The sequence below is a fragment of the Pseudomonas auratipiscis genome (assembly GCF_036324085.1).
GTDB classification, from domain to species: domain Bacteria; phylum Pseudomonadota; class Gammaproteobacteria; order Pseudomonadales; family Pseudomonadaceae; genus Aquipseudomonas; species Aquipseudomonas auratipiscis.
This window is the reverse complement of record NZ_JAZDCU010000003.1, coordinates 229,232-285,071: the sequence shown is the minus strand read 5'-3', so window position 1 is coordinate 285,071 and position 55,840 is coordinate 229,232. Positions and strand designations below refer to the sequence as shown.

Here is a 55,840-nt window from a genome sequence, read left to right as displayed (position 1 = left end):
AAAGTTGGGTGAGCGTCGAAGACTGGGCTATGCGCATGCATCCAGAAGATCGCGAATATGTGGTGAATTTCTGCGTGACACAATCCCAGGCTGGCGTTGACCATGAGGCGGACTACCGAGCGCTGACCAAGGACAATGGCTATGTGTGGATTCGCGACGTGGTGCACGTGGTGCGCAATGACAAGGGTGAGGTCGAAGCACTGATCGGTTTCATGTTCGACATCAGCGAACGTAAGAAGACCGAGGACCAATTGCTGAACTTGCAGAAAGAGCTAGAGGTACTTTCGTTCAAGGACGGGTTGACGAACATTGCCAACCGCCGCCGCTTCGATAGCTGTTTCGAATTGGAGTGGGAGCGGGCGCGCCGCGAGCGCCAGCCACTGTCTCTGCTGTTGTTGGACGTCGATTTTTTCAAGCAGTACAACGACTTGTACGGACATATTCAAGGCGACAAATGTTTGATAGCGATTGCCCAGACGCTGAGTTTGGCATTGGACGGCCCTCGCGATTTGGTGGCTCGCTTTGGAGGTGAAGAGTTCATCGTGCTGCTGCCCGGAGCCGATGCAGAAGTGGCGCGAAAAGTTGCTGACCGCTGCCAGCGGTTGATTCAGAAGCAGTCCATCGTGCATGCGTTATCGCCTCATGGACACCGCGTCACTGTCAGCATAGGCGCGGGCTCGGTCGTGCCAGGTGAGGGGGGAAAGCCTACAGACTTCATCAGCGCCGTAGACCAGCAGCTGTATGCCGCTAAAAACAATGGACGGCACCGCATTGAATATGTGGAGTTGGAGGGGTTAGCGGGTCTGCAGTTGTAATATGAGATTAAGTTATAACGTTATTGTGTACTGATTGTAATAAAGTTAAATTAAAAAACATGCGTTGGATTGATTCATGAAAAGTATTTTGATTGCAGCTGTCTTGTTTGGTTCTGCGCTTTCCTTGAAGGTTTCCGCGAACGCATTGGAAGTCGAGCATACGCTAATTGAGCAGCGCTGGTATGCTTTCAATGAAGTGGTAGAAAAGCGAAATAGATATGAGCGGGTAGATCTTTCCCGCGGGTACATCGAATATTACTTCGAGGGTGATAAGTACGACCGAAAATATCCAGAAGAGAACGTGTCATCGCGTGCAAAGTTTTATTCTAATCATGGGGCCGTTGGAACCTATGCGGCTGCTGATTATGAGACTGCATTAGACAAGGCGTGCGTAGATGTTGTCTCTGGCTCTCTAGAATCATTTAGAGGTAGCTACGAAAACTCCAAAAGATCTGACAGGCAACAATATAAGCGTATGGTTGTGGGCATAAGGTCTTTAACGTATAAAGGCCCTGAGTATAATTTCAAGAGCCCTTCGTCCTGGTCGCCCGTAGCGTTGCCGAAGGACAAAAGAAGCCTTCTGTGTGAGATTTATGAAGTCAAGAGTGAAGCGAGCGATGTGAAATACATTGTTTATGCGGCTTCAGTAGCAACCGCTATGTTTGACGAGATTCATACGGCGCCACTGCCCGATAAAAAGCTCAAGTAATAAACGTTTTTTGCGCTGCTGCTGCGGCAATCATTGCTGTGGCATTAGCTGAATCAACCCTGAGGCTGTGAGCTGCATAGTGGAAGCCTTTCTGGCGATAGCCCTTGGCGCTGATCCTTCCTTCGATCATGAACGCGTCTAATGTTCCGTTGAAATCAATTCGTTTTTGTTCATGCAGGTACACCCCATAAAATACGGGCTGCTCTTCACGATAGGTAACCTAAAGGCTGCCACGGGAGAAAACAGAACGTTGGCCACATCTGAAAGGCAACCAGCTCATTCAGACATGGCGCGAAGAATAGGGTGGCGCACACGATGAACAAGGAATTCACCTTCTCTATCAAGAGCATCTGCTTTGATGAGAACTACGCTCCCTCGGACAGTACCCGAATCACGACTAACTTTGCCAATTTGGCCAGAGGGGCGAGCCGTGAAAATAATCTGCGCAATACGCTGAAGATGATAGACAACCGCTTCAATGCTCTGGCGCACTGGGACAACCCCAAAGGTGATCGTTACACGGTCGAGCTGGACATCATTTCCGCTGAAATGAAAATCGATGCGCAAAGCCGAGGCCATGCCATCCCGCTGATTGAAGTGTTGAAGACAACGGTTGTTGATCGAAAAACCGGCGAGCGTATCAATGGCATCGTTGGTAATAATTTCTCTTCCTACGTACGGGATTATGATTTCAGTGTGCGGTTGATGGAGCACAACAAGAATCAGGCTGGGTTCAGTACGCCAGATGACTTTGGTGATTTGCACGGGAAGCTATTCAAGTGCTTTGTCAATTCAAGTGCCTACAAGGCGCACTTTAACAAACCGCCTGTTATCTGCCTGAGCGTTTCGAGCGCCAGAACTTACCATCGAACCGAGAATCAGCATCCTGTGTTGGGCTTTGAGTACCAGCAGGACGCGTACTCGCTGACGGATGAGTATTTCAAGAAGATGGGTTTGAAGGTTCGCTATTTCATGCCGCCGAACAGCGCTGCGCCGCTGGCCTTTTATTTTTCAGGCGATCTGCTGGGTGACTACACCAACCTAGAGCTGATTGGCACCATCAGCACGATGGATACCTTCCAGAAAATCTACCGGCCGGAGATCTATAACGCTAACTCGGCGGCTGGAAAAGTCTATCAGCCGAGCTTAAAGAACCAGGACTACTCGTTGACGCTAATCGTGTATGACCGAGAGGAGCGTAGTCGGCTGGCTACAGAGCAAGGAAAGTTTGCGGAAGAACAATTTATTAAGCCCTATCAAGCCGCACTTGAGCAGTGGTCTGTTAGCTGCGCTCATTGATTAATTGAAAGCTAAGGTCATCCTTCATGAAGAAACTGTTGCCCACTTCTACCGCTGGCAGCTTGCCCAAGCCGTCCTGGCTTGCTCAACCTGAGACCCTTTGGTCACCTTGGAAATTACAAGGTGATGAGCTGGTTGAGGGCAAGCAAGATGCGCTGCGCCTGTCGCTGCATGAACAACAGCTGGCCGGAATCGATATCGTCAGCGATGGCGAGCAGACTCGTCAGCATTTCGTAACGACCTTTATCGAGCACCTGGACGGCGTTGATTTCGAAAAACGTGAGACGGTAAGGATTCGTGATCGTTACGATGCGAGCGTGCCGACTGTCGTGGGTGCCGTCGCTCGGAAAAAGTCGGTCTTTGTTGAAGACGCCAAATTTTTGCGTCAGCAAACCGGACAGCCTATCAAGTGGGCCCTGCCAGGGCCGATGACGATGATCGATACCCTTTACGATGCGCATTACAAGAGCCGTGAAAAACTGGCCTGGGAGTTTGCCAAGATTCTCAACCAGGAAGCCAAAGAGCTGGAGGCTGCCGGGGTCGACATCATTCAGTTCGATGAGCCTGCATTTAACGTGTTTTTCGATGAGGTCAATGACTGGGGTGTTGCCACGCTGGAAAGAGCGATTGAAGGGCTTAAATGCGAAACTGCTGTGCATATCTGTTACGGCTATGGCATCAAAGCCAATACCGACTGGAAGAAGTCGCTGGGGTCGGAGTGGCGGCAGTACGAAGAAGCCTTTCCCAAGCTGCAAAAATCCAACATCGACATCGTCTCGCTGGAGTGTCACAACTCCCATGTACCCATGGATCTGATCGAACTCATTCGAGGCAAGAAGGTGATGGTCGGCGCCATTGATGTGGCCAACCATGCCATCGAAACGCCCGAAGAAGTGGCCAATACCCTGCGAAAAGCACTTCAGTTCGTCGATGCCGACAAGCTCTATCCATGCACCAACTGCGGGATGGCGCCCCTGCCTCGTCGAGTCGCCAGCGGCAAGCTGAACGCCTTGAGCGCCGGCGCAGAGATCATTCGCCAAGAGCTTCTGAACGGGCGCTGAGCCGCTTTCACAATTGGAGAAGGCTGCAGACAGCCAGGTTGAATATTGGGCGGCTTCCAGCCTTTCTTCACGTTATCCGTACTTTTTAGGATCTGTCATGTCACTCCCTAGTAATGCCATCGAGCCTTTGAGCTTTCGCGAAGCGCTCGGGCACTACGCATCCGGTATTACAGTCATCTCGTCACACGTTGATGACGAGGCGATAGGCTTCACCTGCCAATCGTTCTTTAGCGTGTCGATGAATCCGCCATTGGTGTCATTCAGCGTGATGTCCACCTCGGCCAGCTACCCCAAAATTCGCCAGGCAGGTCGATTCGCGGTCAATATCCTGTCGGGCGAGCAGGTCAATATCTCCAATCAGTTCGCTCGGCGAGGCACGGACAAATGGCACGGCGTCGACTGGCAGGAATCACCGCTGGGTAATCCGGTCATTGTTGGCAGTCTGCACTGGCTGGATTGCGAAATTCACGCCGAGCACGCTGCAGGTGATCACTTGATCGTGATTGGGGAAGTCAAGGCGTTAAACCTGCAAACAGCTGCTGCAAGGCAGCCATTGTTGTATTTCAAAGGGCAGTATCGAAATCTCGCCGCACATGATGCGGTGTGAGCGTTAAATTTCGTGAGATCAGGGATAGCAATCCCTTCGACATTGTCGCTTCGAGGGCGCTTTCCAACTTAGAAGCGGTCGCGGACGCGATAAAAGCCCTTCGTATTCCTGCTATTCATTTGCCTTGTTCGTCAGACCTCCAGCCACTTCCTTGGCCAGCGCCATAAACGCCCGCGCAGCTGCGGATTGATAGACATTCTTGCGCTGCATCAGTACCGCTGTGCGTTCTAACCGATGCGGCCCTAACTCAACAGACACCAACTCTGGGTGCTCTCGCGCTATGGCGGCCGGCAGCAAGGTCGACAGCGTGGTTCTGCGAACCACCTCAATCAACGCACCAATCACATTGGCCTCCATCACCACGCGCGGGCGGATGCTGTGTTGGTTACAGTAACGGTCGATCTGCTCGCGGGTGGCGAACGCTTTGCTGAGTAGAATCAGCGATTGCGCATTCAGCGTCTCCAGATCGATAGCCCGCGCACCGGCCAACGGATGTTGGCTACCAACGACCAAGGCAAGCGTTTCAACCAGCAGGGGATAGGCCTCGATGTCTGGCGCATGCCCCTCATCAAACGCAATCCCCACATCCAGTTCGTCCTTCAGCAGTAGGCTCTCCATGAGTTCCTGGGCGAGTTCATGCACGTTCAGCGTAATGTTGGGGTAGCGGCAGTGAAAGGCTTCCACCAACGGCCCAATCAGGTAGGTCGTGAAGGTTGGCGTCACTGCTATACGCAGCGTTCCTCGACTTAAATCGCCCACATCATGGATCGCGCGCTTGCCTTCGCGCAGCTCCTGCGCCGCCCGCAACGCATAACGCAGATAAACCTCCCCAGCATCGGTCAGGCGTGTTTTGCGCCCTGAGCGATCAAACAACTGCGCGCCGAGGCTTTCCTCCAGCTGGCGTACTTGCTGCGACAGCGCCGGCTGCGAAACATGCAGTGCAGCTGCCGCACTGGTAAAGCCCTGATGTTCCGCGACCGCTAGAAAATACTGAATATGGCGCGCAAGCATGGTTATACCCATAAGGTTATCTAATGGGTTTTATCATATATCAGACTTTTACCTTATTGCATGCACTCCGTAACCTTTGCCTCATCGCATCGCGAACCAACGGAGTCAACCATGCAAGACATCATCGACGGTTTCCTTAAATTTCAGCGCAATGCCTTTCCTGAACGTGCCGGTCTGTTCAAAGACCTGGCCAACCAGCAGAGCCCACGGGCGTTATTCATCTCTTGCTCCGACAGCCGGTTGGTGCCGGAGCTGGTCACACAGCGTGAGCCGGGCGACCTGTTCGTCATCCGCAACGCGGGCAACATCGTGCCGTCCTACGGCCCTGAGCCGGGCGGTGTGTCCGCTTCGGTGGAGTACGCCGTCGCAGCCTTGAAAGTCAGCGACATCGTGATCTGCGGGCATTCCGACTGCGGCGCCATGACCGCCATCGCCTCATGTAGTTGCCTGGATCACATGCCCGCCGTGGCTGGCTGGTTGCGCTACGCCGATTCCGGTCGGGTGGTCAACGAGGCCCGTAATCATCTTGACCAGCAGGCCAGAGTCGCCTCGATGGTGCGTGAAAACGTCATCGCGCAGTTAGCCAATATTCAAACACATCCCTCGGTACGCCTCGCACTGGAAGAAAAACGCGTGACGTTACATGGCTGGGTCTACGACATCGAAAGCGGCTGCATCCAGGCCTTCGATAGCAGTACCAAAAAGTTCGTGCCGCTGGCCGAAAACCCTACCGCTTGCGCTACTGCGCACTAACCCTGATTTCTACCCACGGAGATATCACCATGATCCAGTCTCAAAATAGTCAAAACGCTCGCCTTGCCCTGACCGAAGTCATCCTTTTGGCCAAGGCCCGCAAAGACTTGTCGTTCGCTCAGATTGCCGAAGGCACCGGCCTGCACGAAGCCTTTGTCACCGCCGCCTTGCTCGGCCAACACCCACTGCCGGCCAACGCTGCCCAAGTGGTTGCCGAAATCCTGGGTCTCGACGCAGATGCCGCGCTCCTGCTGCAGAGCATCCCGCTACGCGGCAGCATCGGCAACGGCATTCCCACCGACCCTACCGTTTACCGCTTCTACGAAATGATTCAGGTATACGGCACCACGCTCAAGGCTCTGGTTCACGAGAAATTTGGCGACGGCATCATCAGCGCCATCAACTTCAAACTGGATGTCAAGAAGGTCGATGATCCAGATGGCGGCTCCCGCGCGGTGATCACCCTGGATGGCAAGTACTTGCCGACCAAACCGTTCTGATCGCTCGCCCCATGGGCCCGGCGCTGCATAGCTGCCGGGCTTCATCTTAGAAGTCAGGAAGAGGGCATCTGAACTTGAAAGCGTTACTTGTAATGATATTCGGCGTTTTTTGTGCTGCGGCGATGGCCGATGAGCCGCTACCGATTGAGCAATACAGCTATTCCCAGCATCTGGACATCGACCACGTCATTTCCATCAGTGAAGTCCCGAACGTCTGCGCCGTGGTACCCGTGCGTATGACCTATGAAGACTCCAAGGGCCAGAAGCACATTCTTGAATACCGAGTGATGGGTAACGGCTGTTCCAACGGTTGAGCCGCCCATGGTTTTTTTTCGATGCGCCTGAGGGCAACAATATAGAGAGCTAACGTCATGGATTTAATCTTTCGCAATGTACGCATCGACGATACAAAACCACTGATGGACGTAGCGGTGCACAACGGCAAAATTATTGAAGTTGCGCCGACAATTTCAGCGCAAGCCGAGCAGGAAATCCAGGGGCATGGCAACGTGCTGATCCCGGGTTTTGTCGAAGGGCACCTGCACCTGGAAAAAGCCAATATCATGCACCGCAAGGCCAATCGCTCCGGCACATTGAAAGAGGCGATAGCGGTTACCGCCGAGCTGAAACCCACGTTGACTCGCGACGATATTTTCGAGCGTTCGACTCAAGCTCTACGTGCATTGGTGCAGGCCGGCACCACCCACGTCCGAGCCCACGCCGAATTCGATCCGGTGCAAGGCTTCACCGGCTTTGATGTGGTGCTGGAGTTGCGCGATAAGCTACGCGGGGTCATCGACATCCAAGTGGTGGCGTTCCCGCAGGAAGGCATTCTGAAACTACCGGGCATGCAAGCAATGATGGTTGAGGCCATGGAGAAAGGCGCAGATGTTGTGGGCGGTATTCCTTACAACGATGACTCGGCCCATGAACACATCGACTACGTATTCAACCTGGCCAAGCGCTACGGCAAGGACATCGACTTCCATCAGGACTTCGCCGACAACGCCGAGCACATGACCATTGAATACCTCGCGCGCAAGACTATCGAGGAAGGCTATCAAGGGCGTGTGTGTGTTGGTCACCTGACTAGCCTCAGCGCAGTGCCACCGCCCAAACAGCGGGAGATTATTGCCTTGATTCGTGAGGCCGGCATCAGCGTCATGTGCCTGCCCGCCACCGACTTGCACCTCGGTGCGCGCGGCGACGGCCACAACGTACGCCGCACCCTGACGCCGGTGCGGGCACTGCGTGACGGCGGCGTGAATGTGTGCCTTGCCACCAACAATATCCGCAATGCGTTTACCCCGTTTGGCACCGGTGATTTGCTCAATATTGCGCAATTGGCAATACCGGCCTGCCACCTTGGCGGGGCCGATGACCAGGCCACGGTGTTGTCGATGCTCACCACCCATCCGGCGAAAGCGCTGAGGCTAAAGGATTATGGATTGGAGCCGGGTGCCTTTGCTGACTTGGTGTTGCTGGATACACATTCGGTTAGTGATGTAATTCTCGACCTGCCCACACGGTTGATGGTGCTTAAGCACGGGAAGATCGTGGCGACGTCGGTCTGTCAGCGCTCGGTGGTTTTCTGATCACGCGCGCTTGCCTGAAACAGTGGATACAACGTCAACGTGCGCACCTTCGTTCGCCAGCTTCCTCAAATTGTGGTGGGCCGCTATGTGGCAATCACGGCCTTCCAGTTCAGGTCGTAAATTGAACACCTGCCAGCTGATCACGCGTTCCTGGGCGCATGCTCAAGCCTGCTACACCGGGTTCAACGGAATTCGAAGCGTTCGAAGTGCAGATTTTCTTTCGGGATCCGGTTGATATCCATTAGCTCATGCACCTTTTCCAGTAAACCTTTGGGGCCGCAAAAACTTACGTGAAGCTTGTGTGGTTTGGTTTGAGCTACCGCTTGGCGCAGCGTTTCGGCCAACTGTTCGACACCCCCGGCATTACCAACGAATTGAGCCCCACGCATCTCTGCCAAGGCTTGCAACTCTTCGGGCGGAGGGAAGGCGCGTGAAGGCGTGAAGCAATAAACCAGCGTCGCTTTTTCGAAGTCTGTTGCGTCTGGGTCTTGCAACCAGGAAATGAAGGGCGAAATGCCCACACCTGCGCCGACCCATATTTCCCGCTCGGCTTGAGAGGCGCGCTTAAAACGACCGTAAGGGGCGTAAATAGTGGCGCACATGCCGACTTTGGCGCACTCGCAGAGCTTTTTGGTGTAATCCCCCAGCCCTCTGATCACGAACGAAATTTGCCCATTCGGACCGTTGGCGCTAGCGATCGTGAAGGGGTGTGGCTCGCGCAGGCCCTTTTGCTGTATGGCCAGAAATGCGAACTGCCCAGCGTTGAAGTCAAATCCTTTATGGATCGGCTCCAGCGTCAAATGCAGTGCATTGTTTACTCTATTTACAGCTGTTACCCGGTACTCGCCCGCGCGCGCAACAAATGGGTATAGCACCAGCTTGTAGAGGGCGGCGAGCACACCCAGCCCGCAGAACAGCGTCAACCAGATACCCGAAGGGCTGCGCAGGGTGATCGGTGATTTGAAACTGAGCCAATGCAAAATCACAATCAGGAACAATGGGCCGGAAAGCTTGTGCCACCACCGCCATACGCGGTAAGGAATGTTGCGGTTTAGCGCCAGCAGCACGATCAGACCCAGTGCAACATAGCTCAACTGGCGTACCAGTCGCGTCCAATATTTGGGTAGTTCCAGGATAGGCACACTGTTCCAAACATCCAGATTCGCTTTGAACACGAAATGATACGAGGCAAACACGAGCGCCCATATACCGAGCCACTTGTGGGACTCATAGACGCGATCCAGGCCACCAAAGAGACTCTCAACTACTCCCCAGCGACTGGCAAGTACGCAGGAAACTGCCATGTAAACCAGGGCGGTAGCCCCGAGTACCAGGCTAAGGGTTGCTGACGTTAGCCAAGTATCGACAGGTACTTCTATCAGCACCGTGAGTGCCGTAATCAGTAAAATTCCGAGTATGCAATGCGAGGTTTTCAACGCGAATACTCCACCCATGGAATCGTTGTTACAAGACTGAAGTCACACCCTACTAGGGCGTTTCGGGAGCTTCAAACCCTAGCAGCGCGCTGAAATTGTGATATGACCTCAGTCATAGCCTGGGCAAAAATTCGAGAAATACGCTTCTACACACCACACTCCTGCACGGCGTACCGGCTTTTTTCCTGCGTACCTAAACCAGCATGTCCTCTTTGCTTTTGGCTCGTATGCGCCCTCCAGTCATGACAGAGGGCTCAAATGAGTTGTTGCTCTTTTGAGGGTCAGCTTGCAGACGTCTGCTTTAACCAATCCAGAATTATCTTGGTTGTATCTTTTGGCTTCTCTTCCTGAATCCAGTGGCCTGTGTCCAGACTGACAACCTCAACGTTTGGCACAAAGTCACCCAGATTGGGGGATTTTGGTATCGTATCGCGGTCCCCGTAGATCATCAGGGCGGGGTGAGGAACAATCGGGTCTACGTCCGCCAAGAGACGCCAGTTGCGGTCCAGATTTCGATACCAGTTGATACTGCTCGTGAAGCCAGAGACCTCGAACGCCGCGTCGAGGACAGACAGCTCGGCATCTGTCATGATCGGCTCTCCGGTACCAGCCTCAGCCTCAGCCAAGTTGATCATTGCCATTCCTGGGGCGGGTGCTTGTGTTTGTTCGTTCTTGCGATACAGATTTCGAAGGAACTGTCGCCTGTTTCGATCCAGGATCGCGTCTGCCACTCCGGGGTGCCGGTTGAAATGCACCATATAGTTATCAGGCCCCATGAAGCTTTCGATCAACTCCACCCATGGGATGTCACCCCGTTCCTGATAGGGAAGTGCGAGCGCGATGAGCTTGCTCACCCGGTTTGGATGCAGTAGCGCCGTACCCCAGACAACATTAGCGCCCCAATCATGGCCGACAAAGACGGCATCGTCGTATCCAAAGTGATCAAGCAGCGCGACAAGGTCGCCAGTCAAATGCGCGAGGTCATATGCGGTCACGTTAGTCGGCCGTGCAGAATTGCCATACCCACGCTGGTTCGGCACGATGACGTGATAGCCAGCGGTCACAAGCGCTGGCAATTGATACCGCCAGCAAAAGGCATGCGCCGGCCAGCCGTGACAAAGCACGATCGGTTTTCCAAAGTTTTCTTTTCCGGCTTCAAAAACTTCCAATTCAACACCGTTTACCGATATCAAAGTGGGCTGGGGAAAGCCGTTGGAGTTAAACATTTATCTTCCTTTGGGTTTGGATGGGCGATCAGGCAGCGGTTCAGCACTGAATGCCGGTAGGTCAGAGGGTTCGAGCCAGGCATCCAGCTGGCGTCGACACTCGTAAACTACGAGGTAAAGGTGTCAAAATCTGAAACCTTTGATTATTGATCCAAAGAAAATGAATGTTCGCCTTCGACAAGAAGCCATCATACGCAGTCTCCGTCGCAACGGATCATCAACCATTGCCGAGCTCGCAGGGCAGGTAGGGGCTTCCCGCAGCACGCTGCTACGTGACATTAATGCGTTGCGAGAACAGGGTTTTGTCATTCGCTCTGAACCAGGTCGCGGCGGCGGGCTGCAGCTTGACCCTCGTTCAGTTCAGACCGCGCCACGTCTTTCAGTGATCGAGGTTTTTGCGCTTTTGATCAGCGTGGCATCTATGCGCGCGGCGGGAAATCTACCATTTTCAAGCATTGCAGATACCGGGCTTGCAAAGATTGAAAAGGCACTGCCGTCAGACAAAATACGGGATTTGCGGCATTTTCTGGACTGCCTATATATTGGGGAACTTGCCCCGCAGGTGGACAGATCCAATATCGGAACAATGGACCCTTCCTTGCTTCCAGAATTCGAGGCAGCGTTTCTTCAGCGCCTGCATCTGCGGTTCAATTACCGCGATGCGAAAGGTGAATGCAGCACACGTGTGGTTGAGCCGCAGGCGATGTTGATTCTGCCGCCACTCTGGTATCTGGTGGCCTGGGATCCTGCGCGTGAGGATTTCCGGCATTTCCGCATGGACCGGATCAGAAAACCGCACTGTATCGAAGGAACGACGTTTCGAAAACGAAACGTCGTTTTCGATAATGGCGTCCGGCCTCTGGATAATTCACAGCGCTAGTGTTTCTGAATATGAGGAAACATCTATCCGCTGTATCCGCACCCACTCAACAAGCGGTCAATAGGCAAAGGGCACGGGGCATTGTTCGCGTTCTACGGCAGCGTTCCTCGCAGCGCGCTTCGCATACTAGCGGGTTCGAGCTGCATCAAAGCCTATGCCTCATCGGAGACGGTTGTGCGCGAGTTCTGCGTGGAGTGTGGTTCGACCTTGTTCTGGTCACGATCACAAGGGGTGTTTGTCGACTGGGTTTCGATTGCCTTGGGCACGCTCGACACTCCGTTCAAAGCGGATAAGCAAAAACATGTTCATGCTGATGCCGCAGTCCAATGGTACACGCCAGCAGGCGACTGACAGTGTTTGCTCGAACAGACCGCTGACCCATAATTGCCTTGGAGATGAGAGACTCATTCATTTCAATCACGGAAGATGGCCATGCAGATACGCAAAATGACTCACGACGACTTGCCTAGCGTCAATGCCCTTTGCCTGGAGTCTTTCACGTTGGCGGTTGCGCCGTCACTGTCGGCGCAGGGCGTGGAGACGTTCGCCAAGGTGGCTGCACAGCAGGCGTTTGCCGAGCGAATGATGGGCGACAACCTGATGCTGGTGTGTGTGGCAGACGGAGCCCTGACGGGGCTGATTGAACTCAAGGAAGGGCGCCATGTGGCGATGCTGTTCGTTGCGCCTGGCTGGCAACGTCGCGGCGTCGGGAAGCGTCTGGTGAATGCGGCGCTGGAGCAGGCCAGCGCCCATGTGGTGACGGTCAGGGCGTCGTTGCCCTCAGTGCCCGCTTATGAACGTTACGGGTTTGCGATGGCGGGGGAGGTGGGCGAGTTTGCCGGGCTGGTCTATCAACCGATGGAGAGGCAGTTGACTGATTGAGGGGCTAACGTCGCGACAGTTCGATATCCGCTTCTGGCCGGTTTCTGCTTGCCGTCGAGGGCTGCAATCGGCCGAAAACAGCCAGTTGTGAGTAACCCTATAGCCTTCCATCCGGCGTTACCGCACCGAGAACAAAAGAACGTTCAGCTTCGGTACCTCAGCGCCTCTACCAATGCAGAAAATGCGGGAGAGGACTGGCGCCTGTTGGGGTAATACAAATGGTAGCCCTGAAATTTGGGACACCAATCGGCCAGGACTTCTTTGAGTTGGCCGTCGGCCAGGTACGGTGCGACCAGTTCCTCTGGTACGTAGGCCAGGCCAATGCCATCAACGGCAGCATTGAGAACATGCATGATGCTGTTGAAAACGAGTTGGCCATCTGCCTTGACCGTAAACGCCTGGCCATCGCGTTCAAACTCCCAGGCGTAAATCGCCCCTGACGGTCTGTGTCGAATATTGACGCAGTCGTGGGCCGTCAGCTCATGGGGTGTCGAGGGTGCAGGTTTGCGCTCGAAATACGCCGCAGAGCCCACTACCGCCAACCGCCAATCCGGTCCTATGCGAACTGCAATCATGTCCTTGCTGATTGATTCGCCCATGCGAATTCCAGCATCGAAGCGTTCCTCGACTACGTTGGTGAATCCATAGTCGACGTAGAACTCCAATGTGATATCTGGGTAGTTCTTCAGGAAGTCTGCAAGCATCGGCCGAATGCACAACTCGATCTGATCGTCAGTGCAGGAAATACGGATCGTGCCGCTGGGCTTGTCCCGCAATTCGCTCAAGGCATCCAGCTCAACGGCGATCTGATCAAAAAGCGGAGCGATCGAGCGCATCAACCTTTCTCCAGCCTCTGTTGGTGACACATTTCGTGTCGTGCGGGCCAGCAGGCGTATGCCCAGTCTTTGCTCAAGTGCCCGGATTGTATGACTTAGCGCAGAAGGCGTAACGCCCAGTTTGGCGGCCGCTTTTGTGAAACTTTGATCGCGCGCCACAGCGAGAAAAGCCTGTAGGTCATTGACTTTGGTGGTGGCCATTAATGAATTTTTCTCAAAACCGCATGAAGATTATGCCTACTAATCAGGGTATCTCTAATCCGTCAAGCTCTGCCACCTATCTGCAACGGAGTACCGATGATGAGCGAGACACCTGTAACTCTGCCTGTACCTACGGAAGCCTCGGTCTGTGCGGGGCTTGACCGACGCGAGTTCTTAAAGGTTACCGGCGTCGGTATTGCGGCTCTGGGCGTCATTTCGGCCGCGGGCGGGTCAGCCTTCGCAGCTGAAGTGAAAAACGCTGTAGGCGCGCCGGAAGATGCCGACAATTTCTATAAAAGCGACAAGGTCACTGTGAGCAAGGTGACCTTCAAGAACTCATACAATCTTCAGATCGTGGGTAATCTTGTTACCCCCTTAAGTCTGGCCCGAAACGCTAACGTGGCTGCAATTATCGTCGGTCATCCCATGGGCGCTGTTAAAGAGCAAAGCTCCATGCTCTATGCGCAAAAGCTGGCAGAGCAAGGCTTCATCACGCTAGCGATTGACTTGCCTTTCTGGGGTGAGAGTGAGGGCCAGCCTCGTAACCAGGTGGCCCCCGAAATATATGCCGATGCATTCAGTGCCGCTGTTGACTACTTGGGCTCGCAGGACTTTATCGACCGCAACCGTATAGGCGTGCTGGGTATCTGTGGCAGCGGTGGCTTTGCCATCAGTGCGGCCAAGATGGATCCGCGTCTAAAAGCCGTGGCCACCGTCAGCCTTTATGACATGGGCGCCGTCACCCGTAATGGCCTGGGGCACTCGGTGACTATCGCGCAGCGCCAGGCCATGCTCGCAAAAGCCGCCGAGCAACGCCACGACGAGTTCCCTGGCGGGCAACTGCAATTTCTGAACTATCTGCCGTTGCAGCTTGCTAAAGACGCCGACCCGGTAACGCGTGAGTTCTGGGACTTCTACCGCACGCCTCGTGGCATTCATATCCCTCCTGGCAGAACACTGAAACTGACGCAAAACCGCGCGTTGAGCAGTGAAGTCAGGTTCGTGAATTTCTATCCATTTAACGATATTGAGACGATTTCCCCGCGTCCCCTGCTGTTCATCGCGGGCACTCAGGCGCACTCCAGAGAATTCAGCGAGGACGCCTATCAGCGCGCCGCCGAACCCAAGGAGCTGGCCTGGGTTTCAGGCGCGGGTCATGTGGATCTGTACGACCGCGTGAACTTGATTCCCTGGGCCAAACTCACCGCCTTTTTTAACCGGCACCTGGCGGTGTTTAGTTAAAAGGCCAGTGCTCCAGTCAACAACGATAGGAATAGAGGTTTATTTATGACGGCTCAAGTGCACGATGTCTCGGATGTCCTCGGTACGCTGGAGGCTGGGGAGATGCCGGCTTACTGGAGTAGCATCTTTGCGATGTCACTGTGTGTATTCGCGCTGATCGCCTCGGAATTCATGCCGGTCAGCTTGCTCACGCCGATTGCGTCGGATCTGCACGTCAGTGAAGGGCTGGCCGGGTACGGGATCGCCATCTCCGGCAGCTTCGCGGTGCTGACAAGCCTGGCGATTTCCAGACTTGCGGGCTCAATGGATCGCAAGTTGCTGCTGCTGATGCTTACCGGGATTATGTGCGTATCCGGCCTGGTGGTCGGTGTGGCGCCAAACTATACGGTGTACATGATTGGGCGGGCGTTGATCGGCGTGGTGATCGGCGGATTCTGGTCGATGTCGGCGGCAATGGCCGTTCGCCTGGTACCGCCGCACAGCGTGCCCAAGGCGTTGGCGATCTTCAACGGCGGCAACGCTTTGGCAACCGTAGTGGCCGCACCACTGGGGAGCTATCTGGGGAGTGTCATCGGGTGGCGGGGCGCGTTTTTTTGCCTGATCCCGGTAGCGATCATTGCCTTGATCTGGCAGTGGGTCAGCTTGCCAGCCATGCCCGCTGCGCCGCGTAAAGCGGGCGCTGGCAATTTCTTTCGATTGCTCAAGAGCCCATTGATCGGTTTCGGCATGTTGAGTGTGGGCATTTTCTTCATGGGGCAGTTTGTCTTGTTCACTTATCTGCGCCCGTTCCTGGAAACCGTCACGGGTGTAGATGTGTCCATGTTGTCGATGATTCTGCTGGTCATCGGTGTGGCGGGTTTTGTCGGGACCATCCTGATCGGCACTGTGCTGAAAACCGGCATGTACCGCGTCCTGATTGGTATTCCTTTGCTGATGGCCGCCCTTGCACTTTCCTTGATCGTCCTTGGCGGCGAAGTTGTGGCGGCTTTTGTGCTGCTGGGGTTGTGGGGCCTGATCGCGACGGCGGCACCGGTGGGCTGGTGGTCATGGTTGGCCAAGTCGGTGCCAAGGGATGCTGAAGCCGGTGGTGGCCTGATGGTGGCAGTCATTCAACTGTCCATAGCGTTGGGATCTACTCTCGGTGGATTGCTGTTCGACGGGAGCGGCTATCGCATCACATTTCTTGCAAGCGCCATTTTGCTGATACTCGCCGCAGTAATGGCCTTTTTTACGTCGCGAAACCAGATGGGCAGGCTGTAGGCAGCGACCTAACCGCCACGCGGTCTCACTACATCGACAACACCTGCGCTGCCGACGTCGCGAGGTTTGCGGATTTGGGCGTGAATTTGCACCAGCGCTACGCCGGCCAAGATAAGCCCCGCCGCAATCCAGGAGCCCGTCGTTATGGGCTCACCAATCGCTGCGCCAATCAGCAGCGCTACAACGGGTGGGATATAGGTCACGGCTGAGGCGGTCAATGCGCCAAATGCCTCGACAATGTAGTAATAGGCAAGGTAGGCAGCGCCGGTGCCCAGCAGTCCTAAACCGACCACCAGGCCAACCCCGGCACGCGGGTTCAAGAAGACCACTTCGATGCCATCAAGGGGCGTAACGAGCAACAGCAGGAAAAGCGCAGAGCCAATCTGGTAGGTGGTGAGGGCTGCAGCGGGTAGGCCCAGCGGGCTCAAGAACCGTTTCGCGTAGACGAAAGAGCCACCCACGCTCAACGCACCGAAAATCATGTAGCAAATGCCAGCCGGACTAATCACCCCTTGTGATGACCACGGCCTGGCCACGATTAGAATGCCAGCAAAGCCTAGCGCGATGCCCAGTGTCTTCACTGTATTGATCTGCTCGCTGCGCAGGAACAACCAGGCGCACAGGAAAGTGAACAGGGGTATCGCACCTCCCAACATCCCGGCAATGCCCGTATCGAGTAATGCGGTGCCTTTGGCGAATGCAAAGTAGTACACAGCGGTTGCCAGCAGTGACATCGCTAGAAAATGGTGAGCATGTCGCCAGTGGCTGCGCTTCAGGGCTTTAGTGCTGACGGCATAAGCCAGCACGGGCAAGAAGCCGAACAACACCCGCAACAAGGTGATTTGCAATGGCGAAATAAGCTGCGCAGCCCATTTGACGAAGATGAAATTACTGCCCCACACCACGCCGAGGAAGATGAAGGCAGCGACAGCGGTCTTTTTCATGAGAGAACCCGTTAGTGGATATCGGTTTTCTACTGGCACGGGTTTCTTTAATTATTCTCAGAGGGTAGCCTCGGCACAGTGACTCTTTTGAGCCCGGTCAGGTTAACAACCTTGCCCAGGCGTGAGAGAGGCATGAAAATTTTCATAACCCGATAGAAATTCCATTGCCATGTCAGACGGTTTTCCTCAATTGCCATCGCTTAACGCGCTGCGTGTTTTTGAAGTAGTGGCTCGCCATTTGAACTTCCGCCTAGCGGCCGAGGAGCTGGGCGTTACCCAGGCAGCGGTTGCTCAGCAGATACGCGGGCTGGAGGCGAGTCTGGATCTGCGTTTGTTTGAACGTATGCCCCGGGGCCTTGCGTTGACCGACGCGGGCCTGGGCTACAGCGGCAACATTCGCAGTGCGTTGGCCATGATCAATGAGGCAACACGCCTGCTCAGACCCCAGGCGGCTCACCTGACGGTCAGCGTGACACCTACCTTTGCTTCTAAATGGCTCATTCCCAGGCTTGGCAGTTTTGCTCTGAGTTATCCGGATATCGACTTGCGCGTGCTGGCTACCGATCGTCTTTCCCACTTCAGCACCGATGGCGTAGATATTGCCGTGCGCTATGGCAATTCAGCATTCGGGGCGGGCCTTAATAGCGAGTTGCTGATGGAGCAGCGCATCGTTGCGGTAGCCAGCCCAACGTTGTTTGAAGGCGTCGCAGCCACCGTCAGCTTTGAGCAGCTTCAAGATTTCATCATGCTTCATGATGCCCATAACTTCTGGCCGCAGTTCCTTGCAGAACTATTGCCGCAACATGCACAGCCAACGGCCAAAAACCTGCGATTCAACCAGACCTCGTTAGCCATTGAAGCGGCCATTAGTGGGCAGGGCATCGCGTTGGCCAGTGCGGCCTTCGTCCACGATGACATCGTCGCCGGCAGACTTGTGCAGGTGTTTGCCCAGCAACTCACCGTCGAGAAGTCGTTTTATCTGGTCTGGCCACGGAAGATTCAGCAGCCCGAATCATTAAGTATTGTGAAGGATTGGCTCAAGATCCAAGCTGGCGATAGTTAATCTACTGAAAGCGTAAAGTTTCGCTGTCTCCCTCCTGGTGAAGGCTGCTGCTAAGGTTAAGGCACTTAAGCAATCAGCATTTCAATATCTGGAGGCAGTATGTCAGTAGGAAAAGTTGCGATCATCACGGCCGGCGGCAGCGGTATGGGCGCGGCAGCAGCACGACGTTTGGCCGCCGATGGTTTCAAGGTCGGCATTCTCTCTTCTTCGGGCAAGGGTGAGGCGTTGGCTGCCGAACTCGGTGGTATTGGTGTAACCGGCAGCAACCAGTCGGTTGCAGACCTGCAACGCCTTGTCGATACAGTGGTGCAGAAGTGGGGCCGTATCGATGTGCTGGTCAACAGCGCCGGCCATGGCCCGCGCGCACCGATTCTGGAAATCAGCGACGAAGACTGGCACAAGGGCATGGACACGTATCTGCTCAATGTCATTCGTCCAACGCGCCTGGTGACCCCCTACATGCAACGTCAGAAGGGCGGAGTGATCATCAACATTTCCACCGCCTGGGCGTTCGAACCCAGTGAGCTGTTCCCGACGTCCGCTGTATTGCGCGCAGGCTTGGCCGCGTTCAGCAAAATTTTCGCCGATACCTTCGCTGGGGATAATGTACGTATCAACAATGTGCTCCCTGGATGGATCGATAGCCTGCCGGGCACTGAGCAACGTCGCGACAGCGTGCCGCTCAAGCGCTATGGCACCAGCGAGGAAATCGCGGCCACCATCGAGTTTCTCGCCAGTGACGGCGCTGCCTACATCACTGGGCAGAACATCAAGGTCGATGGCGGCGTGACCCGCAGCGTTTGATCCGCCGTGGCCGCAGCACGTCCCGCAGCCAAGTTACAAGGCCGGTTACAAGGGGTATAACTACCAGAACATAAGGTGGGCCAGCCGGCATGGGCCATCCCAAGACAGCCCCCGGGCGTGGTGCCCAGGGCTGAGCACCACCTGCGGCGTGGAGCGATGTGATGAGTTGCAGGGCATGGCGATGGGTTCGCAAGAGCGTTGTGGGCTGCATCCAGCTGACATTGCTGGTTGCTCCACTCTGCGCCAGCGCCATGTTCAAGTGCCAAACCATGGACGGCGCCATTCACTACACCCGCCAAGCCATTGCCAGCGCTGACTGTACCCACGTCAATGATGGCGCGGGCGCCAGCGCTAAGGTCTCGGTCTTGCCACGCCAGGTGCGGGCCGACGACACCGGCGCGGTGCGGGTCAGGGTGTTCACCTTCATCCACAGGGGCGTTCGACAATATGTGAGCCGGCGCCCTGTCGGGATCTCCGCACGGGTCGATGTTCTTGAGCTTTATTACATCAAGGACTGCTATCTGTGCATGGCGCCGAAGGACTTCAAGGTGGCTTCACTGCGTCTGGACACCCAATCCTATCGGCGAGAAATCGAGGCCGCCGCGGGTAAGTATGGGGTCGACAGGGCGCTGGTCCGCGCCGTGATACACGCCGAGTCAGCGTTTCGCCCCAACGCCATTTCAGTCGCTGGCGCTCAGGGACTGATGCAATTGATGCCCGCCACCGCTACGCGTTTCGCCGTGGATGATCCGTTCGATGCACGACAGAATATTCACGGCGGCGTGCGCTACCTGGCCTGGTTGCTCAAGCGCTTCAACGGCAACCAGATGCTGGCTTTGGCGGGTTACAACGCAGGCGAGGCCTCCGTGGTCGAACACAACGGGGTACCGCCTTATGCCGAGACGCAATCCTACGTCACCCTCGTGCAGTCCTTGGCCGAACGCTATCGCCAGCGGCGCTAGCAGCGTAAGGCGGGTTCAGGCCATGGAGCACAAGTCTATCTCCTCATTTCCGCCTCGCTGCGGCACTGTGAAAAGGTCGCGTCCGCGCAGTGGCCATATGACTGGTAGGGTCCTGCGAGGCGGTCGCACCGCTATATGCGCAACTGGCTGACATTGTCTTGCCTGGTTGATGTGCGTGCGATCCAGCGCGCTTTGGTGACAATGACTCCTATGGACATGTAACAACGTTGTCTACAACGCGTACTGTGAGTCGCCGGTCTCGGCGTTGTCGGTCGAGCAGGGCACCCTGGACATTGCCAACAGCCCTGTGATTGGGTTGATTGTCAATTCGGGTGTGCACCTACTTTTCGTCCATGGACTTCCCCGGCTAGATCACGGTCGTCATGAAAATATCCCACCTGGGCACCAGCGGCGCACGATATGCGCTGGCGCTAGGTGCGTTCGGTTCCGATAGTCGCCGCAGCTACGAGTGGATTACAGTGGACGCACCGGGGGGGCTGGCGCAGACCGTTCAAACCCTCGCTCATTTGCGCAACTCATGCTTTGGGCTCGTCCCAGTCGCTACGCGTCGCAGCAGTCAGCGCATCCCAGTCATCAGGAGGGTTGCCGCGGCCCAGCATCTTCTCGAATACGGCGTAGGGATCGGATTTGCTGCCTGTGGACCCTAGGGTGTTTTCGTCGTTGACCCATGCATAGACGATGACCTTGGATCTTGAGTCGTAGCGAAAAAACAGCCGAAAGCGCCTGCCGATTTTTGCGCGGCGCCAATGTCTGTAAGCGGTGCCCAGCGTGTTGCCTTGGCGGAATTCATCACGGCCTGGGTCGGCAGGCACAGCCTCCATGATCAGATGGCTCAATGCCCGAAACAGCTTGACGTTGGCGTTGCTCTCAAAACCTTGCGGATCGTTCTGCTCGGCTCGGGCGGCGGCTTCTTGCAATTTGCGTAGTTGTAAAGTCACACCTTCATGGAACAACAGTGTCCAGCCATGTCGCAGCATCAGATTGCGACCTCACCTTCGATATCTTCGTCCAGGTTTACGCAGTGGTTTGCGTTGGCGAGCATGGTTTGCGCCAAGTCTACCGGCAGAGTGGTGAGGTTGCGGCCGCCTCGGATATCAGCCTCCAGCAAACCCAGGAACGCACCGATGGCAGGGTCTTCGTGGGTGGTTTCTACGCGGCTGACCACGATTTCACCGCCGCGTACGTCGAATGCAATCTTGCCACCTGTGTCAATGCCCAGTAGCTGGCGAACGGATTTGGGCAGTGTGACCTGCCCCTTCGAGGTCAACGTGGCGATTTCGTGGATGGCAGGCATGAGTGTTCTCCCGGATATGCTGAATGAATGGTAAGGAATAATCCTTACACGGTCAATCTGGGTTCTTCTATCAAGCATAAGCAGCAATCCACTGGAAGTGAATGGAGCTCCATGGTTTGTGGAAAGGCAGAAATGATCAGATGAACAGCCAGCCCGGCGAAAACTAGAGACTATCCGGATCCCCAAAGAACATTTTGACTGGGCTCTAGGACGGTATTTTGAATCGCCCCGGATTCTTTAGACACCCAGCAAGCTCATTGCGTAACGCTTTTCAAACTCTACCGGTGACAGCTGATTGTTGAAACCATGACGGCGTTTTGCGTTGTAGAACATCTCGATGTAATCGAACACATCACTGCGAGCATCTTGCCGCGAGGTGTAGATTTTCCGCTTGATTCGTTCCCGTTTCAGAAGCTGGAAAAAGCTCTTGGCCACGGCATTGTCATGACAGTTGCCTCGACGACTCATGCTGGCAACCAAATTGTTCTCCTTCAAAAAGCTGCGCCAATCGGAGCTGCTGTATTGGCTGCCCTGGTCGGAGTGAACCATCACTTCCTGTTTCGGTTTTCGCCTCCAAACCGCCATCAATAACGCATCAATTGCCAAATCACTGGTCATCTGCGACTTCATTGACCAGCCAACGACCTGACGAGAAAACAGATCCAGCACCACTGCCAAATACAGCCAGCCTTCATACGTACGAATGTAGGTGATGTCGGTGACCCAAACCTTGTTGGGCTCTACGACATTGAACTGGCGCTTCAGCAAATTGGGTGAGGCTACCGCTGGCTTACCGCCGTACTTTCCAGGGCGACGTCGATACCCTGTCTGAGAGCGCAGCCCTTCAAGACGCATCAGCCTCGCCACACGATGGCGACCACAGTCTTCTCCGACCTCGCGCAGATCATCATGGATTTTTCGATACCCATAAACGCCGCCGCTCTCCAGCCATGAGTGCTTGATCAAACCCAGCAGTCGCTGATCGTCTTTAGCTCGTGCAGATTGCGGCTCAGACAGCCAGGCGTAATAACCGCTGGGATGGACTTTCAGCGTCAGGCAAAGCCGTCGAATCGAATAGTCGCCCGCGCGCTGTTTGATAAAGGCGTACTTCAGCCGCACTCCTTGGCAAAGTACGCGGCGGCCTTTTTTAATATGTCTCGCTCTTCAGTCACCCGCTTGAGTTCCGCTCGAAGACGACGCAGCTCAGCGTGCTGATCATCATCCTGCTGCCGTACTTCTTGAGGTTTGCTGTAGCGCTTTATCCAGGCATAGAGGCTATGCGTCGACACGCCGAGACGAGCCGCTACATCAGCTACAGGCAGCTTCTTTTCGGTCACTTGATTGACCGCTTGGATTTTGAATTCTTCGGGGTAACGCGGGTTGCTCATGGCACCTCCTAATTAGCCTCAGTTTAAGGCAAAGAGGTGTCTACGAAACCCGGGGCGATTCAAAAGGTCCCGTAGTAGTTTTGACCGAAGGCCGGTCGCTGAGGTCTCGGTCAAAGGAGCGGCGGCCTAGGAAGTTCAGGATTTACATGGTTTGCACCACGGCGACACCTCAGGATGAGGTTGATGGCTTTCCATGTATGGCCAAAGCTTATATCCGCCGCATACGAGAATAAGGGATTTGGCCCCGTAGCCGCTTAGGTCGTCCAGTGTCATTGCGCCGGGTTGGTGTGAGCATTCACGTTATTCATGATCTCAGCGACATTTTCGCCCACGTATAGCGTCTTGGCGTCTTGGCGTCTTCGCTCGCGATCGTCTCACTTATTTTTAAAAGTTTGGGATATTGGAGCAGTGTGCCATCGGCCTGCGTCTGTCCGCCTTCGGTCAGCAGGTAATTTTCTAGGTCGGGAGATTTGGCGATAAAGGGAGCAATCGCAACTTGCGCATGCACCTGCGCAGAAAGCCTCCTCGTACCGAAGCTCCGGCGGGGAAGGGGGCGGCTCGGACTGGGCAGATGCTGTACTCGATTAGTGGTGTCCGTAAAGCCATGCATATAAGTGTTGCTTATACACCTATAAGTTCAGATTGTAGACTTGTATTCTAATCATTATTAGACTCGAATAAATTCACGAGAGCCGTCAAGATGAACGAGAAGAGGCACAGTTATAAAAGTTTGGCCACGCCTATTTATAGGGGGTCTACCATAGTCTTTGAGAGCTTTGGAGAATTTGTAAATCGTCGAGATCGCCAGCCAGATGGTTACAGTTATGGGCTGACCGGATCACCAACTAACAGAGCCTTGGAACACGAAATATCTAAATTGCATGAAGGGGAGCATACAGTCGTCCTACCGTCTGGGCAGGCCGCATTAGTAATTACTCTTATTAGCTGTCTAAAACAAGGTGATCATCTGATTGCTCCGGATAATTGCTACGGCCCCATACGAGAATTTATCGATTCAAATCTCAGTGAATTTGGTGTCGCGGTTACCTTTATTTCTTGCGGCTCGCCGGAACATATTCAGCAAGCTATCCGTGGTACGACCGCACTAATACTGCTGGAGTCCCCCGGTTCGATCACTATGGAGTTGCAAGATATTCCAGGAATCGTTGCCATTGCCAAGAAATACTCTATTCCGACAGTGATCGATAACTCTTGGGCCAGTCCTCAAAATTTCAAACCACTGCATCATGGTGTGGATTATGTAGTAGAAGCACTGTCGAAAGTTGTGAGTGGTCATTCAGATCTGCTAATGGGTAGCGTTACTACCAATAATTATGAGATGTATAAGCGATTCAGAAGAAATCAGGATCTACTTGGGATGTATGCTAGTCCAGATGATTGCTTCTTGGCGCTCCGAGGATTAGAGACGTACGCGCTTCGACTTGAAAGGCAATCTCAAAATGCTATTAAAATCGCCAAGTGGCTAGAGCAGCACTCTGCAGTTAAAAAAGTTTATTTTCCTTCATTGGAGAGTTCAGAGGACTATACGCTATTCAAAGAAATTTTCTTAGGTTCAGGGTGTATGTTTTCGTTCTCTCTACATTGTGATCGGGGCGTCGAAACTTTTTTTGACTCACTAGGTGTTTTCACGATAGGTGCTAGTTGGGGAGGGACTCGAAGTCTCATTGCTTATTATCCAGTATCAACTTTGAAATCACGTCTGCATGTTACAGCTGATCCAATTGTTCGCATCTCGGTGGGCCTTGAAGATGTAGATCTGCTTATAAATGACTTAAATTCTTCGATGACTCATCTCATTGCTCAAATGCAGTCAAGTATTTGAGAGGTTGAAGATTTACCAGTAATCAACTGGCCGATGACTGTAATAGTTCCAGGCACGTAATGAGGAACGTGATGGGTGTAACGACCATATCGGCACTCAATAAGCTGCGCTTATAGTGTTATAACCTTGGCCTATTGACTCATTGTTTGCGTCTGAATACTCTAGTTTTTCGCCTTTGAGGTGAGTGGGAGCTTTTACAAGTTCTTGTCTAGTAGCGATCCCGAGTGATAACAAAAGCACTTAATAATTTTGGTGCCCTACAATAAATCCGCTTATGGAGTACATGAATGAACCAATTATCATCACCGATTCGCCAATTGTTTATTGGTGCCATTGCGGCCCTGTGCTTTTCTGCGGCGCACGCGTCTGAGATTACTTATAGAGTAGGCGCGACGCCCACAGGTGCTCCCTTCACGTTCCTTGATATAAAAAGTAATAGTATCCAGGGGGTGATGGTAGATGTGGCAAATGCACTTGGAAAAGTTGAGGGCTTTGATTGTGTATTTGAGCAAACCGGTTTCTCAGCATTGATTCCCTCTTTGACCTCTCGGAAGATTGACTTTATATCGGCATCAATGCTTAAAACCGAGGAGCGCTCAAAAATAGTGGATTTTACTGATCCTGTTTATGCGTTTGGCGAAGGATTAATTGTCCGTAATGATGATAGCTCTGCCTATCCAGATTTGGCGTCTCTTAAAGGCGAAGTTGTTGGTGTTCAGGCTGGCACAACATTTTATGATATTGTAAAGGGCGCAGGGGAATTCAAGGAAGTCCGTATATATGATTCAGTCGGCGAAATGATTTTGGATTTGTCGCTTGGTCGTATCAAAGCAGGTGTTGTGGATGAACCGGAGCTGGCATATCAGATTCGCAAAGGGCTAGTTCGTGACGTAAAGCTCGCAAAAGATTATAGGCCTGCAAAGATTTTTGATCTAAGCCTGGTCGTGCGTAAAGGGGATGCTGAAACTGTAAAAAGTCTGAACAAGGCAATCGCTTCTATCAAGGCCGATGGCACACTAGAGGCGATTCTGAAGAAATGGGGCCTCGACTCTCAGGTGACACCATGAATTTCGGTAGTTTCCTCCAAAATGCGCTGGATTTTCTGCCGATTTTGGCACAAGGTGTCTGGATGACAATTCAGATTACTGTGGTGTCTTTTCTATTGAGCAGTGCTCTTGGGCTCGTACTTGCTCTCTTGAAGCTGTCCCCACTGCGGATCTTATCTGTCCCAGCGAGCACATTGATTAATGTGATTCGCGGTATTCCAATTATCGTTCAGCTTTTCTATATCTATTTCGTCTTGCCTGAGTTGGGGATTCACCTCAGTGCATTCCAAGCTGGCGTGATTGGGATGGGAATAGCATACTCGGCATATCAAGCTGAAAATTTCCGCAGCGGCATTTTGGCGGTTGAGAAAGGGCAGCGAGAAGCGTCTGAAGCTTTAGGAATGAGGTCGGGCATGATGATGCGTAGGGTCATTCTGCCTCAAGCGTTCCGGATTTCTTTACCGCCGTATGGTAATACACTGGTGATGATGCTCAAAGATTCCTCGCTAGTTTCAACCATCACGGTTGCTGAGATAACCAGACAAGGACAATTAATAGCATCCTCTACCTACGAAAATATGACGGTATACACCCTGGTAGCATTGCTGTACTTGATGATGAGTTTACCTTTGGTATATGGCTTGCGGCATATCGAACAAAAAATGGCTTTAGGTAAAAAGATATGATTGGTATTCGCAGACTTGAGAAAAGCTTCGGTGAACATCGTGTTCTTCATGGTGTAGATCTGGATGTGGAGAAGGGTGAGGTCGTTTGCCTTATCGGGCCATCTGGTTCCGGGAAATCAACTCTTCTGCGGTGCATTAACGCACTGGAAACTTACGATGGTGGTGAGATTAGAGCATTCGGTGAGATCGTAAAAAGAGACAGTAATACCGTGCACGCACTTCGTAGTCGTATGGGTATGGTTTTCCAACGATTTAATCTTTTTCCGCATCGAACTGTACTTCAGAATATCATGGAAGGCCCTGTTTACGTCAAAGGCGAGCCTGTTGATAGAGTGCGTCCGGAGGCTCTTGCGCTGCTGGATAAGGTCGGACTCTTGGCTAAAGCAGATTCTTATCCTGATTCTCTTTCAGGTGGTCAACAGCAACGTGTAGCTATCGCGCGCGCCCTGGCCATGAAGCCAGAGGCGATGCTGTTTGATGAGCCTACCTCCGCTCTTGATCCTGAGTTGGTCGGGGATGTGTTGGATGTTATGCGTAACCTCGCGGTCGAAGGAATGACCATGATTGTAGTGACCCACGAAATGGGATTCGCTCGTGAAGTCGCTGATCGGGTATGCTTTCTTCATGGAGGTAAAATCGTTGAGAGCGGGTCGTCGAGCGAAGTATTGGGTAATCCTCAAAATCAAAGAACGCGCGACTTCTTGCGCCGAGTACTACACCCGAGCGGTAGCGACCTAGGCTCCGACAGTAGAAGCTTAGCTCAGTCGGTTTAAAATAATATTGCTAACCAAAGCTGCCTGGATTAGACAGTCTGCTCGCCGTTCCTCGGGCCGTAGACTGTCGAAGTCTATTGGCTTGAGTTGGAATCATGTTACCGTGTGCTGATCCGGTTAGTAGAGTTTACCAACATGAAAATTGGCGTGCGCGAGATCGAAATTTTTCGTGTCGTGATGAGAGCTGGGGGAACCAGCAAAGCTGCCACCATGTTGGGCATTTCGCAACCAGCTGTTAGTCAGTCAATTCGGAAGCTAGAGGAAGGTGCCGGAATCCAACTCTTTTTGAGACTTCGCGGCCGTCTGGTTCCCACTCAAGAAGCACAAGCATTGATACAGGATGTCGATCAACTCTTTATTGGCTTCGAATTCATCGAGCACCGCTTGAAGAGCTTAAGACAACGTGGGACAGATCGATTACGGGTGGCGGCCCACCCTGCTATGGGCATCTCATTCCTCCCTAGAGCAATCGCAGCCTATCAGCCAGACCGTCATGGCATGTTTATATCTCTCAGGGTTCTGAGTTCTAAGGAGGTATATCAGCAAGTGTCTTCAGGAGAATGCGACTTTGGCCTAATGGCAGATGAAATGCCCGTATATGGTTTGGAACATTCCGAGTTTTTATACACTCCGGGCTTGATAGTCATGTCCCCTAATCACCCGTTAGCCGTGAAATCTATCATCGAGCCGAAGGACATTGAGAATATAGACTTCCTGTCGTTGAATCCTGAGGATAGCGCAAGGCGACGACTTGAAGCCGCATTACAAGCTCACGGTGTTCAGGTGACTACTCGTATCGAAACTCCATATGCACATAGTTTATGTGAGATGGCTTTGCAAGGGCTCGGTGTCGCATTTGTGCAGCCTGTGGCTGCGTATGATTTCATTGATAGAGGGCTAGTAATACGACCGTTTTCGTTGGATGTTAATTTCAAGAGCTTGCTCGTTTTTCGTCCAGGAAATCCTCTAGGTCGAAACGCTCAGCTAATGTTAAAGACGATGCGAATTCAACTGGAAAAAGATCTGAGAAAGCTTCGAGGCGTGGTAGGGGCAATGTGATAGGAGTCCAGTCACGGCGCCATCCCTAGAAATGCGGGCTGCAGGTAGATTCACTAATTTTGGCATGTGAATTGTAAGCGGCAAGTAGAGCTTGATGCAGCGCGATAGCTTGTGCTGCCCAACGCCCTTACAAATCCAAAAAAAGTGTCCAATGCCTCAACTTGCCGAAAAACGCTATACCCCATTCAATAAGCAGTTCATTGCAGGAGTCTGGCGCGATGATAACGACAGTGGTGTGCTAAATATAACTGACCCATTCGATGGTGCTGCCCTTGCCCAATTTGTCATGGCCAACGAAAGTGACCTCGATGAAGCCTGCTCCGCAGCAGTGTCTCATCATGCTGTGTGATCCCCCACCGGCCAATGCAGGGATTTTGCCGCAGGTCAGACAGGGGAGCTATTTTTTCAACAGAATCGGCCGATTTCTGCCTGTCACGGAGGGTTGCGATCTATCGGTTGAATCCGCTCCCCAAATAGATTGGTTAATTGCTTCACAACCACCAAAAGTGGTCGTTTGCGACGTCACTCCGGCGCATCACTCGGATATGCTTTCGTTGCTTTCAGCGGCGTGCGGAAAGTTGTTGCGGCGCCAAAAAAGCATCGTGGAAGTAATTTCGGAACGCGTGCATCGCCGGGCTGAATTCCCGCTCGCGGTGCCAGGCCAGGCCGACGCTCATGGGGGTGACCTTGTCGGTGATGGTCACGGTTTCGATGCGTTTGCCTTCTAGCGACCAGGGGCGGTGCACCAGGTCGGAGAGGATTGCCACACCGCTGCCGTTGGCCACCATGCTGCGCACCGCCTCCACCGAGCTGGTGCGGACCCGCACGTTGGGTTGCTGGTGGGCGTGTTCCCAGTAGCGCATGGCGCTTTGCTCGGCTTCGTCGACGGTCAGCAGAATGAAGGGTTCCCGGGCCACATCGGCAAGGCTCACGGCCGAACGCTCGCACAGCGGGTGGTGGCTGGGCAGCCACAGGCGGCGTTCGGAGTTGAACAGGGTTTCGGAGACGATGTCCGGGTGCGTGAGGTTCGAGGTGAGCACCACCGCCATGTCGAATTCGCCTTCCAGCAGGCCTTGCTCGATGGCCTGGCGTTCGCGCTCGTGCACTTCAATGGCCACGTCTGGATGCCAGTGTTCCAGGCGCTGCAGATGGTGCGGCAGGAAGTAGCCGATCACCGTGTAGCTGGCCGCCACGCGCAACATGCCGCTGGCGCGCACGTCCGGCAACGGGCTGTTCAGGGCGTCGTCGACGCTGCGCAAAATCACGTAGGCCCGATTCAAAAAGTGCCGCCCGGCGTCGGTCAGGCTCATGCCCTGGGCCGAACGCTGGAACAGCAGGGTGCCGAGCATGCCTTCCACTTCCTTGATCGCAGTGGTCACCGCCGACTGGGAAATATTCAAATGAATCGCCGCCTGGGAGATCTGCCCGATCTCTGCGGTGGCGACGAAATAGCGAACCTGGCGCAGCGTCAGTGACATGAAAACTCCGGTCGACTGGGTATCTGTTTTTCAGAAGATATCCCATCTGATAATAGATCTTCCCAAGGGGTTAGGGGGAATCTAACGTGGCCTGCATGAAGTCACAAGCGTCAGGAGCAAGTGTCATGCAAGCAGTAGATTTTAATTCGGACATGGGCGAAGGCTTCGGCCCATGGACCATCGGTGACGGCGTCGACCCCGAACTGATGGGCTTCATCAGCTCCGCCAACATAGCCACCGGTTTCCACGCGGGCGATCCCGGCACCATGCGTCGCACGGTCGAGCAGGCCAAGCGCCTGGGCGTCGCCATCGGCGCACATCCGGGCTTCCGCGACCTGGTCGGTTTCGGCCGCCGGCACATCAATGCACCGGCCCAGGAGCTGGTGGACGACATGCTTTATCAACTGGGCGCCCTGCGCGAACTCGCCAAGGTCCAGGGCGTGGCCCTGCAACACATCAAACCCCACGGTGCGCTCTACATGCACCTGGCCCGGGACGAAGAAGCGGCGCGCTTGCTGGTGGAAAACCTGCAGCGCCTGGAGCCTGAGCTGCTGCTGTATTGCATGCCTGATTCGGTCATTTGGCGGATCGCCACGGAACTCGGCCAACCGGTGATCCGCGAGTTCTACGCCGACCGCGAATACGACCTCAGCGGCTCCATCGTCTTTACCCGCAATGTGCGTGCCTACGATCCAGCGCAAGTCGCGGCGCGGGTCCTGCGTGCCTGTCAGGAAGGCGTGGTGCGCACCGTCGAGGGCGAAGACCTGGCGATCGAATTCGATTCCATCTGTTTGCACAGCGACACACCCGGCGCCCTGGCGCTGGTCGAAGCCACTCGCAGCGCGCTGGATGGCGCGGGGATCAAGGTTCGTTCGCCGAGATAAATCAGCCGCAGAGACCCGACACGCAGACGCCAGGGTTTGCTTAACACACAGATTTTTTTTGCCTGCCTTTCTACAACTATTCCAAGAGGAACAGACATGGCGCAGCACACAGTCATCACCCCGTTGCCAGGGACCTTCTACCGCAAAGCCACCCCGGATTCGCCAAACTACGTCGAGGCGGGCGCCGAGGTCAGCGCCGACACCGTCATCGGCCTGATCGAAGTCATGAAGCAGTTTTCCGAACTGACCGCCGGCACGGCCGGGCGCCTCGACGCGTTTCTGGTCGAAGACGGTGACCCGGTGGAGCCAGGTCAGATCATCGCCACACTCGACGAAGCGTGAGGGCGCGATCATGACGCAAAACATTCGTAAACTGCTGATCGCCAACCGCGGCGAAATTGCCGTACGGATCATTCGTGCCGCCAAGGCGCTGGGGATTCCCACCGTGGCGGCCTGCAGTGAGGCAGACGTCGATTCCCAGGCCGCGCGCATGGCCGACGAGGTGCACATCCTCGGCCCGGCCCGCGCCGACAAGAGTTACCTCAATGTCGAAGCCTTGCTCGGTGCCCTGAAAGCCACCGGCGCCAACGCGGTTCACCCTGGGTATGGGTTTCTTTCGGAGAACGCCGACTTCGCTGAAGCGGTACTCGCCGCCGGGGCGATTTTTGTCGGGCCAAGCCCGGAAACCATCCGGCGCATGGGCGACAAGGCCGAAGCCCGGCGTACCGCGCAAGCGGCCGGCGTGCCGGTAGTGCCCGGTTCCCCCGGTGAGTTGTTTGACCTCGAGTCGGCACTCAAGGCCGCCGAATCCGTCGGTTTCCCGCTGCTGATCAAGGCCTCGGCCGGCGGTGGCGGACGCGGCATTCGCCTGGCGGAAAACCCGCAACAGCTGAGCGAAGAGTTTCCTCGCTCCCAGCGCGAAGCCCAGGCTGCCTTCGGCAATGGCGCGGTGTATCTGGAGCGCTTCATCGGCAAGGCTCGGCACATCGAAGTGCAGGTGCTGGGGGATGGCAAGCATGCGGTGCATCTGTTCGAGCGCGAGTGTTCGCTGCAGCGCCGCCGGCAGAAAATTTTCGAAGAAGCGCCATCGCCCGTGCTCAATGCGCAACAGCGCGAGACCCTTTGCACAAGTGCCGTACGCCTCACCGAAGCACTGGGTTATCAGGGGGCCGGCACCCTTGAGTATCTGTACGACGATGCCACCGGCGAGTTTTTCTTCATCGAGATGAACACGCGGATCCAGGTGGAGCATCCGGTCAGCGAGCTGATCACCGGCATCGATCTGGTCCAGGCCATGCTGTGCATCGCCGGTGGCGAGCCGCTGGGATTGCAGCAAAGCGACATCCGGCTCAACGGCGCAGCCCTGCAAATGCGCTTGAACGCCGAAGACCCGGCGCGGGATTTCTTCCCCAGCCCGGGGCTGGTGCAAGCGCTGAATTGGCCGCAGGGGGAGGGTATTCGTGTCGACACGCACCTGTATGAAGGCTACCGAGTGCCGCCATACTATGACTCGCTGCTGGCCAAGCTGATTGTCCACGGCAGTGATCGCGCCGAAGCCCTGGCTCGCGCGCGCCTGGCCGTGGAGCAGACCACGCTGACCGGCATGGCCAGTACCCTGTCGCTGCACGGCGAGCTGCTGGAGCAACCCTGGTTGCACACCGCCGACTTCCACACCGGTACTTTGGAAACCTGGCTGGCCGCGCGCCGCAGCGGAGGTGAAGCATGAGCAGTCCGATTCGCTACAGCTTTGGCGCCGACGAGCATCTGTTCGCCGAAGTCAGCGACAGCATGTCACTCGAAGCCTTCTTCAAGGGCATGGCGGTCACCCGTGCGGTGGAGCGATTGGCCCTCGATGGCGTGCTCGATGTGTGCCTGGCCAATGCGTCGTTCCAGATCCGCTTCGACCCCGACCGAATCGCTCCGGCCGACTTGCTCGAGGCGGTGAAAGGCGCCGAGGCCGAGGCCGTGGCCGAGCGCACCTTGCACACGCGGATCATCGAGATCCCGGTGCTCTACAACGATCCCTGGACCCACGAAACCCTGATGCGCTTTCGCGATCGCCATCAGGACCCGAGCGCCACGGACCTGGAATACGCCGCGCGAATCAACGGCCTGGCCGACGTCGAAGCGTTTATCGCCGCCCACAGTGGTGCGCCGTGGTTCGTCTCGATGGTGGGCTTCGTCGCCGGCCTTCCGTTCATGTTCCAGATGGTCGAGCGCGAGCGCCAGTTGCAGGTGCCCAAATACCTGCGACCGCGCACGGACACGCCAAAACTGACCCTCGGCCATGGCGGTTGCTTCGGTTGCATCTACTCGGTGCGTGGCGCCGGTGGCTACCAGATGTTCGGCGTCACCCCGGCACCGATCTACGATCCGCAGCAGAACCTGGCGTACCTCAAGGAACACATGGTGTTCTTCCGTCCCGGCGACATCGTGCAGTTCCAGCCGATGGACCGCGAGGCTTATGACCAGGCCGTTGCCGAGGTCGAAGCCGGGTGTTTCGATCTGCGCATCCGCCCCGTGGAGTTTTCGCTGGATGCGTTCCTCGCCGACCCAATCGGCTATCCCAAGTCGCTGCAGGAGGTGCTGGCATGATCAAGGTACTCAAAGCCGGTCTGGCCACCTCGGTGCAGGACCTTGGCCGCGAAGGCTACTACCACTTGGGCATCCCGCCGTCCGGAGCGCTGGATCAATACGCCCTGAGCGCGGCCAACCAGTTGGTGGGCAACCCGGCCAATTCGGCGGCGCTGGAATGCACGCTGCTGGGGCCGGAGCTGGAATTTCAGCAGGACGCGCTGGTGGCGGTGTGCGGTGCGCACATGACGCCGAAGGTCGATGGCGTGGACATGCATCTCGACACGGCCTTCGAAGTGAAGGCCGGACAGGTGCTGCGTTTTGATTTCCCCAAGGCCGGCGCGCGGGCCTATCTGGCGGTGGCCGGCGGCATCGATGTGCCGCTGGTGCTCGGCAGTCGCTCCACCTATGCGCTGGGGGCGCTGGGTGGTTTCAACGGGCGCAGGCTGGCGGTTGGTGATGAACTGCCGGTGGGCATTGCCAGCGGCAAGGGCCGCGTCGGGGCCAGTCTGCCCATGGCGCTGCGTCAGTCGCTGGGCGGGGAGATCAGCCTGCGGGTGATGCCGGGACTGTACTACGACCGCCTGACCCCAGCGGCAGCGGACAGCTTTTTCGCCGAAGCCTGGACGGTGGGCTCGGAAGCGGATCGCATCGGCTATCGCTTCAAGGGCGGCAGTCCACTGAGCTTTCAGCCACGGGAACAACCGTTCGGTGCCGGTTCCGACCCGTCGAACATCGTCGACAGCTGCTACCCGATCGGCTCGATCCAGGTGCCAGCGGGGCTCGAGCCCATCGTGCTGCACCGCGATGCGGTGTCCGGTGGCGGCTACGCAATGATCGGCACCGTGATCAGCGCTGACCTCGACCTGATCGGCCAGATGCAACCCAACCAGAAGGCCCGTTTCGTTTCGGTGTCGCTGGAAGAAGCACTGGAAGCACGACGCTCCTACAAGAAAAAACTCAGTTGCCTGAGCAAGCTGTTCCCTTCCTGATGCTGCCCGCCGCACTGCGCGGGTAAAGCCAAAAGGCAAGCCAACGCCGCGCTTCGGTGCGGTGGCGGCTGCCCGCGCTTCAACCTTTGATGGCTTTGGAGTTCACGCATATGGCTGCTTTATCGCAATCGTGTCAAACCGGGCAGGACCCGGCCAATCACCCTGTTCCAAGCGAAGCACGCATGGGTCGACTGTCGCTGACCATGGCCTGGTGGGCGGTGTGCAGCGCGATGTTCTACATCGTCGTTGGCGCCTCCCTGGCGCTGTCCTACGGCGCGCGCAACGCGCTGATCGGCATGGTCCTGTCGGTGATCAGCTACGGGCTGGTCAACGGTGTGCTCAGCCGCTTCGCGGTGCGCAGCGGCTTGTCGGTGGCGCTGTTCTCCCGACTGTTGTTTGGTAGCACCGGTGCCTGCCTGGCGACGCTGATCTTCTTTTCCACGGCGATCTACTACGCGGTGTTCGAGGGCTCGGTGATCGCCGTGGCGCTCAATCACCTCTATCCGGAACTGGCGTATCCGCTGGCCGCGTTGCTGGTGGTGCTGTACAGCGTGCCGCTGATCCTGGGCAGCGTGCAGCACTGGCTGGACAAGCTCAACGGCGTGCTGCTGCCGGTGTACCTCGGTGGTTTGCTGGTGGCGGTGGGGTTGTCGATCAGCCGTTATGGCTACCAGCCGCAGTGGCTGGATTTCGGTCCGGCGACTCCCAGTGCATTCGGCTGGTGGGACTGCTTCGTCGCCTACATGGGCGTCTGGATATTGATGCTGTTCACCTTTGACTACGCCCGCTTCGGCAAACCCGAAGACGCCGAATACCACGGCCGCTGGAACTTCGGCATGCCGTTTTACATGGTGACCTTCCTGCTCAATGGCGCGGCGGGCATCTACCTGGTCAGCAGCATTCCCCACGAAGGTGCGCTGAACGAAGTGTCGGTGGTGATGGCGATCCTGCAGTTGATGGGCCTATGGGGCATGTTGTTTGTCTGGGCCACGCAAACCCGGATCAACACCGCCAACTATTACCTGGCGACCCTGAACATGCAGGCGTTCTTTGCCCGTTTTGGACTGCGTGGCTCGTACCTGATGTGGGCGCTGGTGGTTGGCCTGATCGTATATGGTTTGATGCTCGCCGATGTATTCGCTTACTTGCTCAAGGCGTTGGCTTACCAGGGCATCTTTGTGGTGGCCTGGGTTGGGGTGGCGTTGGCGCAGATCGTCTATGGACGGTATGAGGTCGGGGCGCTGGAGCGGGTGTCGGCGTTCAATCCGGTAGGGCTGAGTGCGTGGTTTGGTGCGACGGCGCTGGGGTTGGCGTTGATGTTTTCCGCCGGAGGCTTGAGCAGCTTTTCTGCACCATCGACTGTGATATTTGCGTTTGCCTTGCAAGCAGGTTTGTCCCGCCGAAGCCGGTTACTATTGCAGTCGGAGAGTAGGATTTAGCAGTTACACCTCCCAGTCCAGCCTGCTCGCGCAGAGACAAGGGACGGGATTGGGAGTCTGATTACGAACTCGAAAATTGGGTATCCGGTGACTGCTTTTGGCCGATGCTGTTGAACAAGCCGCTTCGACTCAGGCGTCCACCCATTGAGTCGTGAAAGGGCAATTTTCACATGCCGCTACGTAAAATCCGAGGCTGCAGGAAACCCTCTGCGCAAAGTACAGATTTCAATCTGAGACAGGTGCGTCTCTGCCATAGAGATGGGAGCCGAGTTTTTCAACAGAGTCGGCCAATAACGGACGTTATACAAAGGGCTGTTTCTGCCGGAAGCCAATGTTCGCTGAAATAGGTCAGGTGCAAAACTGTCATCGGGTTTCGGGGAAACCGAGTAACCTCGCCAGGTTTTCGGTTACGAACACCGAGCTTCTAAAATGCAGTTCATCCTGTCTGAGGAATGGCGTGAACCAGGTCACGCAGGGTGATGCTTGGCTGCAGTTCGCCTTGAAGCTAACCAGGAGCGATTCAGGCATGTCCAGTAAAATGACGCCGGTGGCAGCTGCGAACGGCATTAGACCTGAACCGGTCTGGAAGGAGATGCCGATCGGGAGATGGGTGTAGGGGTCACTACCGGTATCGACGGCTGGCAGCAACATGCGGTTCAGTGTGATGTCGACGTCTGAATCAATTACGCATGAGTACGCGCTCCCTTCGCGTAAGCCGGAGGGGGTGCGTTGAGGTGCAGGGTATTCATCAATCTTTTTTATTTAATCGCATTCACTGAGGCGAGTATGACTGTTCTATTCCGGTGTCTCGCTATGGGCTGACATTTCGGACCACTCCAATTCTCTGCTTGCCATAAATATACTGATATATTAGTGTATTGAGATGATCGGTCGATGAGCGTTCGCTTTATTCAGCGGGTTCAGATCGAACCGGCCTTGACCCTTGGCTATTCCAACAATGAACAGGTGATTGCATGAGCAGCAGTTCTTCCCAGTACGATGCCCAGTCTGCCCTTATTGGGCATTTCATCGATGGCAAGGTTGTTTCGTTCCCAGCAGAGCGTACGGCTGATGTATTCAACCCTGCTCTGGGTAAGGTGCACTCCCAGGTAGCTCTGGCTTCGGCAGTGACCGTAAACGAGGCGGTCGCCGCGGCTAAAAAGGCCTTCCCGGCCTGGTCGGAGCAGTCACCGTTACGACGCTCGCGCATTCTGTTCCGCTTCAAGGAACTGCTGGACCGGCACCATGAGGAGCTCGCGAGTCTTATCACCGTTGAACACGGTAAGGTACTGTCCGATGCGAAGGGCGAGGTGACTCGTGGCATCGAGATCGTCGAGTTCGCCTGTGGCGCACCGCATCTGCTGAAAACTGCATTCAGCGATAACATCGGTGGTGGCATCGACAACTGGAATCTACGCCAGGCTCTGGGCGTCTGCGCGGGGATTACGCCGTTCAACTTTCCGGTGATGGTGCCGTTGTGGATGATCCCGATGGCGCTGGCGGCCGGTAATACTTTTATCCTCAAACCTTCCGAGCGCGACCCATCGGCCAGTTTGCTCATGGCCCGTTTGCTCAAGGAAGCCGGGCTGCCGGATGGTGTGTTCAACGTGGTCCAGGGCGACAAGGAAGCTGTAGACACGCTGCTTCAGCACGACGATGTAGAGGCAATTTCCTTTGTCGGTTCGACCCCAATCGCCGAGTACATCCACCGCGAGGCGACCTCCCGAGGCAAGCGTGTCCAGGCCCTGGGTGGCGCAAAAAATCACATGATCGTGATGCCCGATGCCGATCTCGACCAAGCCGCCGATGCACTGATTGGCGCTGCCTACGGCTCCGCAGGCGAACGCTGCATGGCCATTTCCATTGCCGTAGCGGTGGGTGATGTGGCCGATGAACTGATTGAGAAACTGCTGCCGCGTATCGATGCGCTTCGGGTGCGCAACGGTGCTGATCCGCAAGCTGACATGGGCCCGCTGGTCACGGCGGTGCACAAGGCCAAGGTCGAAGGCTATATCGACAGTGGAGTGAACGAGGGCGCGAAGCTGATCGTGGACGGTCGTGGTCTGACGGTGCCGGGCGCTGAAGAGGGCTTTTTCGTGGGGGCGACGTTGTTCGATGAAATCACCCCGGAAATGACCATCTACAAAGAAGAAATCTTTGGGCCAGTTTTGGGAATCCTTCGAGTGCCGGACTTCGCCACCGCAGTGAAGCTGATCAATGCTCACGAGTTCGGTAACGGTGTGTCCTGTTTCACTCGTGATGGTGGCGTGGCGCGGGCTTTCGCCCGCAGCATTCAAGTAGGCATGGTCGGCATCAACGTGCCGATTCCGGTGCCCATGGCCTGGCATTCCTTCGGCGGTTGGAAGCGCTCGCTGTTCGGCGAGCACCATGCGTACGGCGAAGAAGCGCTGCGTTTTTACACACGTTACAAGAGTGTCATGCAGCGCTGGCCAGACAGCATTGCCAAGGGCCCCGAGTTCAGCATGCCAACTGCCAATTGAGCGCTGCGCGTACCGGCTCATGGTCGGTGCGCGTCTACCAACAACAAGACAGCCCACGAGTCTGCGAGAATTCACATGAGCAAACCCAAGCTGCTGATTACCGGCGCCGCGGGCCGGGTCGGGACATTGTTGCGTCCGATCCTGCTCGACGATTACGAGTTGCGTCTGTGTGATCTGGCTCCCATCGACAACCTGCGTGAAGGCGAGGAAGCCCTGATCGGCGACCTGGCTGACCCTGCCATCGCCAATGCCGCGATTCAAGGCACGGTAGGCGTGGTGCATCTGGCTGCCGCCGTAGCAGCGGATATTGCCTTCGCGGCCACTATCAATCCCAACTATTTTGCTGTGCTGAATCTGTTGGAAGCCTGTCGCGAATTTGGTGTGCGGCGCTTTATCTTCGCCAGCAGCCACCATGCTGTGGGCTTGCATCCGATCAGTGAAGAGCCTTACACCGCCAACGCCGATATCGCGCCGGATGGCTTCTACGGTCTGAGCAAGGCCTTCGGCGAGGCGGCCTGTTCACTCTATGCCCACCGGTTTGGCATCGATTGTCTGGTGATACGCATCGGTAACGCTGACCCGCAGGTAGTAGATGGCCGTCGGGAGCGGTTGTGGATCAGCGCATCCGATCTGGTGCAGATGATACGGCTCGGTCTGGAGGAACAGGGCGAACCGTTCAAGGTGGTTTACGGGATTTCCAACTGCCCGCAGCCGTTGCTGAAAAATGACGAGGCTTTCGAGCGGCGCTATCGGCCGATTGATAGCTCCTCCCGTAATCACAGCGAAACCTATCGTCCATTCATACAACTGACTGATGAGGAGGGTGCCGGTTTCGTCGGCGGCTTCTTCGCCAAGAGTTTGCTTCCTGATCCGAGGAAACACTGATGAAGATCGTCAAGGCAGAAGTCTCCATTGTTGAGATTCCCTTTCACCTGCGCGGCACCGGTGTCGGCATCATGCCCACTGCCTGGAAAAGCCTGGAGTTCGCTCTGATCCGTCTTGAAGACGAGCTGGGTAATGTCGGCTGGGGTGAGGGATTCGGCTATTTCACTGTGGACGCCACTAAAGCAATCATCGACAGGTTGATACTCCCGAGTCTGGTTGGCGCAACCATCGAGGACATCCCAGCCTGGAATCGGCAGATTCAACGTTCGATTCATATGTTCGGCCGCTACGGCATCACCATCTTCGCCATTGGCGGAGTTGATATCGCCCTCTGGGACCTCGCCGCCAAGCGCGCTGGCAAACCGCTCTATCAGTTGCTCGGCGAGGGCCGCCGCGAGCAGATCCCGTTCTATGCCAGCATGGTCCGCTACGGCACTAAAGAGTTGGCCACCATGACGTGTCGTGAGGTGATCGACGCCGGATTTAATAGCATCAAACTGCATGAGATCGATCTCGACATCATCGAGGCCTGCCGGCAGGTCGCCGGGCCCGACAAGAACATCTGCGTCGATGTGAACTGCGCCTGGTCGGTGGAGTTCGTCGAACGCAATCGCGAGCGTCTTGAGGCACTCAACCTCACCTGGCTGGAAGAACCGGTGTATCCGCCGGAAGACTTCAAGACCCTGTCCAGCTTGCGAGGTTCGTTGCCTATTGCCGCCGGCGAAAACTGGACCACTGCGTTTCAATTCGCCAATGCGTTCCAGGCCGGTGCGGTCGACATCGTTCAGCCCAGTGTGACCAAGGTCGGCGGCATTTCGGAGTTTTTGGCCATCATCGAACTGGCAGGCAAGTCCGGCAGCGCATTGATGCCGCATTCGCCGTATTTTGGTCCGGGCTTCTTTGCCAGTCTTCATCTGGCGGCGGCGAACCCTTCAGTTCAGGCACTGGAATACAACTTTGTGCAGCCGGACGCCTGGCTGGCGGACGTCGAGGGGCTTCGCCAAGGTGACCTGATCAAGGTGCCACAGGTAGCTGGTTTGGGCTTTCAACCGGATTACGAAGTAATGAGCAAATACCGTCGCGCGTGAATACGCGGCACAACCTGAACGACCTTGGTCGAGGTGCGGCTATGCAACCCAACAAAATCAAAGCGCTGTGGAACGAAGGCAAAGCCGTGGTCAACGGTTTCCTGTCGATCCCCTGTGCGTTCGTCAGCGAGCTGATGGCCGAACAAGGCTATGACGCTCTAACCATCGACCTGCAGCACGGCATCGTGGACTATCAGACCGCGGTGAGCATGCTTCAGTCCATGCGTGCCAGCGGCGTGGCGCCGATGGTGCGAGTGCCCTGGCTGGAGGCAGGCAGCATCATGAAGGCACTGGATGCCGGAGCCTACGGGGTGGTCTGCCCGATGATCAACACCGCCGAGCAGGCGGCACGATTGGTATCCTATATGCGTTATCCCCCTGTGGGCGTGCGCAGTTTTGGCCCGACCCGTGCGAGTATTTCCGCGGGTGCCGACTATGGCCGGCAGGCCAATGAAAATATGCTCTGCTTCGCCATGATCGAGACCCGCGAAGCCATGGACAATCTTGCTGAAATAGCCGCTACCCCTGGACTGGACGGTCTTTACATCGGCCCAGCGGACTTGACCATCGGCTTGACGGGTATGCGTTATCCCACCGGTTTCGACCGGGAGGAGCCCGAAATGCTCGAGGCCATTCAGCACATCCTCGCGACTGCTCATGCCCATGGAATCAAGGCAGCACTGCATTGCGGTTCGCCAGCTTATGCGCTACGAGCGATACAGTGGGGTTTCGACATGGTCACCCTGGCTAATGACGTGCGCATGCTCACCAATGCCACCAGTGCGGCACTTAAGGAGGTCCGTAGCAGTATCACCGAGGTTGAACATGCAACCGACCGCGCTGGATGCCAGTACTGATGAGCGTCATGGGTGGGGTGCGGCTCGTGGGGAGCGGTCCGCGCAGGGTAGTCGTGGTGCATGGATGGATGGCTGCAGCCGCCTTGTTCGATCCGATGCACGGCTGGCTCGATGGGGAGCGCTTCACCTATGCGTTCATGGATTGCCGAGGTTATGGCGCGCGGCTGGAAGAGCCCGGGCCATTTACCGTGGTGCAAATTGCCCTGGACATCCTGACGCTGGCTGATGAAATGCGATGGGAGCGTTTTAGCGTAGTCGGGCACTCAATGGCCGGCATGTCCGCGCAGTGGTTGCTGGCCAACGCCGCGCGACGGCTGGACTCCGTAGTGTTGCTGGCCGCAGTACCGGCTAGCGGGGCAGGGGTGTCCAGCGAGCGTAGAACATTGTTGAACAATGCGTTACGCGATCCAGAGGTGCGTCTATCGCTGATCTCGACAAATGTCGGCCATAGTCGTCCTGAGGAGTGGTTGCGCAGAATCCTCGCCCTGAGCCTGCATACGACCTGGCCGGAAGCTATGAATGCTTACATGACCTCGTGGATTGACGACAACTTTGCCAGCACCTTGCATGGGGTCAGGGTACCAGCGCTGGTACTGGTAGGGGAGCTGGATCCAGGCTGCACTGCCGGGTTTATGGAGGAGACGGTGATGCGCTGGCTTGCAGATGCTCACCTACAGATACTGCCGGGTGTCGGTCACTATCCAATGCAGGAATCGCCCCGGGCCCTGACGCAGACGATCGAAGCATGGCTGTTATCCGATATCGACGCTGCCGGGAAATAAAAGAGCGTTTTTCATTCCAAAAAGAAACCTGATTCACCCTTGATAAGCTGCCAAATCCTGTTATTGTCGTTTGCATACCAATATACTGGTATTCAGGAACACCGGAATTCGAGGAAACCAACAATGAATAGCTCGAAATACCTTGCCTGTGCGACTGTCGCCCTGACCGTTCTTTTCGGTTCGGGTGTACAGGCGGATCAGAAAAACATCCGTATCGCTACCGAAGGCACTTATCCCCCCTTCAGTTACTTAGAAAACGGTCAGTTGGCCGGCTTCGACGTCGATATCGCCAATGCTCTCTGCGAGCGGATTCAGGCCAAATGCGAGATTGTCTCGCAAGGCTGGGACGGCATGATCCCCGGGCTGATATCAGGCAAGTACGATGCCATCGTGGCGTCGATGGCAATCACCGAAGAACGTAAACAGAAGATCGACTTCACTAACAAGTACTACGCCACCCCGGCACGTTTCATCGCCGAGAAAAACAGCGGCATTACCGATACTTCGGTCGAAGGCATGTCTGGCAAGGTCATCGGTGTACAGGGTTCCACCACCCAGGGCAGCTACTTGGAGGACTTCTACAAAAACTCCGAGGTTAAGATCTATAAGACCGTCGACGACGCGGCAATGGATCTGGCCAACGGCCGTCTCGATGCGGTGTTCTCCGATTCAGCGATTCTCTATCCATGGTTGCAGACCCGCATCGGCTCTTGCTGCGACTTCATCGGTCAGGAAGTACGTGACGAAAAGTACTTCGGTGTCGGCAAGGGCATCGGTGTGCGCAAGGAAGATCAGGCCCTGCGCGATCAGCTGAATACGGCAGTGAGCGCCCTAGTGGCCGACGGCACCTACCAGCGGATCAATCAGAAGTATTTCCCCTTCGCTATCTATTAAGAACGCGGCCGAGCCGCGCCTCTCAACCTACCGATAGCCCCATGCGGCACGTATGGGGATGGGCCTGATCATGAGCGAATACCTGCAACTGCTTTCTTTCTCGCCCGAGGGCTGGGGCGCCGCGCTGCTTTCCGGCGCCTTGTTGACCTTGCAACTGGCACTGTCGACTTTGCCCTTTGGCGTGGTACTAGGGTTGACCCTGGCACTGTGCATGGACAGCAAGCGTCCGCTGTTGAGTCGCTCGGCCACCGTGTTCGTCACCGTGTTCCGCGGACTGCCGGAGCTGTTGACCATTTTCATCATCTACTACGGCGTACAACTGTTGGTCAAGGAAGCCTCCGAAGCCATGGGGTACAGGACTTTTCAGGTCAACGGATTCTTCGCCGGCATGCTGGCGCTGGGGCTGGTGTTTGGTGCCTTTTCCAGCGAGGTTTTTCTCACTGCGATTCGCGCCATCGCCAAGGGGCAGCGTGAGGCGGCTTTCGCCCTGGGTCTGTCACGGGTCGATATGTTCCGCTTCGTCACCGCTCCGCAACTCTGGCGCATTGCGTTACCCGGTTTGGGCAATCTCTGGCTGGTGCTGCTCAAGGAAACATCGCTGCTCTCGGTGATCGCGCTGACTGACCTGATGCGCCAGACCTACCTGGCAGTGAGCAACACTAAAGAACCGTTCTTCTTCTATGCCGTGGCCTGCAGCATCTACCTGTTGTTCTCCATCATTTCGGGGCAAGTTCTGCACCTGATGGAGAAGCGCGCCAACCGATTCTACGTGCGGAGCTGAACCATGGAGCTGGAACTTCTTTCGACCTATGGCCCGCGGATGCTGGTGGGTCTGGGCATGACCTTAAAAATCGTCCTGCTGTCGGTGGCCCTTGGCGCCATTCTGTCGTTGCCTCTGGCCGCGGCACGGATGAGCCGGATCGGCTGGCTGCGACGCCTAGCATTCGGCTATACCTATCTGTTCCGTGGTACGCCTCTGCTGGCCCAGACCTTCCTGGTTTACTACGGCGCTGGCCAGTTGCGTCCCGAGTTGCAGGAGCTGGGGGTGTGGTGGTTTTTCCGTGATGCCTACTGGTGCACGGTCCTGACATTTACCCTCAACACCGCAGCCTATCAAGCCGAGATCTGGCGCGGCGCCGTGCAGGCAGTGCCCAGGGGGCAGTGGGAAGTCGCGCATGCACTGGGGTTGTCGAAACTGTCCGGGGTCAAAGATGTGATTGTGCCTCAGGCCTTTGTCGTTGCCCTGCGACCGTTGAGCAACGAGCTGATCTTAATGTTGAAGTCGTCGGCCATTGCCAGTGTTATCGCGGTACCCGAACTGATGGGCATGACCAGCATGGCCTTCTCTCGCTCGTTCGACTTCCAGGTTTACCTGTGGGCGGCTGTGCTCTACCTGAGTATGGTTGAAACCATTCGGCGGCTCTGTGGCTGGATCAGTAACCGCATCACCCGACACATCACACATTGAGGGCAGCGCGATGATGCGAACACTCCCTATCGACAACAATCAGAACATCCAAGTGGAGGCGCGAAGCATGGGCGCAGAACAACAGGTCGAGGTGGGCATCGCTCCCGCTGGCAAGGCCGTGACCGGGCAAGCCGTGGTGATCATGCGCGATCTGAAGAAGTGGTACGCCGACTTCGCCGTGCTTGACGGCATTGACCTGGAAGTGCGCAAGGGCGAACGAATCGTCGTTTGCGGACCGTCCGGGAGCGGCAAATCCACTCTGATTCGTTGCATAAACGGCCTGGAGGTATATCAGGCAGGCAAGCTGATCGTCAACGGCACAGAAATCGGTACCGATGGCAGCGGTGTAGACATCGTGCGCAAGGAAACCGGCATGGTGTTCCAGGGTTTTCACCTGTTCCCGCACCTCACCGCCCTGGAGAACTGCATGCTGGCGCCCATGCGGGTGTTGAAAAAGAACAAGGCTCAGGCTCGGGAGCAGGCCCAGGCATTCCTGGAGCGCGTCGGAATGGCGGCAAAAGCCAATCACTATCCGAGCCAGCTGTCTGGCGGTCAGCAACAGCGTGTGGCGATTGCCCGCGCGCTGTGCATGAACCCGCAGATCATGCTGCTGGACGAACCCACCTCGGCACTCGACCCCGAGATGGTCAAGGAGGTCCTGGACGTGGTGTTGGGTCTGGCAGAAAGCGGTATCACCCTGTTGTGTGTGACACACGAAATGGGCTTCGCCCGCCAGGCTGCGGATCGGGTGATCTTCATGGATCGCGGTCAGATCGTCGAACAGGCGTCGCCGGATGAGTTCTTCAAGGCGCCGAAGAGCGAGCGGGCAAAACAATTCCTCAGCCAGATCTTGCACTGATTGGGCGCAATGGCGTGCAGAGCGGGGCAGGGTATGCGAGGCATTTTCAACATGGACATGATCGATCAGGGCAGGCCGAAGGCGGCTCAGGTCTATCATTTGTTGCGGGCGGCCATTGTCGGTCTGGAATACACACCAGGCGATGTGCTCAGCGAAAAGGATATTTGCGATTCACTCGATGTATCGCGAACTCCGGTTCGAGAGGCGATTCTGCGGCTGGTCAGTGAGCAGATGCTGGTGGTGCGACCCAACGCCGGCACTTATGTGAGTCCGATCCGCTTGCGTGATGTGCTTGAGGGCCAACTGGTCAGGGAAACGTTGGAAACCCGGTGCGTGCGCCTGGCTGCGCGGTTTTTTAAACCACGTTATGAGGACGAGTTCGAAACCCTGTTCCTGCGCATGCAAAAAGCCTACGAGCGTATGGAGTGCAACGAATTTTACGCTCTGGACGAGGCGTTTCACCGGTTGATCTGTGATTGCGCCGGTTACTCGCACCTGTGGCACGTCATGCAGAGCGCCATGGGGCCGCTGGATCGGGTCAGACGACTGGCGTTTCCAGTACAGCTGCATTTTGACGAAGTGATCGATGAACACCGGCAGATATACCTGGCGATCCAGGCACACGATGAGGTACGCGCCGAAGCACTGATGACGGGGCACGTAAACAGCATTTTCGAGTCCCTGGAGCATTTGGTGCGGGACCCGCGCGGACTGCTTATCGAAGGGCTCCGCAGGGACGATCCCCAGGCTTTGAAACAACTCGGTTTTCGCGTTCGTTAACGGGGTTGTTTTTTTTCAATAAACCAATATATTAGTATTTCAAAAATGAGGTTTTCCTCTTATGGGTAATGAACACGAGCCGGGCGACACCCACGCAAGTCTGACCACCGAAGCTGGCGACATTAGCGTGGAGCAGGCGCAGCAGATCGCCGCCGATCACTTCGGGATCAATGCGACGACAGTAAAGCGCCTGATCAGCGAGCGAGATCACAACTTCCATCTGCACTGCACCGATGGTGCGTATGTGCTGAAAATCGCGCACCCGGCGGAAGATCGTCTGCTGGCCAACTTCCAGAGTGAAGCGCTGCTGCATATCGAACAGCGTGATCCTGGTCTGCACGTGCAGCGGGTTATCCTTGGACTCAATGGCAAAAGTGAGCTGGAGTTAGTGTTCGACGGTCAGCCCCGCATCGTGCGCATGGTCAGCTACATGGAAGGCACTCTGTTGCGTCACGCGCCGGTGTCCCTGGAACAACAGCACAACCTGGGCATCGAATTGGCCCGCCTCGGCGTGGCCCTGCGGGATTTCGAGCATCCTTCGGCTGACCACATGCTGCTGTGGGACATCCAGCACGTAGAGCGCCTGCAACCGATGTTCGAGGTGTTCGACGCGGTGCGCCGGCCCTGGGTAGAGGAGGCGCTGCAGCGCTACGTGAGCAACGTTAAACCGGTGCTGTCGGGCCTGCGGCGACAGGTCGTGCACAACGATCTCAACTCCGACAACGCGCTGGTTGATCCGCAGGATCCTACGCGCATCGCCGCGATCCTCGACTTCGGTGACATGGTCCGCACCTCGCTGGTCAACGATGTGGTTGTTGCGGTGGGCTACGCCTTTGGCGAAGGCGAGAACCTGCTGGAGGCGCCGCGTGCCTTTCTCGAGGGTTACCAGTCGGTGACCCCGCTGACCGACAACGAGCTCGAAGTTTTCCATGACCTGTTGATGGTGCGCATGGCTCTTCGCCTGACATTGACTGAATGGCGTGCCAGCCGCTTTCCCGACAACCGCGATTACATCCTGCGCAACACCCCGCGCACGTGGCAGCAGTTCGAGCAGTTACGTGCCATGCGGCGCGACCAGATCGAGCAGGCGCTGTTTGGTGAACCCACCTCGACGGCGGTCGACATCGAATGGCGCGCCTGAACCGCCGCCGCACTTTTATTCCATGACACCCGGATTCCAGGCCAGCCAGGCCATACAACAATCGATTTTCTGGAGGTTTAAATGTCTGAGAAATATTCCGCCACCGCCGGCATGCAAAACGGCTTCGACCTGGCACTGTTGCCGACTCTGAACGCTCACGAGCAGGCGGTGGTTGAGCGCCGTCAGCGCCTTTTGGGGCCGTGCTACAAGTTGATGTACCAGCATCCGGTGGAGTTCGTCCGTGCTGAGGGTGCGTATATGTACGGCCCGAGCGGCGAGCAGTACCTGGATTGCTACAACAACGTGCCCTCGGTCGGGCACTGCCATCCGCGCGTGGTAGAGGCGGTGTCGCGTCAACTGGCGACCTTGAACACTCACACTCGCTACATGGATGAGAAGATCCTCAACTACACCGAGCAACTGGTGGAGACCTTTGGTGGCGGCATCGGCAGTGTGATGTACACCTGCACGGGCTCCGAGGCGGTGGATTTGTCGTTGCGGATCGCCAAATTCCATACAGGTGGCACCGGAATCATCGTGACTGACTTTGCCTACCACGGCATCACGACTGCGGTGGCGGCCATTTCCACCACCATGGGCAAGTACGTGCCAGTGGACCAGCACGTGCGTACCGTTCGCGCACCGGACACCTACCATGCCGAGCCTGGCGTGGACGTCGGCGAGCGGCTGGCAGCGGACATTGAGGCGGCGATCGCCGATATGCAACGGCACGGCATCAAGTTCGCCGGCTTCATTGCCGACAGCATTTTCTCCACCGACGGTCTGCTGCCTGGCACCCCTGGTCTGCTGAAGAAAGCCATTGAGGTCGTGCACAAGCACGGTGGTCTCTACATCGCTGACGAGGTTCAGCCTGGCTTCGCCCGTACGGGCCTGAATTTCTGGGGTTATCAGCGTCACGGCATTCAGCCGGACATCGTGGTCATGGGCAAACCCATGGGCAATGGCCTGCCGATCGCCGGCGTAGCAGTCAAACCCGAATTGCTCGCCGACTTCGGACCGAAGGTGCGCTACTTCAATACCTTCGGTGGCAACGCCGTGTGCATCTCGGCCGCGCAGGCGGTATTGGATGTGATTCGTGATGAAGGCTTGCAGCAGAACTGCCACGACCTGGGCAACTACCTGCTCGACGGTTTCCGCTCCATTGCTCGCAACTATCCGGTCATTGGGGACGTGCGGGGAGCCGGCCTGTATTTCGCGGTCGAGTTCGTTACCGATCCCGAGAGCAAGGCACCGGATGTCGAACTCACGACCAAAGTGGTCAGCGGGCTGCGTGATCGCAAAGTGCTGATCAGCACCACGGGTGTGGGTGAAAACTCGCTAAAGATCCGTCCGTTGCTGTGCTTCAAACAGGCCCAGGCAGATCAGTTGCTGGAGACCTTTGCCGAGACGATGGCCGCCATTCAGCGTTGAGATGTTGGGACCGCAAGGCGGTCCCAACCAACCCCAAACCAGCCATGAGAGCCTCGAGGGGACATCAAATTGAATATCTGCATGATCGGCCACGGTATGATGGGTACTTGGCATTCGCAGAGCCTGCAGAATACCGATTGTGTACTGCATACCCTGGTTGGACGCGAGGCCGAGGCGACCGAAGCCTTCGCCCGAGAATACGGTTATCGCCACTGGTTCGTGGACTATCAACAAGCGCTGCGCTCGCCCGAGATTGATATCGTGATAATTGCCGGCCCCAGCCAGAGCCACGCGCAAATGGCACTGGCGGCGCTGGAGCACGGCAAGCATGTGCTGGTGGAAATCCCTCTGGCACTGTCACTGCATGACTGCGAGCGTATCGTCGACACCGCCGCGCGCCTGAACCTGATGGTTGGTGTGGTTCATCCGATGCGCTTTCGTCGCGAACACCGTCAACTGGTAGAGCGCCTGAAGGCCGGGACGGAAAAGGTACTTCAGGTTCAGTCGCGGCTGTTCCTGCACCGTCGGGAAAACATCGGTTCCACGGGGCTCAAGCGTTGCTGGACCGATAATCTGCTCTGGCATCACGGAGCGCACCTGGTGGACGTGGCCTTGTGGTTGACCGGCAAGGGTGACCCGGCTGCAGCTGCGGCGAGCATCAGCAACGTGCAGGCGACGATGCCTGAGGCAGACGAGGCCACCGGCATCTCCATGGAGCTGGCCGTACTGATGGAGACCGAACAACGCCAGTCGATGGTTTGTACCGGCTCCTACAACTCCCCCGACCGCATCTTCGACATTTTTGTCGTCACTGACCGCGATTCGTACCGCCTGAACATTCTCGACGCGACACTCAAACAGGGCACGCACCTGCTCGAAGTCGATCCGGAACAGGACAACAACGCGCAGGTTGCGAGGGACTTCGTCGTAGCCGTGCGGGACAGGCGTGAGCCGTTGGTGCCGGCTCACTCCGTATTGCCAGCCATGCGACTGCTGCATCGTATCGAACAGGCGCAAATCTCTTAGCCATCACTTCAGGATTACCGCAATGGCCGAGCAAACTTCCAGCGATAACAGCGTCAGCATTCTCCGGGTCGTTCATAACCGTCCGGCGATCAGCATTCCGAGCGGAGCCTGTGACTGCCATGTTCACGTGTTCGGCCCCACCGAGCGCTTTCCCTATTGCGCATCAAGGGCCTACACCCCGGCACCGGCATTGGTCGAAGACCTGATGGAGCATCAACGCATTCTTGGCCTGGATCGAGTCGTGGTGGTCCAGGCGAGCGTCTACGGTAGCGACAACCGCTGCACCCTTGATGCCATTGCCCGAATCGGCAGCGGTGCGCGTGGCGTAGCGGTAATCGACGAACAAACTTCGCTGGCAGAGTTGGAAACCCTGGCCCGCTCTGGCATCAGCGGTATTCGACTGAACCTCGCTGCTGCGTCCGCGGATGCAACGGCGGCCTTGCGTGCTCTCAAACATGCCAATGAAGTGGCCACACAATTCGGTTGGCATATCCAGGTGTTTGCGCCCATCGAAGTGGTCCAGGCGCTGCGTCATGAGCTCAAGAAGCTCGATGTACCGCTGGTGCTCGACCACTTTGCCGGTGTGCATGCCAGCGCCGGGGTCAAAAGCGAGGGCTTCAAGGCTCTATTGGGGTTACTGGCCGGCGGCAACTGTCACGTCAAAGTCTCCGCACCGTACCTGGTGTCGGAGCAACCATCGCAGGAAGAGGTCGCGCCGCTGCTATTCGGCCTGGTGTCGGCAGCGCCGGAGCGCTTGCTATGGGGATCGAACTGGCCGCACCCACTGGGCGGGATTGGTGACATAACACGCGGCCCGGTGTCGATGTTCCGCGAAATCGACGATGGTGCGGCCCTGCAACGACTTGCCCACTGGCTGGAAGACGACGCGTTGTTCAACCGGATTCTGGTGGACAACCCGGCGGCCCTCTACGGATTCAACAACCCGGCGTGAAGCTCGACGCCTGACGGACGATCAACAATGAACAATAAGAAACTTGAAGACCTGAGAAGTGCGCGCTGGTTTGCACCGGACAACCTACGTGGCTTCGGCCACCGCTCGCGAATCATGCAGATGGGTTATGCACCGGCAGACTGGGCGGGGAAGCCCGTGATCGCGATCCTTAATACCTGGTCTGATATCAACCCGTGTCACGCTCACTTCAAGACCCGTGTCGATGACGTCAAGCGCGGCATCCTGCAAGCGGGTGGATTCCCCGTAGAGTTGCCGACACTTTCACTGTCGGAGAACTTCGTCAAGCCGACCACCATGCTCTACCGCAACATGCTGGCCATGGAAGCCGAAGAACTGATCCGCTCCCATCCAGTGGACGGGGTGGTATTGATGGGTGGTTGCGACAAGACCACCCCGGGACTGTTGATGGGCGCGACCAGTGCCGGGCTGCCGTCGATCTACGTACCCGCCGGGCCCATGTTGCGCGGTAACTGGAAGGGCAAGATTCTGGGGTCCGGCTCCGACGCCTGGAAATATTGGGACGAACGCCGCGCCGGCAATATCAGTGACAAGGACTGGCAGGACATTGAAGGCGGCATTGCCCGCAGTCATGGCCACTGCATGACCATGGGCACGGCCTCCACCATGACTGCTATTGCCGAGGCTATCGGCATGACACTGCCGGGGGCGTCCTCAATTCCAGCGGCGGACGTGAACCATATCCGCATGTGCGCCGAAGCGGGACGTCGGGCGGTGGAGATGGTCTGGGAAGACCTAACCCCTGCCAAGGTACAGAGTCGTGGCGCTTTTGATAACGCCATTGCTGTCGCCATGGCCATGGGCTGTTCGACCAATGCGGTGATTCACCTGATCGCGATGGCCCGCAGGGCAGGGCACGCACTGACGCTGGACGACCTGGACGCGGTTAGCCGCTATGTCCCGGTCATCGCCAATGTACGCCCCAGCGGCAGCCAGTACCTGATGGAGGATTTTTTCTACGCAGGCGGACTACCCGCGTTGATGCGGATCATCAGTAAATTCCTCTCGCTGGAGGAAATCACGGTGAATGGTTGCACCATCGGACAGAACATTGCCGAAGCCGAGGTGTACAACGATGACGTGATCCGTCCTCTGAACAACCCGATTTATGCCGAGGGTGCGCTGGCCGTACTCAAAGGAAATCTGGCCACCGATGGCTGCGTGATCAAGCCTTGCGCCATGGAGGCGCGGCTGTTGAAGCACACAGGTCCGGCGATTGTCTTCGATGATTACCCTGCTCTCAAAGAGGTGATCGACAGTGATGATTTTGACGTCACTGCCGACCACGTGCTGATTCTGCGCAATGCAGGTCCGCAAGGCGGGCCGGGAATGCCAGAGTGGGGCATGCTGCCAATTCCCGCCAAGCTGGTGAAGCAGGGTGTGCGCGATATGGTTCGGATTTCCGATTCACGTATGAGCGGGACCAGTTACGGTGCATGCATCCTCCATGCTGCACCGGAAAGCTACGTCGGCGGCACTTTGGCGTTAGTCCGTAACGGCGACCTGATCAGGGTGGACGTAGATAAACGCAGCATCGAGCTACTGGTGAGCGCGGCAGAACTGGCGACTCGACGTGAAGCGATGCCACAGCCGGAGCCGCGATTCGGCCGTGGTTATGGCTGGATGTTTGCGCAACACATTCTTCAGGCAGACAAAGGTTGCGATTTCGATTTCCTCGAAAGCGGTTTCGGCGAAACCGCTGGTGAGCCGGCGATTTTCTGATTTTTAACGACTTTTCTCAGGAGCAAAACCACACCGAAACGACTCTAAAAATGGCCTGTATGTTGCAATAAAACCAATATATTAATGTACGGCAAAGAAGGTGGTGTTTATGAAACTTGCTAAATGCGTTCTTTTTGCAGCCTTTGGCCTTGGCTCGACCTTGGTGGTCAGTCTGGCTTCAGCGGATGAAACGAAGGAAATTCGTATCGCCACGGAGGGGACCTACCCACCGTTCAGCTACTTGGACAAAGGCAAGCTGACTGGCTTCGACGTAGATATCGCCAACGCCATGTGCGAGCGGATGAAGGTCAAGTGCGACATCGTTTCGCAGGAATGGGACGGCATGATCCCCGGTTTGATCGCCGGCAAGTATGACGCCATTGTCGCGTCGATGAACATCACCGAGGAGCGCAAGAAGAAGATCGATTTTAGCAACAAGTATTATGCCACACCCGCTCGATTCATTACGGTCAAAGATGCTGGAATCGCCGACATCACTGCGGCCGATCTCGCGGGCAAGAGCATCGGCGTGCAGGTTTCCACCACCCAGTCGAACTATCTCGAAGAGAACTACAAACAATCGGAGATCAAGCAGTACAAGACCGTGGATGACGCCGCAATGGATCTGGCCAATGGTCGCATCGACGCAGTGTTCTCTGACGCTGCGCTGCTCTATGTCTGGATGAAAACCAAAGACGGCGCCTGTTGTGCGTTCGTTGGCGGTGATGTGATCAACGAGAAATACTTCGGCGTCGGCAAAGGGGTAGGGGTTCGTCAAGGGGACACGGCGTTGCGCGAGCAGTTCAGCAAGGCGATCGCCGAACTGCGTGCGGACGGGACCTACGAGAAGATCAACCTGAAATACTTCCCGTTCTCCATCTACTGAGTGCGGAAAGGCCAGCCGGAGCGATTCGGCTGGTCTTGTCACATCAGGCATAAAGGCGTTTGAAGTCTTCCAGGGAATCGCAGTTGGTAATGGTTGCGGAGTCTTCCGCAAAGAAGTCGGGGTGTTTTACCGAGAGGACTTTTAGGGTCTCGTAGATGCTATCAATGTGCACGCGCATGGCCGCCACTGCGGCGTCCTCGTCCGAGGCCCGGACGGCATCGGCGATGCGCTCGTGTTCGTCAATCACTTCGGCGAACTGATTCTGCGCCGGAAAGGCCATTCTCCGTACACGGTCCAGTTGCCCTTTGGCGCCATTGAGCAAACGCCATAGATTGGGGTAGCCGGAGCACTCGCAGATGACCCGATGAAACTCTTCGTCCAATGCATAGAACTCGTCAACGTTACGGTGCTCGGAGGCGAACCTCTGGCGCATCAGGAGCGTGGTGAACGGATCGATCCGGTCCTTCTCGTAAAACCGTGCTGCCAGGCACACAGTGCGATACTCGATGCTTTCGCGGACAATCTGGCCTTCGATAACATCCTTGAGTTTGATCAGGCTCACGGCGGTGCTCGAGTTGGGCTTGATCGTGATCAGCTTCTGATTCGCCAACTGCAATACGGCTTCGCGTAGCGGGGTTCTGGAAATATCCAGTTGTGCGCACAGCTCCTTTTCGCTGATCACGTCTCCCGGCTGCAATCGAAGTGAGATGATCGCCGAGCGCAGCAGTTCATAGACTTGGGCGGTCTTGGGCAGACGATGGTCGAGCATCTCGGGATGGAAGACAGAGGCATTCAATAGGAGAACTCCGCGAGGGGTTGAAAAGATGTACTCGTATATTAGCGAAAGATCACGGGCTAAGGCGAACCCCATGTAAAGGCACTCGGATTGCCCGGAAAGGACCTGGCAGCAGTGCCCGGGTCAGCAGCAAGCCTACAAAGCCTGGAACCAAGATGAGTCAACGCTGAACCAACTGTCGTGAAATTCGCACAGCCAGCCCACCGCTGGCCCCCGGAACAATTGTGAACATATCCTCCAGTACTCGCGCGGTCTCGATGCACAGCATTGCGCGCCAGGCGTCGGGGTGAAACTGATCCAGCGTTGCGGCCCTTTCCGGCCCCGGATTCCACAGCACCGCGGAATGGCTTGATCGGGTGTTGATGAAAATTTTCCGCTGCCAGGCAGGATCCTCAATGACTATTATCTTCCCCAAGCCCTGATAAACCCGTTCGGTCGGCCCGCTGATACGAGGTTCGCTGACCTGTTGACATAGAGTTCGGTCATGCAAGTTGTCGTAATAGCATGCACCAGCAAATCCCCGCAGCGTCACAGCACTTACATCACTCACAGCGTAGTAACTGTGCAATGCGGCCGTCATGGCGACGGCCCGTGGGCCGTGGTTAACGATGTCGAGGTCAAGTTCCAGCGAGTTTTCATCCAGCTTGAGGTGTATACGTGCGGTCAACCCATGCCGCGTGACAGGCGACGCGAATGTGAGACGGGCTCCGTGTTCATCGGCCTCCATATGCTCCACTTGCCACAGCGCCTGCCTGACTAACCCGTGAAAGGGTGCATCGGCCATGTGCCAATCCGCTTTTACCGCTTCGGGATTGCTTTGCAAGTCGACAAACCATGGCCAGCAAACTGGTACTCCGCCACGAATTGGAGTGCCCGCAATGAAGCTGGCGTAGGCGTTGCTCCAGATCACGGGCGGCTCATTACGAAAACCGTACTCCAGCAACTGCGAGCCCTGAGCGCAGATCAGGGCGTAAGCCTCGCCGTACTCAATACGCCATGCGCCGAGATCATGCAGGGGGTAGGGGTAGATCGTTGCAGCAATCGACATTGATTGAACGCTCGCTATGGCCATTCGCCTTGACGTGGGCCCAGGCAGTTGTCATTTTGGCTGGGCACTGATACCAATATATTAGTATAGTGCAATTAAAACAAAAATTCTTGACAGAAAGAGGAGCGCTCGGATGAAGCTTATGCAGTGGGGAGTTTCAGCGATGGAGCGACTGGCGTTCGTGCGCAAGTTCCAAGTCTTGCTGATCGTATTCCTGATCCCTCTGAGTTACGGGCTCTGGGCGCTGTGCTCACGCTACAACAGCGAATTGAACGGCATTGAAAAGGAACGCGCCGGCGTGGCGATATTGCTTGAGCTGGTTGATGATCAGGCCCGTGCCGCCTCCGAACGTAACTTGGCAGCACGGTGGAGAGCCACCGATGTGGCGTCCCGTGGAGTAGGTAATTCCACAGTGGATATGAATGCCTGGCTGCGCAGTCAGGGGTCGCGCTTACAAAACTTGCAGGTCATGATCACCGAACAACAGACCAGTATTTCAAAGAAGATGCAAGACGCACTGGCGGACGAAGTCCAACAGCTTTTCAGCGACCAGAAGCGCCTTGATGCCGCACGCCACGACGCCCAGGCGATGGTGAGTTGGTGGGGCGACGCCTATAACGCGAGTACCCGTGCTTTACAGGCAGTGCGCATGCTTAGTGAAGCCGCCGCTGATGAAAGCGGCCTGCGCCGGGATCCCAGAGCGGATACCTCCGAGCAAGTCAACGTCGTCACCTTCGACGGACCTGCCCTCAATTACCAACTGACCAGCCTGGCCAGCGTCGGGCAAGGCACCATCGGTTCCGGAGGCTTCAACCTGCTGACCCGCTCGCAACTCCGGGAAAGTATCGCAACAATCAACGCAACGCTGATCGCTCTCGGCCAGAGCGCATCCAGCGATGCCATTACACTGCGTGATGGCGCGAACTGGCAGCAATCTCATCAGACTGCACTCGGGCGAATCGGCGGGTTGGTCAAGCAACTGGAACAAGACTTTTTCCGTCGCGATCTCAATTCGTTGGAGCCCTCCAACGTCAGCCAGCGGGTAAGCGAGGCACTGGAACTGTCCATTGGCCTGCAGAAAGAAGCGCTGCTTGACCTCGACCAACGCTTGGCAAGCTATCA

55 protein-coding genes and 4 pseudogenes (2 of these 59 cut by a window edge) are annotated in these 55,840 nt (G+C 56.2%); 46 read left to right on the top strand and 13 right to left on the bottom strand.

All coding sequences use genetic code 11. From position 1 onward, the window contains the following. A protein-coding gene (locus V0R60_RS06105) for a sensor domain-containing diguanylate cyclase (protein WP_330079115.1) crosses the window boundary here: on the top strand, positions 1-815 show its 3' portion. The gene continues 142 nt to the left of window position 1, outside the view; 815 of the gene's 957 nt are visible here — the last part of the coding sequence; the start codon falls outside the window, past its left edge; it ends in the stop codon at positions 813-815. A gap of 76 nt (positions 816-891) precedes the next feature. Then, a complete protein-coding gene (locus V0R60_RS06100; protein WP_330078972.1) occupies positions 892-1,524 on the top strand; it encodes a hypothetical protein in 633 nt (210 codons plus the stop codon). Here V0R60_RS06100 and V0R60_RS06095 read toward each other — a convergent pair. Then, the gene (locus V0R60_RS06095; RefSeq protein WP_136475773.1) at positions 1,517-1,708 is read right to left on the bottom strand and encodes a hypothetical protein; all 192 of its coding nucleotides are present in this window, start codon (positions 1,706-1,708) and stop codon (positions 1,517-1,519) included. The two genes, V0R60_RS06100 and V0R60_RS06095, sit on opposite strands and share 8 nt — an antisense overlap. Before the next feature lie 131 nt (positions 1,709-1,839). Between V0R60_RS06095 and V0R60_RS06090 the strand changes: the two genes are divergently transcribed. The 3 genes from V0R60_RS06090 (at position 1,840) to V0R60_RS06080 (ending at position 4,491) form a co-directional block, all read left to right on the top strand. Then, entirely contained in the window at positions 1,840-2,823 is a 984-nt protein-coding gene (locus tag V0R60_RS06090; RefSeq protein ID WP_330078973.1) for a DUF1852 domain-containing protein, read from the top strand. Between the two features lie 26 nt (positions 2,824-2,849). Next, the gene (locus V0R60_RS06085; protein WP_330078974.1) at positions 2,850-3,884 is read left to right on the top strand and encodes a methionine synthase; all 1,035 of its coding nucleotides are present in this window, start codon (positions 2,850-2,852) and stop codon (positions 3,882-3,884) included. Between the two features lie 97 nt (positions 3,885-3,981). Continuing rightward, a complete protein-coding gene (locus V0R60_RS06080) occupies positions 3,982-4,491 on the top strand; it encodes a flavin reductase family protein (RefSeq protein WP_330079116.1) in 510 nt (169 codons plus the stop codon). 111 nt (positions 4,492-4,602) lie between these two features. On the opposite strand, the gene cynR is transcribed toward V0R60_RS06080, so the two are convergent. Further along, on the bottom strand, positions 4,603-5,502 hold the full coding sequence (gene cynR / locus V0R60_RS06075; protein WP_330078975.1) for a transcriptional regulator CynR: 900 nt from the start codon (positions 5,500-5,502) through the stop codon (positions 4,603-4,605). A 111-nt stretch (positions 5,503-5,613) separates the two neighbouring features. Between cynR and V0R60_RS06070 the strand changes: the two genes are divergently transcribed. From V0R60_RS06070 to V0R60_RS06055, 4 genes are all read left to right on the top strand, one after another. Beyond that, complete coding sequence (locus V0R60_RS06070) at positions 5,614-6,255, top strand: carbonic anhydrase (protein ID WP_330078976.1); 642 nt, start codon at positions 5,614-5,616, stop codon at positions 6,253-6,255. Between the two features lie 29 nt (positions 6,256-6,284). Further along, on the top strand, positions 6,285-6,755 hold the full coding sequence (gene cynS / locus V0R60_RS06065; protein ID WP_203541049.1) for a cyanase: 471 nt from the start codon (positions 6,285-6,287) through the stop codon (positions 6,753-6,755). Between the two features lie 74 nt (positions 6,756-6,829). Next, on the top strand, positions 6,830-7,069 hold the full coding sequence (locus V0R60_RS06060; RefSeq protein WP_203478326.1) for a DUF2790 domain-containing protein: 240 nt from the start codon (positions 6,830-6,832) through the stop codon (positions 7,067-7,069). A 57-nt stretch (positions 7,070-7,126) separates the two neighbouring features. Next, positions 7,127-8,350 carry an amidohydrolase family protein gene (locus V0R60_RS06055; RefSeq protein ID WP_330078977.1) on the top strand — a complete coding sequence of 408 codons (1,224 nt, stop codon included), beginning with the start codon at positions 7,127-7,129 and terminating at the stop codon, positions 8,348-8,350. A 182-nt stretch (positions 8,351-8,532) separates the two neighbouring features. Here the strand turns inward: V0R60_RS06055 and V0R60_RS06050 are convergent, their stop codons facing one another. Then, on the bottom strand, positions 8,533-9,786 hold the full coding sequence (locus V0R60_RS06050) for a ferredoxin reductase family protein (RefSeq protein WP_330078978.1): 1,254 nt from the start codon (positions 9,784-9,786) through the stop codon (positions 8,533-8,535). Between the two features lie 281 nt (positions 9,787-10,067). Then, the gene (locus tag V0R60_RS06045; protein ID WP_330078979.1) at positions 10,068-11,012 is read right to left on the bottom strand and encodes an alpha/beta fold hydrolase; all 945 of its coding nucleotides are present in this window, start codon (positions 11,010-11,012) and stop codon (positions 10,068-10,070) included. A 160-nt stretch (positions 11,013-11,172) separates the two neighbouring features. Between V0R60_RS06045 and V0R60_RS06040 the strand changes: the two genes are divergently transcribed. The 3 genes and pseudogenes from V0R60_RS06040 (at position 11,173) to V0R60_RS06030 (ending at position 12,774) form a co-directional block, all read left to right on the top strand. Further along, entirely contained in the window at positions 11,173-11,892 is a 720-nt protein-coding gene (locus V0R60_RS06040; protein WP_330078980.1) for a helix-turn-helix transcriptional regulator, read from the top strand. A 66-nt stretch (positions 11,893-11,958) separates the two neighbouring features. After that, positions 11,959-12,243 (top strand): annotated as a pseudogene (locus V0R60_RS06035) (GFA family protein); the annotation flags it as partial. Between the two features lie 81 nt (positions 12,244-12,324). Then, positions 12,325-12,774 (top strand): GNAT family N-acetyltransferase, encoded by a 450-nt coding sequence (locus V0R60_RS06030; RefSeq protein ID WP_203482275.1) that lies wholly within the window; start codon positions 12,325-12,327, stop codon positions 12,772-12,774. Between the two features lie 143 nt (positions 12,775-12,917). Here the strand turns inward: V0R60_RS06030 and V0R60_RS06025 are convergent, their stop codons facing one another. After that, a complete protein-coding gene (locus V0R60_RS06025) occupies positions 12,918-13,811 on the bottom strand; it encodes a LysR family transcriptional regulator (protein ID WP_330078981.1) in 894 nt (297 codons plus the stop codon). A gap of 96 nt (positions 13,812-13,907) precedes the next feature. On the opposite strand from V0R60_RS06025, the gene V0R60_RS06020 reads away from it, so the two are divergent. Both V0R60_RS06020 and V0R60_RS06015 read left to right on the top strand, forming a co-directional pair. Further along, positions 13,908-15,053 carry an alpha/beta hydrolase gene (locus tag V0R60_RS06020; RefSeq protein WP_330078982.1) on the top strand — a complete coding sequence of 382 codons (1,146 nt, stop codon included), beginning with the start codon at positions 13,908-13,910 and terminating at the stop codon, positions 15,051-15,053. Between the two features lie 45 nt (positions 15,054-15,098). Continuing rightward, positions 15,099-16,313: an MFS transporter gene (locus tag V0R60_RS06015; protein ID WP_330078983.1), complete on the top strand. Its 1,215-nt coding sequence runs from the start codon at positions 15,099-15,101 to the stop codon at positions 16,311-16,313. Positions 16,314-16,321: 8 nt separating this feature from the next. On the opposite strand, the gene V0R60_RS06010 is transcribed toward V0R60_RS06015, so the two are convergent. Beyond that, a complete protein-coding gene (locus V0R60_RS06010) occupies positions 16,322-17,257 on the bottom strand; it encodes a DMT family transporter (protein ID WP_330078984.1) in 936 nt (311 codons plus the stop codon). 169 nt (positions 17,258-17,426) lie between these two features. Here V0R60_RS06010 and V0R60_RS06005 point away from each other — a divergent pair, with 169 nt between their 5' ends. The 3 genes from V0R60_RS06005 (at position 17,427) to V0R60_RS05995 (ending at position 20,086) form a co-directional block, all read left to right on the top strand. Next, a complete protein-coding gene (locus tag V0R60_RS06005; protein WP_330078985.1) occupies positions 17,427-18,320 on the top strand; it encodes a LysR substrate-binding domain-containing protein in 894 nt (297 codons plus the stop codon). 99 nt (positions 18,321-18,419) lie between these two features. Continuing rightward, positions 18,420-19,124, top strand: a complete 705-nt coding sequence (locus tag V0R60_RS06000) for an SDR family oxidoreductase (protein ID WP_330078986.1) — start codon at positions 18,420-18,422, stop codon at positions 19,122-19,124. 161 nt (positions 19,125-19,285) lie between these two features. Then, a complete protein-coding gene (locus V0R60_RS05995; RefSeq protein WP_330078987.1) occupies positions 19,286-20,086 on the top strand; it encodes a lytic transglycosylase domain-containing protein in 801 nt (266 codons plus the stop codon). Between the two features lie 536 nt (positions 20,087-20,622). On the opposite strand, the gene V0R60_RS05990 is transcribed toward V0R60_RS05995, so the two are convergent. The 3 genes from V0R60_RS05990 to V0R60_RS05980 form a co-directional block, all read right to left on the bottom strand. Continuing rightward, positions 20,623-21,084, bottom strand: coding sequence for a type II toxin-antitoxin system YhaV family toxin (locus tag V0R60_RS05990; protein ID WP_330078988.1), 462 nt, complete (start codon positions 21,082-21,084; stop codon positions 20,623-20,625). Next, positions 21,084-21,401 (bottom strand): type II toxin-antitoxin system PrlF family antitoxin, encoded by a 318-nt coding sequence (locus V0R60_RS05985; RefSeq protein WP_136475791.1) that lies wholly within the window; start codon positions 21,399-21,401, stop codon positions 21,084-21,086. Before V0R60_RS05985 ends, V0R60_RS05990 begins: the two co-directional genes overlap by 1 nt. Positions 21,402-21,638: 237 nt before the next feature. Continuing rightward, a protein-coding gene (locus V0R60_RS05980; protein ID WP_330078989.1) for an IS3 family transposase occupies positions 21,639-22,789 on the bottom strand; the annotation gives its coding sequence in 2 pieces (ribosomal slippage) (positions 21,639-22,552 and positions 22,552-22,789; 1,152 coding nt in all). A gap of 697 nt (positions 22,790-23,486) precedes the next feature. On the opposite strand from V0R60_RS05980, the pseudogene V0R60_RS05975 reads away from it, so the two are divergent. The 6 genes and pseudogenes from V0R60_RS05975 to V0R60_RS05950 form a co-directional block, all read left to right on the top strand. Next, positions 23,487-24,632, top strand: a pseudogene (locus tag V0R60_RS05975) (trans-sulfuration enzyme family protein); the annotation flags it as partial. A gap of 287 nt (positions 24,633-24,919) precedes the next feature. Then, positions 24,920-25,699, top strand: a complete 780-nt coding sequence (locus V0R60_RS05970; RefSeq protein ID WP_330078990.1) for an ABC transporter substrate-binding protein — start codon at positions 24,920-24,922, stop codon at positions 25,697-25,699. After that, positions 25,696-26,364, top strand: coding sequence for an amino acid ABC transporter permease (locus V0R60_RS05965; protein WP_330078991.1), 669 nt, complete (start codon positions 25,696-25,698; stop codon positions 26,362-26,364). The genes V0R60_RS05970 and V0R60_RS05965 overlap by 4 nt, the downstream gene beginning before the upstream one ends. Further along, positions 26,361-27,137 (top strand): amino acid ABC transporter ATP-binding protein, encoded by a 777-nt coding sequence (locus V0R60_RS05960; RefSeq protein ID WP_330078992.1) that lies wholly within the window; start codon positions 26,361-26,363, stop codon positions 27,135-27,137. Before V0R60_RS05965 ends, V0R60_RS05960 begins: the two co-directional genes overlap by 4 nt. A gap of 135 nt (positions 27,138-27,272) precedes the next feature. Continuing rightward, complete coding sequence (locus V0R60_RS05955; protein WP_330078993.1) at positions 27,273-28,196, top strand: LysR substrate-binding domain-containing protein; 924 nt, start codon at positions 27,273-27,275, stop codon at positions 28,194-28,196. 151 nt (positions 28,197-28,347) lie between these two features. Next, a complete protein-coding gene (locus V0R60_RS05950) occupies positions 28,348-28,545 on the top strand; it encodes a hypothetical protein (RefSeq protein ID WP_330078994.1) in 198 nt (65 codons plus the stop codon). A gap of 211 nt (positions 28,546-28,756) precedes the next feature. On the opposite strand, the gene V0R60_RS05945 is transcribed toward V0R60_RS05950, so the two are convergent. Next, a complete protein-coding gene (locus tag V0R60_RS05945) occupies positions 28,757-29,674 on the bottom strand; it encodes a LysR family transcriptional regulator (protein ID WP_330078995.1) in 918 nt (305 codons plus the stop codon). A 125-nt stretch (positions 29,675-29,799) separates the two neighbouring features. Here V0R60_RS05945 and V0R60_RS05940 point away from each other — a divergent pair, with 125 nt between their 5' ends. From V0R60_RS05940 to V0R60_RS05915, 6 genes are all read left to right on the top strand, one after another. Continuing rightward, positions 29,800-30,558, top strand: a complete 759-nt coding sequence (locus V0R60_RS05940; RefSeq protein WP_330078996.1) for a 5-oxoprolinase subunit PxpA — start codon at positions 29,800-29,802, stop codon at positions 30,556-30,558. A gap of 96 nt (positions 30,559-30,654) precedes the next feature. Next, positions 30,655-30,900, top strand: a complete 246-nt coding sequence (locus V0R60_RS05935; protein WP_330078997.1) for an acetyl-CoA carboxylase — start codon at positions 30,655-30,657, stop codon at positions 30,898-30,900. Between the two features lie 10 nt (positions 30,901-30,910). Continuing rightward, a complete protein-coding gene (locus V0R60_RS05930; protein ID WP_330078998.1) occupies positions 30,911-32,284 on the top strand; it encodes an acetyl-CoA carboxylase biotin carboxylase subunit in 1,374 nt (457 codons plus the stop codon). Further along, positions 32,281-33,153, top strand: coding sequence for a 5-oxoprolinase subunit B family protein (locus tag V0R60_RS05925; RefSeq protein ID WP_330078999.1), 873 nt, complete (start codon positions 32,281-32,283; stop codon positions 33,151-33,153). The genes V0R60_RS05930 and V0R60_RS05925 overlap by 4 nt, the downstream gene beginning before the upstream one ends. Next, positions 33,150-34,124, top strand: coding sequence for a 5-oxoprolinase subunit C family protein (locus V0R60_RS05920; RefSeq protein ID WP_330079000.1), 975 nt, complete (start codon positions 33,150-33,152; stop codon positions 34,122-34,124). Before V0R60_RS05925 ends, V0R60_RS05920 begins: the two co-directional genes overlap by 4 nt. A 110-nt stretch (positions 34,125-34,234) precedes the next feature. Then, the gene (locus tag V0R60_RS05915; RefSeq protein ID WP_330079001.1) at positions 34,235-35,563 is read left to right on the top strand and encodes a purine-cytosine permease family protein; all 1,329 of its coding nucleotides are present in this window, start codon (positions 34,235-34,237) and stop codon (positions 35,561-35,563) included. A 448-nt stretch (positions 35,564-36,011) separates the two neighbouring features. Here V0R60_RS05915 and V0R60_RS05910 read toward each other — a convergent pair. Next, a pseudogene (locus V0R60_RS05910) lies at positions 36,012-36,226 on the bottom strand (hypothetical protein); the annotation flags it as partial. Positions 36,227-36,537: 311 nt separating this feature from the next. Here V0R60_RS05910 and V0R60_RS05905 point away from each other — a divergent pair. The 16 genes from V0R60_RS05905 to V0R60_RS05830 all read left to right on the top strand — a co-directional run bounded on the left by V0R60_RS05905 (position 36,538) and on the right by V0R60_RS05830 (position 52,874). Continuing rightward, entirely contained in the window at positions 36,538-38,064 is a 1,527-nt protein-coding gene (locus V0R60_RS05905; RefSeq protein ID WP_330079002.1) for a CoA-acylating methylmalonate-semialdehyde dehydrogenase, read from the top strand. 75 nt (positions 38,065-38,139) lie between these two features. Then, complete coding sequence (locus V0R60_RS05900; RefSeq protein ID WP_330079003.1) at positions 38,140-38,949, top strand: NAD-dependent epimerase/dehydratase family protein; 810 nt, start codon at positions 38,140-38,142, stop codon at positions 38,947-38,949. Further along, positions 38,949-40,037 (top strand): mandelate racemase/muconate lactonizing enzyme family protein, encoded by a 1,089-nt coding sequence (locus V0R60_RS05895; RefSeq protein ID WP_330079004.1) that lies wholly within the window; start codon positions 38,949-38,951, stop codon positions 40,035-40,037. The genes V0R60_RS05900 and V0R60_RS05895 overlap by 1 nt, the downstream gene beginning before the upstream one ends. A 41-nt stretch (positions 40,038-40,078) precedes the next feature. Next, positions 40,079-40,894 (top strand): HpcH/HpaI aldolase family protein, encoded by an 816-nt coding sequence (locus tag V0R60_RS05890; protein ID WP_330079005.1) that lies wholly within the window; start codon positions 40,079-40,081, stop codon positions 40,892-40,894. Further along, complete coding sequence (locus V0R60_RS05885; protein WP_330143356.1) at positions 40,882-41,676, top strand: alpha/beta fold hydrolase; 795 nt, start codon at positions 40,882-40,884, stop codon at positions 41,674-41,676. The genes V0R60_RS05890 and V0R60_RS05885 overlap by 13 nt, the downstream gene beginning before the upstream one ends. A 123-nt stretch (positions 41,677-41,799) precedes the next feature. Further along, positions 41,800-42,570, top strand: a complete 771-nt coding sequence (locus V0R60_RS05880) for a lysine/arginine/ornithine ABC transporter substrate-binding protein (protein WP_330079006.1) — start codon at positions 41,800-41,802, stop codon at positions 42,568-42,570. A 70-nt stretch (positions 42,571-42,640) separates the two neighbouring features. Then, on the top strand, positions 42,641-43,351 hold the full coding sequence (locus V0R60_RS05875) for an ABC transporter permease (protein WP_330079007.1): 711 nt from the start codon (positions 42,641-42,643) through the stop codon (positions 43,349-43,351). A gap of 3 nt (positions 43,352-43,354) precedes the next feature. Next, positions 43,355-44,038 carry an ABC transporter permease gene (locus V0R60_RS05870; protein WP_330079008.1) on the top strand — a complete coding sequence of 228 codons (684 nt, stop codon included), beginning with the start codon at positions 43,355-43,357 and terminating at the stop codon, positions 44,036-44,038. A gap of 67 nt (positions 44,039-44,105) precedes the next feature. Continuing rightward, a complete protein-coding gene (locus tag V0R60_RS05865; protein ID WP_330079118.1) occupies positions 44,106-44,897 on the top strand; it encodes an amino acid ABC transporter ATP-binding protein in 792 nt (263 codons plus the stop codon). Between the two features lie 51 nt (positions 44,898-44,948). Then, positions 44,949-45,677, top strand: a complete 729-nt coding sequence (locus V0R60_RS05860; RefSeq protein WP_330079009.1) for a GntR family transcriptional regulator — start codon at positions 44,949-44,951, stop codon at positions 45,675-45,677. 61 nt (positions 45,678-45,738) lie between these two features. After that, positions 45,739-46,818, top strand: coding sequence for a phosphotransferase (locus tag V0R60_RS05855; protein ID WP_330079010.1), 1,080 nt, complete (start codon positions 45,739-45,741; stop codon positions 46,816-46,818). A gap of 81 nt (positions 46,819-46,899) precedes the next feature. Beyond that, positions 46,900-48,249: an aspartate aminotransferase family protein gene (locus V0R60_RS05850; protein ID WP_330079011.1), complete on the top strand. Its 1,350-nt coding sequence runs from the start codon at positions 46,900-46,902 to the stop codon at positions 48,247-48,249. 81 nt (positions 48,250-48,330) lie between these two features. Further along, complete coding sequence (locus V0R60_RS05845; protein ID WP_330079012.1) at positions 48,331-49,275, top strand: Gfo/Idh/MocA family protein; 945 nt, start codon at positions 48,331-48,333, stop codon at positions 49,273-49,275. A 22-nt stretch (positions 49,276-49,297) separates the two neighbouring features. Further along, on the top strand, positions 49,298-50,227 hold the full coding sequence (locus V0R60_RS05840) for an amidohydrolase family protein (protein ID WP_330079013.1): 930 nt from the start codon (positions 49,298-49,300) through the stop codon (positions 50,225-50,227). 27 nt (positions 50,228-50,254) lie between these two features. Beyond that, positions 50,255-51,988: an L-arabinonate dehydratase gene (gene araD, locus V0R60_RS05835; RefSeq protein WP_330079014.1), complete on the top strand. Its 1,734-nt coding sequence runs from the start codon at positions 50,255-50,257 to the stop codon at positions 51,986-51,988. Positions 51,989-52,097: 109 nt separating this feature from the next. After that, entirely contained in the window at positions 52,098-52,874 is a 777-nt protein-coding gene (locus V0R60_RS05830; RefSeq protein ID WP_330079015.1) for a lysine/arginine/ornithine ABC transporter substrate-binding protein, read from the top strand. 43 nt (positions 52,875-52,917) lie between these two features. Here V0R60_RS05830 and V0R60_RS05825 read toward each other — a convergent pair whose 3' ends face one another. Both V0R60_RS05825 and V0R60_RS05820 read right to left on the bottom strand, forming a co-directional pair. Beyond that, positions 52,918-53,670, bottom strand: a complete 753-nt coding sequence (locus V0R60_RS05825) for a GntR family transcriptional regulator (RefSeq protein ID WP_330079016.1) — start codon at positions 53,668-53,670, stop codon at positions 52,918-52,920. A gap of 160 nt (positions 53,671-53,830) precedes the next feature. Further along, the gene (locus tag V0R60_RS05820) at positions 53,831-54,718 is read right to left on the bottom strand and encodes a D-hexose-6-phosphate mutarotase (protein ID WP_330079017.1); all 888 of its coding nucleotides are present in this window, start codon (positions 54,716-54,718) and stop codon (positions 53,831-53,833) included. Between the two features lie 133 nt (positions 54,719-54,851). On the opposite strand from V0R60_RS05820, the pseudogene V0R60_RS26940 reads away from it, so the two are divergent. Beyond that, positions 54,852-55,840, top strand: a pseudogene (locus tag V0R60_RS26940) (HAMP domain-containing protein); its annotated part runs 226 nt beyond the window's last position; the annotation flags it as partial.

Excerpts from the sequence above, each read along its gene's own strand:
- V0R60_RS06100 (WP_330078972.1), top strand. The coding sequence starts at position 892 with ATGAAAAGTATTTTGATTGCAGCTGTCTTGTTTGGTTCTGCGCTTTCC.
- V0R60_RS06090 (WP_330078973.1), top strand. The coding sequence starts at position 1,840 with ATGAACAAGGAATTCACCTTCTCTATCAAGAGCATCTGCTTTGATGAG.
- V0R60_RS06085 (WP_330078974.1), top strand. The coding sequence starts at position 2,850 with ATGAAGAAACTGTTGCCCACTTCTACCGCTGGCAGCTTGCCCAAGCCG.
- V0R60_RS06080 (WP_330079116.1), top strand. The coding sequence starts at position 3,982 with ATGTCACTCCCTAGTAATGCCATCGAGCCTTTGAGCTTTCGCGAAGCG.
- cynR (WP_330078975.1), bottom strand. The coding sequence starts at position 5,502 with ATGCTTGCGCGCCATATTCAGTATTTTCTAGCGGTCGCGGAACATCAG.
- V0R60_RS06070 (WP_330078976.1), top strand. The coding sequence starts at position 5,614 with ATGCAAGACATCATCGACGGTTTCCTTAAATTTCAGCGCAATGCCTTT.
- cynS (WP_203541049.1), top strand. The coding sequence starts at position 6,285 with ATGATCCAGTCTCAAAATAGTCAAAACGCTCGCCTTGCCCTGACCGAA.
- V0R60_RS06055 (WP_330078977.1), top strand. The coding sequence starts at position 7,127 with ATGGATTTAATCTTTCGCAATGTACGCATCGACGATACAAAACCACTG.
- V0R60_RS06045 (WP_330078979.1), bottom strand. The coding sequence starts at position 11,012 with ATGTTTAACTCCAACGGCTTTCCCCAGCCCACTTTGATATCGGTAAAC.
- V0R60_RS06040 (WP_330078980.1), top strand. The coding sequence starts at position 11,173 with ATGAATGTTCGCCTTCGACAAGAAGCCATCATACGCAGTCTCCGTCGC.
- V0R60_RS06030 (WP_203482275.1), top strand. The coding sequence starts at position 12,325 with ATGCAGATACGCAAAATGACTCACGACGACTTGCCTAGCGTCAATGCC.
- V0R60_RS06025 (WP_330078981.1), bottom strand. The coding sequence starts at position 13,811 with ATGGCCACCACCAAAGTCAATGACCTACAGGCTTTTCTCGCTGTGGCG.
- V0R60_RS06020 (WP_330078982.1), top strand. The coding sequence starts at position 13,908 with ATGATGAGCGAGACACCTGTAACTCTGCCTGTACCTACGGAAGCCTCG.
- V0R60_RS06015 (WP_330078983.1), top strand. The coding sequence starts at position 15,099 with ATGACGGCTCAAGTGCACGATGTCTCGGATGTCCTCGGTACGCTGGAG.
- V0R60_RS06010 (WP_330078984.1), bottom strand. The coding sequence starts at position 17,257 with ATGAAAAAGACCGCTGTCGCTGCCTTCATCTTCCTCGGCGTGGTGTGG.
- V0R60_RS06005 (WP_330078985.1), top strand. The coding sequence starts at position 17,427 with ATGTCAGACGGTTTTCCTCAATTGCCATCGCTTAACGCGCTGCGTGTT.
- V0R60_RS06000 (WP_330078986.1), top strand. The coding sequence starts at position 18,420 with ATGTCAGTAGGAAAAGTTGCGATCATCACGGCCGGCGGCAGCGGTATG.
- V0R60_RS05995 (WP_330078987.1), top strand. The coding sequence starts at position 19,286 with ATGAGTTGCAGGGCATGGCGATGGGTTCGCAAGAGCGTTGTGGGCTGC.
- V0R60_RS05990 (WP_330078988.1), bottom strand. The coding sequence starts at position 21,084 with ATGCTGCGACATGGCTGGACACTGTTGTTCCATGAAGGTGTGACTTTA.
- V0R60_RS05985 (WP_136475791.1), bottom strand. The coding sequence starts at position 21,401 with ATGCCTGCCATCCACGAAATCGCCACGTTGACCTCGAAGGGGCAGGTC.
- V0R60_RS05970 (WP_330078990.1), top strand. The coding sequence starts at position 24,920 with ATGAACCAATTATCATCACCGATTCGCCAATTGTTTATTGGTGCCATT.
- V0R60_RS05965 (WP_330078991.1), top strand. The coding sequence starts at position 25,696 with ATGAATTTCGGTAGTTTCCTCCAAAATGCGCTGGATTTTCTGCCGATT.
- V0R60_RS05960 (WP_330078992.1), top strand. The coding sequence starts at position 26,361 with ATGATTGGTATTCGCAGACTTGAGAAAAGCTTCGGTGAACATCGTGTT.
- V0R60_RS05955 (WP_330078993.1), top strand. The coding sequence starts at position 27,273 with ATGAAAATTGGCGTGCGCGAGATCGAAATTTTTCGTGTCGTGATGAGA.
- V0R60_RS05950 (WP_330078994.1), top strand. The coding sequence starts at position 28,348 with ATGCCTCAACTTGCCGAAAAACGCTATACCCCATTCAATAAGCAGTTC.
- V0R60_RS05945 (WP_330078995.1), bottom strand. The coding sequence starts at position 29,674 with ATGTCACTGACGCTGCGCCAGGTTCGCTATTTCGTCGCCACCGCAGAG.
- V0R60_RS05940 (WP_330078996.1), top strand. The coding sequence starts at position 29,800 with ATGCAAGCAGTAGATTTTAATTCGGACATGGGCGAAGGCTTCGGCCCA.
- V0R60_RS05935 (WP_330078997.1), top strand. The coding sequence starts at position 30,655 with ATGGCGCAGCACACAGTCATCACCCCGTTGCCAGGGACCTTCTACCGC.
- V0R60_RS05930 (WP_330078998.1), top strand. The coding sequence starts at position 30,911 with ATGACGCAAAACATTCGTAAACTGCTGATCGCCAACCGCGGCGAAATT.
- V0R60_RS05925 (WP_330078999.1), top strand. The coding sequence starts at position 32,281 with ATGAGCAGTCCGATTCGCTACAGCTTTGGCGCCGACGAGCATCTGTTC.
- V0R60_RS05920 (WP_330079000.1), top strand. The coding sequence starts at position 33,150 with ATGATCAAGGTACTCAAAGCCGGTCTGGCCACCTCGGTGCAGGACCTT.
- V0R60_RS05915 (WP_330079001.1), top strand. The coding sequence starts at position 34,235 with ATGGCTGCTTTATCGCAATCGTGTCAAACCGGGCAGGACCCGGCCAAT.
- V0R60_RS05905 (WP_330079002.1), top strand. The coding sequence starts at position 36,538 with ATGAGCAGCAGTTCTTCCCAGTACGATGCCCAGTCTGCCCTTATTGGG.
- V0R60_RS05900 (WP_330079003.1), top strand. The coding sequence starts at position 38,140 with ATGAGCAAACCCAAGCTGCTGATTACCGGCGCCGCGGGCCGGGTCGGG.
- V0R60_RS05895 (WP_330079004.1), top strand. The coding sequence starts at position 38,949 with ATGAAGATCGTCAAGGCAGAAGTCTCCATTGTTGAGATTCCCTTTCAC.
- V0R60_RS05890 (WP_330079005.1), top strand. The coding sequence starts at position 40,079 with ATGCAACCCAACAAAATCAAAGCGCTGTGGAACGAAGGCAAAGCCGTG.
- V0R60_RS05885 (WP_330143356.1), top strand. The coding sequence starts at position 40,882 with ATGCCAGTACTGATGAGCGTCATGGGTGGGGTGCGGCTCGTGGGGAGC.
- V0R60_RS05880 (WP_330079006.1), top strand. The coding sequence starts at position 41,800 with ATGAATAGCTCGAAATACCTTGCCTGTGCGACTGTCGCCCTGACCGTT.
- V0R60_RS05875 (WP_330079007.1), top strand. The coding sequence starts at position 42,641 with ATGAGCGAATACCTGCAACTGCTTTCTTTCTCGCCCGAGGGCTGGGGC.
- V0R60_RS05870 (WP_330079008.1), top strand. The coding sequence starts at position 43,355 with ATGGAGCTGGAACTTCTTTCGACCTATGGCCCGCGGATGCTGGTGGGT.
- V0R60_RS05865 (WP_330079118.1), top strand. The coding sequence starts at position 44,106 with ATGGGCGCAGAACAACAGGTCGAGGTGGGCATCGCTCCCGCTGGCAAG.
- V0R60_RS05860 (WP_330079009.1), top strand. The coding sequence starts at position 44,949 with ATGGACATGATCGATCAGGGCAGGCCGAAGGCGGCTCAGGTCTATCAT.
- V0R60_RS05855 (WP_330079010.1), top strand. The coding sequence starts at position 45,739 with ATGGGTAATGAACACGAGCCGGGCGACACCCACGCAAGTCTGACCACC.
- V0R60_RS05850 (WP_330079011.1), top strand. The coding sequence starts at position 46,900 with ATGTCTGAGAAATATTCCGCCACCGCCGGCATGCAAAACGGCTTCGAC.
- V0R60_RS05845 (WP_330079012.1), top strand. The coding sequence starts at position 48,331 with ATGATCGGCCACGGTATGATGGGTACTTGGCATTCGCAGAGCCTGCAG.
- V0R60_RS05840 (WP_330079013.1), top strand. The coding sequence starts at position 49,298 with ATGGCCGAGCAAACTTCCAGCGATAACAGCGTCAGCATTCTCCGGGTC.
- araD (WP_330079014.1), top strand. The coding sequence starts at position 50,255 with ATGAACAATAAGAAACTTGAAGACCTGAGAAGTGCGCGCTGGTTTGCA.
- V0R60_RS05830 (WP_330079015.1), top strand. The coding sequence starts at position 52,098 with ATGAAACTTGCTAAATGCGTTCTTTTTGCAGCCTTTGGCCTTGGCTCG.
- V0R60_RS05820 (WP_330079017.1), bottom strand. The coding sequence starts at position 54,718 with ATGTCGATTGCTGCAACGATCTACCCCTACCCCCTGCATGATCTCGGC.